Genomic DNA, 55,040 nt, shown 5'->3' with positions numbered 1-55,040 from the left:
CGTCGTTGAACACGGTGATGGTGCGGGTCACCGTGGCGTTGCGGGCGTAGCTGGGTACCGCCTGCGGTAGTGGGAAGGTGCCGTTGGAGTCCGAGTTGCCGGAGGCGGACCAGTACGGGAGGTCGACCGCGGCCACCGGGTTGAACGCCGCCTGCACACGCTGGATCTGCGCGTTGCTCCACGGATCGGGCAGGTTGTCCGCACCGTAGACCGGGCGACTGTTCTCCTCCGTGGTGAAGTCGGTGGTTCGCACGCCGGGCACGACGCTGGCCCAGGCGGACAGCAGCGTGTACGGACGCAGGTCGCTGGCGTCCTTGCCGCGCTTGGCAGCGGTCGCGGTGGCGAACCACGTGAAGCCCTGCTTGGTGCTGCAGGCAGGCCAGATGTACTCGCCTTCGCCGTCCGGGCGCCCGGAATTGCGATTCAGGGCCTCGCCGTAGCGGCCGACGCCGTCCAGGTAGTGCGCGAAGATGGCGAAGTTGGGGTAGTTCATGGCCGGGTATCGGCTGGGCGAGTCCGCGCCAATGCCGGCGTCGATGCTGATCGGCCGGGTGCCGTCGTTGCCGTTCATCGCCGCGTACAGGTCCTGTTGGAACTGCTGCGAGTCGTTGTTGTTGGAGCTGGGCTCGTTGATCTGGCTCCAGCGGATGATCGCCGGATGGTTGCGGTCGCGCAGGGTCAGCGCACGAGCGTGGGCCACCATGTTGGTGCGTCCGGACACGAAGTCCTGGGAACCACTGCGGATGGCGGTCTCGTCGATGACCATCAGGCCCATCTCGTCGGCCACGTCGAGCATGTACGGGCTGACCGGTTCCATGTGCATGCGTACCACGTTGTAGTTGAGACGCTGGTAGTTGTCCACCGCCTGCGGCCAGCCGCCGTTGCCGGACGACGGCGGCAGGAAACCGGGCAGGGTGTCGTACGCGTCGCCCTTACCGCCGTAGTTGACCCGGTCGTAGTCGGCGCCCTGCAGGCTGTCGCCACGGAAGTTCACCCGCACGCCGTTGAGGTAGTAGTACTCGCCGTTCTGCGTGCTCTCCCGGAAGCCGAAGCGGTACGTGGCGTCACTGCTGCGGCCGTCGTCAACGGTGGCGTGGATCGCCAGGCGGTGCAGTTGGGCGCGGTACCCGGACCGGTACGGCACATTGGGCCACCAGTACGAGGTGGCGCCGAGGTCCCACGCCACGGGGCCCACCGTGACCTTCACGGTCGAACGGGCCGCCACCGTCACGGTTTGCTGTGGCAGCTGCGGGTAGCTGAAGGAGCCCGCGCCGTCGGACGTGATCGACCCGCTCAGGGTGACGGTTCTGGTCGCGGCCGAGGAGTTGGTCACCGACACGTCGTAGCTGAGGGTGCGGTTCGCCACCGAGGTACGGACGAACGCGTCGCTGACATACACCGCCGGGTACACCCGCAGGGACGCGGACCGGTAGATGCCCTGCGGTACCGCCTCGGACCAGTCGGCCGCTATGGGGACCAGGTACTTGCCGTCGGACGACCTCAACGCGCCGCGGCCCTTCACCTGCACACTGATCGTGTGGGTGGTGCCCGGTGCGGCGTAGGCGCTGATGTCGAAGTTCGACGGGGTGAACGCCGTCGTCTGGGTGGCGACCACGCGGCCGTCGACCGACAGTGTCGCCTGGTGGTTGACGGCGCCGAACTCGATCCAGGTCGACTGCGGCTGCCCCGAGTCCGGCACCGTGATGCTGCGCGAGTACACCGCCTCGTTCACGTCGGTGAAGCCCTGCTTGTACCAGCCACCACCAGGCACCGCGATCGAGGTCGTTCCCCGACCCGCGGGCGTGAAGGCCCACGTCCCGGCCAGATCGACCGAGGCGATCGCGCCGTTACCGGCCGCCACACCGTCAAGTCCGGCGGCCGCGACACTCTGCGTCACGACCGGCGCGGCCAGGGCCGGCCCCGGGGTCGCCAGGGTCAGGCCACCCAGCGTCAGAGGCAGGCTGAGCGCCACGGTCGCGGCCAGCCCTCTGACCGACGCCGACAATCGGCCACCCCAGCGGACGTTCGTACGATGCACGGTTACCTCCTGCGACTCACCCGACAGCCATGAAGGCTGCGGACCAAGGCCTCGTCGCTGACGGTGGTCGAATCGATTCGACGGACCGCCGGCGTCGTCAGCCACCCGGGAGGGTGGACACGGCCGACACGTAGATGTGATTAACCGGCAACGCGGGCGCTGAGTCAATGATTTGGATTCATCTATCTTGTGCCGAAGCCTGGAACTCCATCAATCCGCACAAAAGCCGCAGCAAAGGTAGGACGAAAGGCCCGTCGACGCAGCGAACTCCGACTGAAGCGCCGACGAGATCGACGCCTTCGACCACAAGGTCGCGACCGCCTACCGGTGGCCACGCGACGCGTTCTCCGAGCGACTCACCCATGCCGGCTTCCGGAGGGAACGCCTACCCCGACCCGGCGACGACCAGCGCTGGCCGTACGCCGTCATGGCCGCGGTCGGGGTGTGATCACGCCGAGGGCCGGCCTCCCATCGCGGGAGGCCGGCCCTCGCTCAGCTGAGCACCCCCGTCGAGGAGGCGTCCGGTACGGCGGCAGCGCGCTCAGGCGGCGAGCTTCCCGGCGATCTTGACGACCCGCTCGGCCATGTGGTCGAGGGCCGAGAACTGGGCGTCGCCCAGCGGGGCGTCGTTGCTGCCACCGGTGACGTGCGAGACGCCGTACGGGTTGCCGTCGGCGAACTTCAGCGGGTCGGTGTAGCCCGGGGCGACAACCAGGCCGCCGAAGTGGTGAACGGTGTTGTAGAGCGCGAGAAGGGTCGACTCCTGGCCGCCGTGCGCGGTCATGGACGCGGTGAAGCCGGCGTACACCTTGTCGGCGAGCAGCCCCTGCGCCCACTGCGGGCCGAGGGTGTCGATGAACTGCTTGAGCTGGCTGGCGACGTTGCCGTAACGGGTGGGCGTGCCGAACAGCACGGCGTCCGCCCAGACGACGTCGTCGGCGGTGGCCTTCGGCTCGTTCCTGGTGGCGTCGAAGTGCTGGCTCCAGGCGGCGTTGGAGGCGATGGCCTCCGCCGGGGCGAGCTCCGGAACCTGACGCAGCCGCACCTCGGCGCCAGCCTTCTCACCAGCCTCGGCGAGGCGCTTGGCCATGGCGTGGAGGGTACCGGTGGACGAGTAGTAGATGACGGAGAGCTTGGTCATCGGAGGCATCCTTCCCAAAGTAGTTGCCGCTGATAAATTTGCTGCAGCAACAATCTTGACTGTAGCAGCCACCGCGCGGCACCCTCAACGGCCCGGCCATGCCCAGCTCCGTGACGGAGCGCACCAGGCGACGGGCTCGGGCTGTGGCCCTCCAGCCGACGAAGCGGAGGTTCTGGCCCCGCGATGAGGCGATGGACCCCCGCGGCGCCACACCTGCGGGCCTCGCCGCTGGCTGTCCGCTTCACCGCGATCTGCCCGGCCTGGACGGCGAACAACGCGCACCATCAGTTGCGGGGGCAGACGAGCGCGCCGCTGCTGGTGCTCAACGGGCGGTACGACCCGGCCACCCGTACGACGGGGCCCAGCGGGTGGTGCGGCAGCTCGGCAGCCAGGGTCTGACGCGTCGACGTCGTGACGGTGACACCCCAGCTCACGGTAGGTAGTGCGACCGACTGGTCAGTCTCCTACCCGCCGGTCGGGGCGTCGCCGGTCATTCGCTGCGCATCGGTGGATCAGGAGTCGTCGGACGGGTCGGCCGGCTGCTGTCCCGGCCAGAACGGCCACTCCTCGAATGACCGGCACCGGCCGTCGTCGGCGAAGCGCATGACCCACAGGTCGCGGTACTCCTGGTCGACCGGGTCACCGTAGCGAACCTCTTGGCGCGACACGGCGGTGTCGCCCTCGACCGCGACGATCTCCGTGGTCATCCGGAACACCTCGTCGGGACCCTTGCGCTGCTTCTCCCACATCCGGGCGATGGCCGGCAGACCGACGACCGGCGTCCAGTATGGCCCCTGCCGGTAGCTCGCATCCTCAGTGAAAAGCGTGACCAGCGCGTCCGTGCCCGGCGTCCGCCAGAGCCGCTCGTAGGCGGCGAGCCAGTCCTCGACGTGCTTCCTCTCCATGGACATCACCTTGCCACCGGAGCGGCGGCCAGCCGGGCGAACCGCGAGCTGGGGTCGCGCTCCCACCGATCCGGTGAGTGGGTGAGCAGCGGCAGATGGCGATCCGCTTCGCCGTCTTCGCTAACGTCCTCGATCTGGACGAGCACGGGGATCCGCTCAACGAGAAGTACGCCGAGCGCCGTGCCGGCGACCTGGTTCAACGGTGCTGCCCTGCAGTTGCTGCACGGATATCGCTGGCCCGGCCGACATTCGTCCGGCGCGATCGCTCCGGATCGGCCGCTGATGGAGTGGCTGACCGTGGGTTGCTCAGAGGCCACTGGTCCAGGTGCCACAGGCTGCACGGACCCGCGAATCGGCGGTGACCGTCCGGGCGAGGGTCACCGCCGATAGCGTGGTCGAACCGGTCAGGCGGCCGAGCAGGCGGTGTCCAGCTCCTTGATGGCGGCTTCCAGGGCCTTCTTGCTGGGCTTGGCGTCGGCGGACTTGTTGTACGCGTCGCTCAGGCTCATCATCTCGTTCTGAATCTTTTCGGAGGCGGCGGTGACTGCCTCGTTGGCGCTCATCGAGTGCGCCAGGATCGCTACCGAGCCGGCGGCCCACTGGGCGCTGACCGCGAAGTGCCCGGCCGGCGGGCCGATCTTCTCGGCCTTGGTGACCTTAGCCGCGTTGTCCTTGATGTCCTTCTTGATGTCGGCGCAGGCCTTCACCGTGGCCGCGTCGTTGGCTGCGGTGCTGGCCGCGGTGGTGGCCGCACCGCCGGTCGGAGCGGCGCTCGAGGCCGCCGGCGACGGCGAGGTTGCGGTGCCCTCGGATTCGGGCTGCGGATCGCAGCCGGACGTCGCGATCGCCGCCGTAACAGCCAAGCCGGCCAGGACGAATCGAGTTCGGTTCATCGATGTTCCCCCGTGATCTTCATGTTCGGCGCACGCTACCAGCCCCGGTCGAACGGGTGGGGGCAGTTTCGTGGCCGACGCTCCACACGAGTCACCAGCTCGCCAGAATCGTCAAGAGGGCTTGTCGGGAGCGGTAGCCGGTGGCCCTTGTGCCGGTCAGCGGTGGCTGACGACGTTCACCACCTTGCCGTCGGGGTCGCGGACGAAGAAGCGCCGCACGCCCCACGGCTCGTCGGTGATCGGGTGCACGATCTCTGCGCCCGCCGCACGTACCGCCTCGTAGGCGGCGTCGACGTCATCGACTTCGACGCTGAGGTCCGGGTTGACGGCTGCCGCCGTGTCTCTGGTGACGAGGGTGACCTGGGCGGTGGGGTTGGACGGTGAGGCCAGGGTGACCACCCAGCCCAGGTTCATGTCCTCCCGGAAACCCAGAAGCTGGTAGAAGCCGCTGCTCGCGGCCGGGTCGGCGGTGGTGATGTCGGGCACGGCGCGGCGGATCGTCATGCCGGATTCTGGCATGCGATGTGCCACGGCATCCTGACCTGCGGCTGCCATCAGGCGGATTGCCGGTGACCGCCGAGTGACAGGAGCAGGCCGGCGGCGGCCAGGGCGATTCCGGCGGCGGCGGTGTATTCAGGGAGTTGGGCGGGGATGCCGAGGTAGACGGTGATGCCGAGGATGCGGGACAGGCCCCAGGGCAGCAGCGCGAGCTGGTCGTTCCACACCGTCAGCGCGCGTTCCAGGCCCACCACGGCGACCAGGGCGGAGAGCACGCCGAGGGGCACACCCGCGGCGGTGAGGGTCAACCCGACGGCGCTTCGGCGGCGCCTGCCGTACCGGTCCCGCAGGACGACGGCGACGACCACGAACAACCAGCAGAACGCCGCGAACGCGACGGTGACGTACGCCGCGCGCACGCTCGGCGCGGTCCAGAAGGCGAACCAGTAACCGCCCGGTCCGCGCCCGGCGAGCGCCGCCAGCAGGAGCACGCTGCGCAGCAGCGCGACGCCGCCGAGCGCGGCCCACAGGTGGTACGGGTCCCGGCGGCCGACGACGAGGCGTACGACGAGTGTGAACAGCGCCCACCCACCGAGGGTGACCAGCAGGTGCGCCGGCGCGGCGAACCAGGTCAACACGAGCCGGCTCGCCACCAGCACCAGGGCCGGGACCAGCCACACCAACACCCGATCCGCCCGCGTCGTGGGCGTCGGCAGCGCGGCGACCCGCCACGGCCGGAGCGCGCCGAGCAGCAACCCGCGCGCGGCGGCGGCGCCGAACCCACGCCCGTAGAGGCCGAGCAGCACCACCAGCAGGATCGACCCGAGCATCGCCCGGGCCGCCCAGGCCATCGCCGGGTCCCGGTCGGCACGCCGGGCCCCGAGGTCGGCGGCGGTGAAGTTGTACGCCGGCAGGTCCACATCGGCGCCGTAGCGCTGCCGGTGCGCGTCGCGCGCGTGGTGGTATGCCGCTGTGGCCAGCCGCCAGTCGTGGCGGGCCGCCGGGGCACCCGTGTCCAGCCACTGCGCGTGTCGCAACACCATGGCCCGGTACGCGCTCAGCGTCTCGAACAGGTCGACCTGGTAGTCGAGAGTCGCGGTGAAACGCCCGCGCAGTTCGGCGTCCCGCCAGGTCGCCGGTTCGGTTCCGGCGACCAGGTCCCGCATGCGCCGGGCCAGTACGACTGCCTGCCGGCCCTCCTCGATCGCCTCGTCGACGTGGCCGCCGGTCACCGCGTAGATGCTGTCCAGTGCGGCGGAGTCGCCGGTCGGGATGTCCCACTCGAAGATCCACATCATGGGCGGCGGTTCCAGCCCGAGCGCCCGCACCGACCGGTCGGCGTACGGGCCGATGTAGAGGCCCTTGGTGACCGCCTGCCGGGACAGCGCCATGGCCTGACCGATCGCGGCGACGGTGCCGGGATCGCCGGAGAACGTGCGGTACGCCCAGTCCGCCGTGATCTGCGCCGGGTCGACGTTCGGGTCCCAGGCCAGGCGGCCGACGGCGTACGTGTTGAGGTCGTAGAGCTGCCAGAACCCCGCGCGCAGGTACAACGACATGGGCCCGGCGCGCAGGGGACCGCCGTCCTGGGTCCAGTTCCAGACACCCTCGACATTTCCGTTGGCGGCGAGGAATGCGCGCAGCGCCTCGCCGTGCAGCGGGCCGAGATCGTTGGGCAGCGAGCCGAACCCCTCGAACTCGCGGCGGGCCTGGAACTCCACGATGCGGCGATGCCCGCCGCCCAGCAGGGTGGTGTTGAGCGGCAGGTGGCTGTAGAAGTCGCCCAGGGTGTACTTGGTGGACACGATCAGGTGCGGGTCGTCGAGCCCGCCGAGGACCTGCGCGTACGACTCCGGGTTGGTGTGCAGGTCGCCGACGGCGCCGACGCCCACCGTCCACGTGCGAAAGATGATCTCCTTTCCGGCCGTGCCAGCCGTGTCCAGCAGTGCCCGTAGCATCGCGCGCACGGACGCCGCCGTGTTGACCGCGAGCTTCGACGAGTAGTCCCAGCCGGCCCCGGCGTACACCTCGCCGCCCTCACCGACACGGACCATCAGGCCGTCAACGAACGGCATGCTCTCGAACAGCTCGGCCAGACCGGCCTGGTAGACAGTCCACAGCCGAGGGTCGGCCGTGTCGAGGCCGCCGACGGTCCGCGTCAGGTACGCCTCCAGCGGCGGCGACACCGCGAGCATGTCGGTCAGCAGGAAGACCCGCACGCCCATGTCCTCGGCGTACTTGAAGACGGGGCCGAACGCGGCGACCATCGCCCGTGCGCGGTCGACGTGCGGGTCGCCGGGCGGGTAGACCGCGTGCCCGTCGCCGACCTTCGCGAACGTGACGTACTCCAGGAAGCCGGGCACGACGACTCCGTTGAATCCCTGCGCCACCGAGTGGTCGACGAACTGCCGGAACTGCGCGTCGATGCGGGCCACCGCGGCGGCGTCCACCCACGGCGCGCGAGGCAGGACCGCCGTCCCGACCACGTCGGTGTTCAGGCCATAGTCGTCGCCGGCGGCGAAGACGGCCGGGTCGGGCTCGCGCCCCACCGAACCCGCGTCGGTCAGCCGCAGGCCGAGCCGGGGGATGACCACCCGACCCGCGTCCGCCGCTGCAAGCGCCTCGGCGCCGGAGCGGATCCGGTCGGCCAGCCGGTACATCCCGGCTGCCACGCCCGCGACGTCGCCGCCCTCGACGGTCAGCTCGGCGCCGCGCACGTCGAGCCGGTACGACTCGGGCGTCCCGCCGAGGGTGGACAGCACGCCCGCCCGCAGCGCGGTGACCGCCGACAGGTCCGGGGTGGCGACCGGTGCCGTGCCGGGTGCGGCCGTCGCGGGCTTGGCCGGGTGCGGCGCGGCCGGGACGAGCACCGGCCGGGGCAGGCCGCGAAAGACGACCGCGTCGGCGACGGCGGTTGCGGCCTTTTTCAGCCGCAGATCATCGGGTACGACGAGGGACGCCAACGGCGGCACCGGTGCGGGCGTCCGCGCCGGCGCGGCGACAGCGTCCTCGCGCGGCACGGCGGCGGGGGCGTGGCTCAGCCCCAGCGTTTCGCCGACCCCCCAGGCGGCGGCCGCGCCGAGCGCCAGCAGGACCGCCGCGGCGACGAGCAGCGGGTACGGCCTGCGGGCCTGGGCAACGTGAGCCACGCTCGCATCGTAATCGCTGCACCGGCCCGCGCCCGGCGCCCCCGCGGTGAGGATGCCGGGCAGCGGCGGTGCTCAGAGAGCGATCCGGTCGAACTTCTCCCAGGCGCCGATCGCCGTCCGGTTGGCGATGAGGGGTTTGGTGCCGCCGCTCTCCGCCACCACGTACCTGCCGTTGGTCGCGGCGCGCAGGCTGATCGTGTCGTCCGAGTTGTTGATGATGGTGAACTTCTCCCAGGTGCCGACCTTGGTGCGGTTGGCGATCAGTGGTTTGGCGCCGGCGCTCTCCGCCGTCACGTACCGACCGTTGGCACGCGAGCGGAGCGCGACATAACCGCCGCCGGCACTGATCACGTCGAACTGCTCCCACAGTGCGACCGTGGTGCGGTTGGCGATCAGCGGCTTGCCGCCGGCGCTCTCCGCCACCACGTAGCGATTGTTGGTCCGTGAGCGGAGGGCGACCGGAGGCGCGGCCACCGGTGCGCCGGTCAGCCCGGTGAGGGCCGCGTGGGTGCCGTTGAAGACGTTCTGGCTGTAGTTCCCGGGCTGGCTCGGGTTGCCGGCGGCGTACTGCCAGATGGTCTCCGCGGTCCAACCCGCCGGCAGGGGTGGACGAGTGGTGGTGTAGCCGGCGATGTCCAACGGGTTGGCGCCGAACGACGCGTTCTTGCCGGTGCACGGGTTCCAGTAGTTGGTGTTCGTGTAGATCATCACGGGCCGGCCGATGCGTGCCTTGACCTGGTCGGTGAAGGACCGGATCCAGTTCGACATCTCGGTCGGGGTCAGCCCGTAGCAGGTGGGCGCGTCGCTCCAGTAGGGCCACTCGATGTCGACCATCGGCACGAGGGTCTGGCCGTCCTTGGTGAACATCGCGCTGTCGACAAAGAAGTTGGCCTCGTTGATCGGATCGCGCTTGTCCGGACGGGCGAAATGGTAGGCCCCGACGAGCAGACCGGCGTCCTTGGCCGCGGCATAGTCTTCGGCGAAGTACGGATTGAGGTACGTCCTGCCTTCCGTCGCCTTGACGTAGGCGAACTTGACGCCGCTTGCCGCGACCGCGGGCCAGCTGATCGGGCCCAGGTTGTGGTCGTGGCTGGAGACGTCGATGCCCCTGACCGTGTAGCCCGCCGGGATGGCGGCACTCGTGGACGTCGCGGCGCTGCGCGCGCCCGGGGTGATGCCAGCGTTCGCTCGGCCGCCACCATCGGCGGTCGGGTCCGCGGCATGCGCGGGCTGCGTGACGCCGAGCGCCGTACCGACCGCGAGGCCGGCGGACATCAGCACGCAGAGCAGTCTTCTAGGCATGGTGAGGTGAGTTTCTCCTTGCTCGCGGGCCGAGTTGACCACCGGCGCGGCGGGCAGAACCCGCCACGCCTGTGTCGCGCGCCGAGAGGCGCGGCTGGCTGCCTCCATCGGCGTGGGTCCGCAGGAGTATTTCTTGTCGACGGGAGATCGCACCGTCCCGGAGGAGCGAAATCAGATCATCAGCAGGACGCGTCGAGCCGAACGGTGGAATTCGAGAGTCGGGGACACCGCCACGGCGGCCGCGAGCGGTGTGCCGGCCAGCAGCACGCCCACGGATGTGTCAGGTCCGGTCCCCGGTCCAGGCCGCTTCGAGGATCGCGGTCAGGCTGGCGGTGTCGGTCGGGCCCGGATGGTTCTGGATCAGGCGGGTGACGCCACTGGCCATCTCCGCGAAACGCGGGAGGTCGGCGCGTGCCACGCCGATGTCCGCCAGGGTGGCAGGAATGCCGATGTCGGCAAGGAGTCCGTCGAGCCAGGTGAGGAACGTTTGCGCGGCCTCGGCATCCGAGGCGTCGGTCACGTCGAGCCCGCACACCCCGGCGAGGATGGCCAACCGGTCGGCGATCGCATCCCTGGCCGCGTCCAGCGCGTAGGGCAGGAGCAGCCCGACACCCAGGCCGTGTGGCGTGTGCGTGGCGGCGCCGATGGGGTACTGGAGGGCGTGCGGGGCCGCGTTGCCCGCGTGGGAGAAGGCGAGCCCGGCGAGCATGGACCCGTAGGACATGTCCGCGCGCGCGTCCGTGTCGCCGCCGTCGGTGACCGCGCGACGCAGGCTACGGGCGATCCGCTCCGCGGCCCGGAGCGCGTAGTGGTCGGTGATCGGGTTGCGGCCGAGGAAGACCTGCTCCACCGGGTCGCGCGGTCCGTGGGGCCGGGGTCGCGCGGTGTAGCTCTCCACCGCGTGACAGAACGCGTCGATTCCGGAGTGGGCGGTGACGGTCGCCGGGCAGGTGTAGGTGAGTTCGGGGTCGACGATGGCGAAGTCGGGCACGATGTGGACGCTGGAGACCCCCACCTTCAGCGCGCGGTCCGGGTCGGTCAACACCGAGACGGGTGTGAGCTCGGAACCGGTGCCTGACGTCGTCGGGACAGCGACGAGAGGAATCGTCGGCCCCGGCACCTTCGACTCGCCGTAGAAGTCGCGCGGTGTCCCACCGTGGCGCCGGATGACGCCGACGATCTTGGCGAGGTCGATCACCGTGCCACCACCGATGGCGAGGATGACGTTGGCGTCCACCTCGGCGGCGGCCGAGACGGCCAGGGCGACATCGGTGAGCGGCACGTCCGGAGTCGCGTCGGAGAACACCGCGACGACCTCGACCGTGTCCCGCACGGCGGCCACGATCTCGGCCACGCCCGGCTGCCCCAGCAGAACCTGGTCGGTCACGATGAGGACCCGCGAGCCACTCTCGGACACCACCCGTGGGATGTTCTGCGCGACCCCTTCGCCGACGATCAGCTGGCGTGGTCCGCGGACGGTCTCAAGCATGTCAGTGCCTCTCTCGAACGTCGGCGGCGATGTGCTGGGCGAGCGACCGGGTCACCCGCGCGACCCCGACGGCGTCGGTAGGGTTGGCCGCAAGGATGGCGCGGACGCGCGCGCCGGGCGGCCGGAGCAGCAGGGCGGTCACGGCAGGTCGATCGCCGCGTAGGTGAGATCGAGGTATTCGAGGATGCCCTCGTGCGACCCCTCCTTGCCGATCCCGGACTGCTTGACGCCTCCGAACGGGGCCGACGGGTCCGATATGAGGCCGCGGTTGATGCCGATCATCCCCGTGTCCAGCCCCTCGGTGAACCGGAGCGCCCGCTGGAGGTCCCGGGTGAAGACGTATCCGACCAGGCCGTGTTCGGTGTCGTTGGCCTTCGCCAGCACCTCGTCGTCGGACGTGAACGAGATGATCGGCGCCACCGGACCGAAGATCTCCGCCCGCAGCATCCGCGCGTCGTCGGGCACGTCGACGAGGACCGTCGGCGGGTAGAAGTGGCCCGGCCCGTCCGGACGCTCGCCGCCCACCAATACCCGCGCGCCACGTTCGACAGCGTCGGCGACCAGCTCGTCGATCGTGGCGACCGAGGCCTCGTCGATCAACGCTCCGACGTCCACGCCGTCGTCGAGACCATGGCCCACCGACAGCGCGCCCATCCGCTCGGCGAAGCGCGCCGTGAACTCCTCGCGCACCGGCTCCTCGACGTAGATCCGGTTGGCCGCGATGCAGGACTCCCCGATGTTGCGCATCTTGGCCACCATGGCGCCGTCGAGCGCGACGTCCAGGTCAGCGTCCGCACACACGATCAAGGCCGCGTTGCCGCCCAGTTCCATTGACGTACGCAGCACGTTGTCCGCGGCCTGCCGGAGCAGCACGCGCCCGACCTCGGTCGACCCGGTGAACGAGAGCTTGCGGGTCCGACTGTCGGCCAGCAGCGCCGAGACCACCTCGCCGGAACGCTTGGTGGTCAGAACGTTGACGACGCCCGGGGGGACGCCAACCTCCTCCATGATGCGGGCCAGGAACAGCATGGTCAGTGGCGTCTGGGCGGCTGGCTTGGTGATCGTCGTGCAGCCCGCTGCCAGCGCAGGAGCGATCTTGCGGGCACCCATGGCCAACGGAAAGTTCCAGGGCGTCACGAAGACGCACGGTCCGACCGGCTTCGGCACGGTGAGGATGCGGTACCCACCTGCGGGAGCGACGCTGTAGCGCCCCTCGACGCGCACCGCCTCCTCGGCGAACCAACGGAAGAACTCGGCGCCGTAGGCCACCTCCGCCCGAGCCTCGGCGAGCGGCTTGCCCATCTCGAGCGTGATCAGCCGGGCGACCTCCTCGGTTCGCTCGGTCAGCGCCCGGTACGTCGCGGTCAACAGCTCTGACCGTTTCCGTGGCGGGGTCGCCGCCCACCGCGCCATTGCCGTGCTCGCCGCGTCCAGAGCGGCGAGCCCGTCACCGACGTCGGCGTCCGCCACCTCGGCGATGGTCTTGCCGGTGGCCGGGTCCTCGACGACGAAGGTGGCTCCGCTTGCGGCGTCGCGCCAGGCGTCGCCGATCCGGAGCCGCCGGTGTTCGGGGGCCAGGACGTTCATCGGGTCACTCATCGCGTCGCCTCCTGTGATCTTCTTGGTGATGTCCGGCGTGCCGCAGCGATCGCGCTGTGCGCGCAGACGGACGGGTCACCCGCCCTCGTCGGGGGCGAGGTTCGTCGAGCGCGTCGAATGGGGCAGTGGCCCGGTCGGCGGGGCGACGCCCGGCACCACCGATCGCCACTGCCGTCTCGGCGTCCCGGTTACCGCCCAGCCTCGGACAGCGACAGCCCGGTGTCCGCGTCGAACAGGTGCGCCCGATCCAGGTCGACCGTGACCTGCAGCCGTTCGCCCGGCGTACCGGTGACGGTGGGCCGGGCCTTGACCTTGACGATCTTCGTCCCCACTCGGACGTCGACAAGCGTCCGGTCACCGAGCGGCTCGAGCCCGTAGAGTTCCCCGGACAACGACGCGTTCCCACGCTGCTCGACGGACAGGTCCTCCGCTCGCAGGCCCAGCAGCAGCGCACGACCGTCCTCGGCGGTGGTCCAGCGGGGTCGTGGCAGCGTCCAGCCCTCCGCGCCGACCAGACGATCTCCCTCGGCGCGGCAGGCGAGCAGGCTGATCGGCGGGCTCCCGACGAATCCCGCGACCCACTGGTTGGCGGGACGTTCGTACACCTCGGTCGGCGTTCCGACCTGTTGCACCTTGCCCTCCTTGAGGACCGCGACCTGGTCGGCCATGGACAGCGCCTCGACCTGGTCGTTGGTCACGTAGACGAACGTCGCTCCGAGGCTCCGGTGGATGCGGGTGAGCTCGGTGCGCATCTCGACGCGGAGCTTGAGGTCGAGGTTCGTGAGCGGCTCGTCCATGAGAAACGCGCGCGGGCGACGGACCAGCGCCCGGGCCAGGGCGACACGCTGCATCTCACCGCCCGACAACTGCGCGGGACGACGCTGCAGCAGACGTTCGATGTGCAGCAGGCTCGACATCTGCTCGACCGCGGCGGCGATCTCACTGGAAGAACAGCGGCGTGCCCGCAGGGGCGACGCGATGTTCTCGTACACCGTGTGTCGCGGGTAGAGGGCGTAGCTCTGGAAGACCATCGCCAGGTCGCGTGCGGCCGGGGTGTCACCCGTCGCGTCCCTCCCGTCCAGGTGCACCGACCCGGCGTCGAGCTTCTCCAGGCCGGCGATCGCTCGCAGGGTCGTGGTCTTGCCTGCCCCGGAGGGCCCGAGCACGACGAAGAACGAGCCGTCCGGCACGTCCAGCGTCACCCCGTCCAGGGCCTGGACCTTCCCGAAGGACTTGCTCAGCCCGCGCGCTGCCACGGTTCCCATCAGGCCACCAGCTCTTCCGTACGCACGTCGTAGACCGCCGGGGTCCCGCCGGTGTGCCGCAGCCCGACCTTCGCGTCAGCGGCGAAACGGACGGTCGGTGGCATCCGAACCCGTACGTCGCGCTCGCCGCCGTGGTCGACCACGTAGATGATTTCGTCGCCCAGCCACTCCGCCGAGACCACGCGGGCCGGGACAGTGCCGTCCGCCCCTGGCTCGGTGACTTCCAGAGCCTCCGGCCGTACGCCCGCCACCAGGCGAGCGTCGCGCGGCAGACCGGGCGGTGGCGTGAGGACCAGACCGCCCTGACCGCGCAGCTTTCCGTCGGCCACCTCCACCTCGATCAGGTTCATCGGCGGGGAGCCGATGAACGCGGCGCAGAAGAGACTCGCCGGCCGGTCGTACACCTCCAGCGGCGTGCCGATCTGCTCGACGCGGCCCTTGTTGAGGATGGCGATCCGGTGACCGAGCGACATTGCCTCGACCTGGTCGTGGGTGACGTAGACCATCGTCGCCCCCAGTTCCCCCTGCAGGTGCTTGATCTCCGTGCGCATGTCGGCTCTCAGCTCGGCGTCCAGATTGGTGAGAGGTTCGTCCATGAGGAATGCGCGCGGCCGTCGCACCAGGGCGCGAGCGAGCGCGACGCGCTGCTGCTCCCCACCGGACAGCTGGCGCGGTCGCCGGTCCAGGAGCGGTCCGAGCCGCATCAGCCGGGCGGCCTCCTCGACCCGCCCGCGCACCTCCGCCTTGGGCAGCCCCTCGGCCCGCAGGGGGAACGCCAGGTTGTCGCGGGTCCGCAGGTGCGGATAGAGCGCGTAGAACTGGAACACCATGGCGATGTCGCGCTCGGCGGGCGGCAGGTCGTTGACGAGCGTGTCGCCGATGCGGATGTCGCCAGTCGTCTGCCTTTCCAGGCCGGCGATGGCCCGCAGCGTGGTCGTCTTGCCGCAACCCGAAGGGCCGAGCATCACGAACAGCTCGCCATCACCGATGGACAGGTCCACGTGATCAACCGCTACCGTCCCGTCCGGGTAGCGCTTGTGCAGTGCGTTCACCTCGATGCCCGCCATCAGCGTCGCACCGCCCCGAGCGTCACACCGGCGATGAGATGCTTGCGCACCAGGTACGCGAAGACGAGCACCGGTAGGGCGAACACCACGGAGGCGGCGGCCACGAGACCCCAGTCCGTCGTGGTGCCACCGATGAGGCCGGCGATGGCGGGCGGAGCCGTCCGCACGTCGTCGCTGGAGGTGAGGAAGATGGCGAACACGAACTCGTTCCACGAGAAGATGAGCGCGAAGACCGCCGTCGCGGCGATGCCGGGCACGAGCAGGGGGAGGGTGAATTTCCAGAACGCCTGCAGACGGGTGTAGCCGTCGAGCATCGCGGCATCCTCGTACTCCGCGGGCACCTCGTCGACGAACCCCTTCATCATCCAGATCGTGAACGGGACGTTGAACGCGGCGTAGATGAGGATCAGCCCGAGCTTGCTGTCGATGAGCCCGACCTGGCGGTACATGAGGAAGATCGGGATCACCACCACCACGGGCGGCATGAAGCGGGTGGACAGGATGAAGAACAGTTGGTCCTTCTTGGCCTTCACCGCGAAGCGTGAGTAGGCCCAGGCCGCCGGCACCCCCAACACGGTGGCCAGCACCGTGGAGACCCCCGCGACCACCGCGGAGTTGAGGAACGAGACGGACAGGGCCGAGCGACCGCCATCGGGAGCGACGAACACGTCCCTGTAGTGCTCCAGTGTGACTCTGAAGTCGAAGAACTTCGCCGGGATGGCGTAGACGTCGCGGTTCTCCTTGATGGACGTCTCAATCATCCACAGCACCGGAAAGAGCATCACGACGGCCAGCATGATCAGCAGCGCGACCTCCAGCCCGGAGCGGCCCCGGCCGCCGAGGCGGCGCGCGGGGGGCGAGTGATCCCGGGCAGGACCTGTGGACACGGCCTCGTCGACGGAGACGGCCATCAGTCCTCCTTGAGCTTGTTCAGGTAGCGCAGGTACAACTGCGTGAGGACGATGACGACGAGGACCATGAGAATCCCGTACGCCGACGCGGTTCCGGTGTTGAAGCCCAGGAACGCCACCTTGTAGACGTGGAACGACAACGTCTCGGTGGAGACGCCCGGGCCTCCGTTGGTGAGGATGTAGACGAGGTCGAACAGCCGGAAGGCCTCGATGGCCCGGAACATCACGGCAATGAGGAGCAGCGGCCACACCAGGGGAAGAGTGATGGTGCGGAACCGGAACCACTCGGACGCCCGGTCGATCGAGGCGGCCTCGTACAGGTACTTGGGAACCGCCGTCAGGCCCGCGAGCGCGATGAGCATGATGAACGGCGTCCACTGCCAGGTGTCGACCACGACCAGGGAGATCAGTGCCGTCCGCTGCCGGGTGAGCCACTCCACCTGCCCCAGGCCGAGCGAGCCGAGCATGCTGTTGATCACGCCGAACTGCGCGTCGAGCATGAATCGCCAGAACAGCCCGACCACTACCGGCGACAGCATCATCGGCACCAGGAACAGAGTGGTCAGCACTCCTCGCCCGTGCGTACGCCGCGAGATCAGGTAGGCGATGCCGAAACCGAGCACGGTCTGCAGGCCGACCGCGCCGATCACGTAGATCAACGTCGTCAGGGCCCTCTGGTGGACCTGCGCCGACGTCAGGATGGCGGTGTAGTTCCCGAACCCGATGAAATTGGCGGGCCCACCGCGGGTGGCCGAGTAGTCGGTGAAGGACAGGTACAACGCCCACAGCAACGGGAACACCGACATGGCGAGCAACAGCAACAGCGCGGGGGAGATGAAGCCCACGGCGAGCCCGCGGTCGGTCAGCCGGCGGGACCGACCCGGCGCAGGTGGCGGCACGGACGCCACCTGCCCGGGGTTGTCGGTCGTCAGAGGGACGGGGTCACTCACAGCCCGCCGCCGCCCTTGCGGCCGCTGGAGTCGAGCACACCCTGCTGCTCCTTGGCGATGTCGTCGAGCGCATCCTTCGGCTTCTTCGCGCCGTTGAGGGCCGCGTTCACGTTGGTGTTCTCGATGTCGACGAGGCGCGCGTACTCGGGCACGTTCCACATGTCCCGCATCCGCGGCACCGAGTCCGTGTACACCTGGTTGAAGGGCCCGGCGTTGAGGAACTCGGGCGACTGCAGGGCGTCCGTACGCGAGGGCACGCCACCAGCCGCGGCCCACTTCTTCTGAACATCAGCCTGCTCGAACCACTTCATGAAGTTCAGGGCCTCGGCCTGGTTGGCCGCGGAGGAGTAGGCCGACACGTGCATCCCCATGCCGCCGAGGGGGACCAGGTTCGTCTTCTGGCTCGGCAGGGTGGCGAAGCCCAGCTTGTCGAGAATCTGCTCCCGCGTGGTGCCGAGCGTCGACTGCTTCGGGTCCAGCAGCCCGCCGCTCGCGGCGATCCAGTTGAACGCGATGCAGGCCTTGCCCTGGGCGACCGCCGCGTTCACCTCGTCGATGAACCAGTTGCCGGAGCCCTTGGCGGTCAGCGGCTTCATCTTGTTGACCAGGACGTCCATCGCCTCCTGGCCGGCGGCGTCGTTGAGGACGCCGTTGATCTTGCGGGCCTTGGCGTCCCAGAGGTTGCCGCCGTAGACGCCGTTGACCGTGTTGTAGGTGACGGCCGCCGCGTCGGAGCCGTTGGCCTGGTGGAACGCCAGCCCGCTGACGCCGGGATTCTCCGCCTGGCACTTCTCGGCGACTGAGATCATCTGGTCCCAGGTCTGCGGAGGCTTGTCACCGATCAGGTCCTTGCGGTAGATCATCGTCCAGGTGTCGCCGAGCAGCGGCAGCCCGTACAGGCTGGCGTTCTCGTCGCGTTTGCCCGTCTCCGCCTGGGGGAACTGGCCGTAGGCCGCCAGGAGGTACGGGTTGTAGGCCGCGACGTCGATGTTCTGCTTGACGAAGTCGGTGAGGTCGAGGATGTTGCCGTTCGTCACGGCCTCGCCGATGTGCTGCGAGTCCAGGATCGCGATGTCGAAGTCGGTCTTGTGCGCGGCGAACTGGGTGAACATCGCGTCGTGCCAGTTGGCGTTCGGCACGGTGTTGACCTTGATGGTCGTGTTCGGCCGCTCTTTCTTGTACTCGGCGTTCGCGAAGGCCTCCAGTGCCTTGGCGGGGGGCCAGTCGAACCAGATGAAGCTGAGAGTCAGCGGGTCCTTGGTGAGTTCCGGGATGGTCGCCGGCGCCTTGGGGGCGCTCGCCTTCTCGCCGTCGTCCTTGCCGTCGCCGCATGCCGTCACGGTCGTGGCGACCAGCAGCAGGGCCGCCGCCGCCAGCCGCGCCTTCCGGCCGGGAACGGACATGATTCCTATTCGCTTCGGATTCCGCATGTTCTCGCCTGCTTTCTGGGTGGGAACTTCCAGAGCCTCGCTATGCGCTTCGCCGAGCAGTTGCTGGGTTGTTCAGGCGTGTCGCTGGACTGTCGCGGGGGTCGACCCGGGGGTCGGCGTCACGAGTACGCCGCCATCTGCTGGGTCTGCAGACCGTCGGGCAGTCCTCCAGGTGATCGAAGTCGCCGTGGCGGGTGGTTCCGCGATGGTGGAGGATGAAGATCATCCGTCGCGTTTCCTATACGATCCGGGTGGGGGCGTCAGCATGCCGCAGCGTCGTGACTGGTGTCAACAGGTTCCCGAAGGCGCAAGAAAGGACCTCAGGTCACGATGGACGACGAAGCGATGAGCGGGCGGGGCCGGCGGGCCGTGCCGGGTGCGATGCCGCCGGGAAGATCTCGCGGCCGGCTCGCCGACGAGGTGTACGACACGCTGCTCGGACAGCTGATGTCGCTCCGGATCGAGCCTGGTTCCCGCGTCACGATCGACGTCCTGGCGCGGGAGCTGGGGGTCTCGCAGACGCCGATCCGCGACGCCCTGAACCGTATGGAGGCCGAGGGCCTGGTCGTGCGTGTGCCCCATGCCGGCTACCGCATCCCACCCCAGATCACCCGTCACCGATTCGAGGACATGCTCGAGGTTCGCCTGCTCCTGGAGCCGGCGGCGGCACGCAGATCCGCCGAACGGGCGTCCTTGGAGCAGGTGGCCGGTCTGCGGCGGATGCTGGAGGAGATGGCCGAGCTTCAGGGGGGCAGCGGGCTGCTGGCCTACGGTGCCTTCGGGCTACGCGACGCCGCTTTCCACGATCTCGTCGCCCAGAGCGCGGAGAACCAGGTCATCCGGGAAGCGCTCGCTCGCCTGCACAGCCACGTGCACCTCTTCCGGCTGCACCACGACACCCAGGTCACGCACCTGGCCATGGCCGAGCACGAGGACGTTGTGGCAGCGATCGCCGCGCGTGACCCCGACGCCGCTGCTTACGCGATGCGTCGGCACATCCTTCGGTCCGGCGAGCGTTTCCGTCGATTGTTCGACGAGGTCAAGGACGCGGACCCGATGACGGTGGAGGGTTGACGGGCGGGCTGGGCCGAGGAATGCTAACTCGATCAGATCGGATTGGATCTGATCCACCCCGCCCGTCCCCACATGCGAGGAGAAGCAGGTGCCCAGAGCGCTGCTCCTGACCGGCGACGCCGCCGAGGAACTCGACACCATGTATCCCTACTACCGCGTGCAGGAGGGCGGCTGGGACGTCGACGTCTCGTCCCGGACGATGCGTGACGTGCAACTGGTCATCCACGAGTTCGACCCCAACTCCGACGCCTACGTGGAGAAGAACGGCCGGAAGCTGCCGGTCGACGTGCCCTGGGCCGAGGTCGACGTCGAGCGCTACGACGCCCTCATCATCCCCGGTGGACGTGCCCCCGAGTGGATCCGGGTCGACGCCGACGTCCGGCGCATCACCGAGCACTTCTTCGCACGCAACCTCCCCATCGCGCTGGTGTGCCACGGTGCGCAGGTGCCGGCGGTGTACGGGCTGCTGAAGGGCCGGAAGACGGCGTGCTTCCCCCCGATCACCGGTGACATGGAGAACGCGGGCGCGACGGTCATCGACGCTCCCGACGTCGTGGACGGCAACCTCGTCTCCTGCCGGGGTTGGCCCGACATGCCGCAGTTCGGCCGGGCGATGATGGAGCTCTTCTCGAAGTCCGTCAACTCCGCCTCGGCATGAGCGCACCTGGTCTGCCCCGGTGACGGCACTTCGGACCGTCACCGTCGACGGTTCCCCCGTTCACGTCCTGGAGAGCGGCACCGGTCCCGCGGTGCTGATGCTGCACGGCTCCGGACCCGGCACGACCGGGTCCGGCGCCTGGGCAACGACGGCGCAGGCGCTCGGCACGTCCTGGCACCTGGTGGCTCCGGATCAGGCGGGGTTCGGCCGTACGCCCGTCCCGGCGGGCTCCAGGGGCGGGCTCCGGCTGTGGACGGAACAGGCCGCGGGCCTGATGAATGCTCTCGGCATCGACCACTACGCCGTGGTGGGTCACTCCATGGGCGGCGCCGTGGCGCTGGCGTTGGCGGCCGCCCGCCCCCAGCAGGTCACCCGTGTCGTGGCGGTCTCGACGATGGGCGCCCCCGGGGCGCCGCTGTCCGCCGATCTCGACGCCGTCTGGGCCGCCCCGGCCGGCCCGACCGGGGCACGGGACATGCTGAGTCGCCTCGTCCTCGACCAGGCGCTCGTGACCGATTCGGCAGTCGATGCCCGTGCCGCTGCGATGCGAGCGGGGGCGGACGCCTTCGCGTCGTTGTTCCCTCCACCCAGGGCACGATGGGTCGACGACCTCACCCTCTCGGCGCAGACGCTTGCCGCGATCCGCGCGCCCGTGCTGCTCGTTCACGGCGCCGAGGACCGGGTCACCCCGCTCGAAACAGCAGCCCAGCCCCTGCTCGAACACCTGGCGGACGTCCGTCTGCACGTGTTCGGGCGATGCGGGCACGTGCCGGCGATCGAGCACCCGCACGAGTTCAGGCGACTGCTGTCGTGCTTCCTCGGCCGAGAGCGGGCCCACTGATCGCGCCGGCCGGCTCGCCGGCGCCCGAGCGGATCAGCCGGGTGCGCTGGCGCGACCGTACGACCAGGTCAGAGTCGCTCAGCCGGGGCGCCCGACGGGCTCCTTGGGCGGGCAGTTGTGGACGGCCTCGGAGAGGAGCTTCAAATGCGGTTGGTGGGCGGGCATGACGAGCCCCAGCTCAGCGATGGCGTTGACCCAGTGAGCCTTCTGGTCCGTGCTGATCCGGCCCTGGTTGGTCGCGATGAACCTCTGCGCGTCCTCGAACCGCCCGGACGTGATGTCGCTGATCAGTTCGAGCAGTTGGACGGTCACCGACACGGCGTCCGGCAAACCGCCGACAGCGGTGACCATCGCGGTCAGCCGGGCGGTGCTCAGGCCACCGTCGACAGTCGTCGCGAACTGCTTGGCGGTCTCCAGCTGCCCAACCGAACCGAGCAGCGTGGCGGGGCGATCCGCCTCGGTGGCGGTGGCGGTGGCGGTGGCGTAGTCGAAGGCGATATCGGCGTGGCCGGATACGCCGAGATCCAGGACGGGAGCGAACACGCTCAGCGCCGGCTGATCGGGCACCCGTTGGATCATCCGCTCGACCTGGGTGAGATGGGCGGCCATCTGCTCCGCCGACCAGCGTTCCCGCAGCCGGCGGAAGATCACCGGTGCGCTGAGCCGGATCAGCGCCGGGACCTACGGGGCCTGCCTCAGGACGTCGGCGCGAAGATCCCCAGCCGGTCAGAACGGCGAGAGCGGGTAGGTGACCTCCAGCACCGGGCCCCGCCGACGCGGACCGAAACTCGCCGTGAGCCACCGGTCGGCACTCGTCCGCACCGCGATCTCCGCCGCCACGTGGAACCGACCCAGCAGCGCCGTTCCCGGTGGCAGTTGGGCCACCAGTGTCAAGTCCCGCACATCGCCTTCGAGTGGATGGTTCGTCGTCGCCTGGAGCCGCCAGCCCACCTCCGAGAAGTTGATGCCGTAGCCGTACAAGCGACGGACGACGCGTACCCCGTTGCGCTCCAGGGAATTCTCCGCGGCCATCTTTGCGATCAGCTTGCCGATGCCGGCATCGGCCTCACCGCCCACCTCGTAGCTGTGGCCGGTGTACAGGCTGTACGGGAGTTCCTCGACCACCTCTGTCGGCTGGACGTCGTAGGCGGTCGGGCGGCTCATGGCCGTTTGGGTGAGCGGCGCGGCCCACAGCTCCAAGCTCAGTTCGGCGGCCACGAACACGCAGTCGCGGTCGGGCAGGAGAGTGATGGTGGGCCGTACGAGTTGGAAGCCGTAGCCCTCGGCGCGGCGTCGCTCCAGCTCCTTCGGGAGGGCGGACGACTCGGCCAGCACCTCGGCGAGATAGTCGTCGTACCGCGGCGCACCCAACCGGATCACGTTGCGCCTGCCGAGGAACGTGCGCATCTCGGCCTGGTCCTCACCCGGCCCCTTCGCTCCGTCCGGTTCGATCGGCACAAGCTCGACGTCGAGGTCGACATCGTTCACGCTCAGCTCCCCGTGGGTGTCGGTCATCGCCAGTCGCCAATCAGCACGAACGGCGCCCAGTAGAACGACGACCGCTCGCCGACCTGCGCCATCACCTGCAACTGGGCCTGGCGTAGTGCCTCCGCCTTGTCGATCCGGCCGCTCTCGACCCAAGCCTGCCGGAGATTCCGGTAGAAGGCCACCATCAGGGTTCGGGTTGTCTCCGCGTCGACCGACCAGAGGCTCGCGGTGACCGAAGGCGCACCGGCGTACAGGAAGGCGCGAATCAGCCCCAGCAGTTCATCGCCCTCACTGACCTGACTGATCGCGGTCTCGCACGCACTGAGACAGACCAGTTCGGTGTTCAGGCGCATCCGCATGATCTGGCGCGCGGTGAGCAGACCGTCGACGTCGGAAATCGTCCGACGTCGACCAGGAGTGGGACGCAGCTCTAAGCCGGATGACAAGGGGTAGTGTTCGTTGAATCGGGCGTGGCAGGAGAAATGGCAGACATCCTTGTCGGCACACAACTCCGCTATCGTTTCCGGGGAGATCTCGGTCAGCTCGACGGCCTCGGTGCCGAACAGTTCGGCGACCTCCTGTGCCTCCTCGGTGAAGACCGCGCCGATCGATACGCACGACTCCAACCGTCCGCTGCCCTTGGCGGCGTTCTGGCTCAGCGGCAGTAGCCCGGACACCGGGGCGTAGGCAACGGGATGCCGAGCCACCAGCGGTGCGCCGCCCACCAGAAGGGCGTGCAGGGGCAGTCCGTGGAGCAGCCGGTGTGGCACCAGGTAAACCAGGTCACCCGGACGCAGATGCTCAGCCAACGGTTCGGTCAGCACCTGGGACAGCGCGGTCCACCCGTTGCCGCCGGCGTTGCGGTAGCGCACAACCTGGCGCTGGAAGTCCGCGTACCCGACGCGCAACTCCTCCAGGGTCAATGGTCGCCGGTACGCGACCACGCTGGTCCACCCCGCTCGCATGAGGAACACCGTCAGCCGGTCACCCGACAGGAAGTACTCGACGAGCAGTACCGGCCGTCCCTGGGCGGCGAGCCAGGCCCGCAGCTCGGCGAGGCCAACCGGCGTTCCGCGCCGCATCGACACGTACTCCGGGTCGTACGCCTTCATCTCGTCGTAGACGACGTTGAGATCGGCGATATCCGCGGGCGGCGCAACGAGGTCCTCGTTCACCGCGTCCGCGACGGCGTGCTGGGCCGCGCGTAACCGGGCCAGGTGCTCCCGCTCTTGGGCCAGGAGTTCGGCGAAGCGCCCAACTGCCGGCTGTGACGGCTGCACGTCGGCCGTGGCGGCGATCTCCAGCAGTGCTCGAGACTTGGACATCTGCGCCACGGCGAACGCGTCGTCGTACGCGCCGCGCTCGGCCAGCAGGTCGGTCAGGGCCGCGTAGGCCCCGCCCTTGTTGTGTGCGAATCCGACCCGGTACCGGTCCGCGAGCGGAACCTGGACACGGGCCGCCTCGATCATGCCCACGGCTTCCGCAAGGTCCGCCTCTGCCGCGGCCGCGTCTCCGCCGTCCAGGCGCAGTTGAGCGCGCGAGACAAGGGACTGGGCGGCAAGTTCGATCAGGCCCGAGTCGCGCGAGATGTCGAGGCTCCGCCCCAGCGCGTCGCTCGCCGCAGCACGGTCGCCGAGCTTTCCGTACGCCATGGCCAGGTTTGCCAGTGCGACTGCTGCGCCAGGCAGGTCACTGGTCGCCTCCTTGCGGGCCAGCACCTCGGTGAGAATGTCCACCCTGCGCAGGGCCTCGGAATCCGGCACGAGGTTGGACAGGTTGAGCCGCACGCTGGACCACCCGGCCTCGTCCTGGATCTCCTGGTATATGCCGCCGGCGCGCTCCAGCAGCGCCTGGGCCGCCGCCTCCAGGGTGAGCCCGCGTGGCCAACTGGTCAGCGTCGGGTCGGCTTGGTACATGGCGTCGAGGATGGTCACGCGGTCGGCTACCGACAGCGGAACGCGTAGTGACCCTGTCGCCAGCTTGCCGAGCAGGACGCCAAGTGCGGACAGCTCGGTCGCCTCGCCGCGCTTGTGCCCAATGGACCGCGCCAGCCGGAGGGCATCGCGGGTCGCCTCGACCGCACCGCGGACGTCGCCGACCGTCTCGTACACCCGGGCGAGTGCGGAGAGGGCGGAACCCTCCCTCGTCCGCGCCAGCTTGCCGTCGATCGCGCGGGCGGAGCTGACGGCTTCGTGCAGGTCTGTCAGTGCCTCGGCGGTCCGACCCAGGCTGGACAGGTAGATCGAGCGGGTGATGAGCGCGGCTACCCGGTGCTGATCCTCGTCGGGCCGGGCAAGCATCTTGTCGCACCACCCGATTGCCGCCTCGAACCGGCCACGTTCCCCCTCTGCCTCGATGAGGATAGCCAGCAGCGAATAGTACTGCGAGGGATCATCCTGCTCGGTGTAGAACCGCAGCGCACGCTCCGCCCGCTCGACCGCGCGTTCCAACTCTCCGCTGGCACTGTGCACGACGGCTTCGAGGTGCCTGAGCATCGCCTCAGCACGCTCATCGGGGACGAGCCTGATCGCCCGTTCGGCCGCCGCGAGCCAGCGCCGCGCGTCGGCGAGATGCTCCGCGTCGACATAGGCCTGGTATTCGGCAGGATCGTCGCCGTCCAGACTGCGCAGGTACACGGCCTCACCCTGGCTGCCGATCACCACCGACGCCGCGCAGCCGAGAATCAGCTCGACCATGTCCGTACCGTCCGCGACGGGGTGCGCGGCCCACATCTCGACCAGCCGTTCGACCGGTTCGAGCGCCCTTGCCGTCTCGTTCCGGTGAATCAGCAGGCGACTGAGCGCCTGCAGGAGAGCCGGCACCCGTTGGGTCTGGCCGGCGTTGGTCCGGTGCTTCACGGCGAGTTCGAGGTGCGCCAGCGCGCCGTCGTCGTCACCCCGATCCAACAGGAGGTGCGCGATGCTCTGGTGCGTCGGCCCGAGCAGCGCCTCCCCGTCGCCTGACTCGGTCAGCAGTCCAACGGCCCGGCGGTACGACGCTAGGGCCTCGTCGTCTCGGTTCAGTTGACGCAGGACTTCGCCAGACATGCTGGCGACACGACCAGCCTCGAAATGATGCCGATGCGAAGTCCAGTACTCCATGACAACGGTGAAGTCCCGCAGTGCACCCGTGAAGTCATTGCTGACGTAGGCCAGCGCGGCGCGTTCCGAGAGGCACCGGTTACGTAGTTCGTCCGAGTCGATGACGTCGGCGATACGCATGAGCGTGGGCAGCAGCGCGCCCGCGAACCGGAGTGCCAGCGCGGACGGGTACGGAGAGGAGCTGTTGATGAGCGATCGCACCTCGGCCAGGCCCTGCTCGACCGCCTGCGGCGTGGCCAACTCCGGATGCTGGCGCAGCACCGCCGCGAACTCGGCTGGGTCGTCGGCGCTCAGCAGCGCCTGCATGCCGGTCTGCTTGACGATCAACCGGTCAACCTCGTCATACCAACGGCGTAGCCTTTCGGCGTCCACAACTCGCCCCTCTGCGGCGAGCCTCCCCACCGACGCAAGCACCGCCTCGGCCACTGAACGTTGCCGCATCAGCGGCCCGTACTTCTGTACGGCTTCGCGCCAGGAGTCGGGATGTTGCCCGCTCAACACGGCGCTAACGATGGTCTCGACGAGGGAGTCGCTCCCGGTCACCATGCCCTGCCTTGGCGTGGCGAAGGTGCGGTGCCCCGCTCCGGTGTGGAATTCACCCCACCCTCCAGGCCTTCGGGGTGCAGCCGGATCCGTCAACTCGACCAGCGAACGCGGCTGCCACCCCACGCTCGCGACACTCCCGCAGTACGGCCAGGTGGTCGGTCAGCGTCGCGACCGCGTCATCCAGGCCGTTGTCGTGGGTGCGGTCGATACCGCGCCTGAGCACGATCTCGGCCTCACGGGACAGCAGCAGGTCGCGGTGCGCTTCCACGGCCGCGCGGGCCTGCTCCCAGCTGCTGCAGTGCAGGAACAGGTCCATCGCGTGGCGCAGCGACGGGTCCCGGCCGCCGGCCAGCAGGTCGGGGTTCACGTCCACCACCTCAGGTAGCCGGTCCCGCTCCACCACGTACACATCGTTAGCGAGTCGGTCGTCCCAATCCGGGCCGAGTTGCCGGCTCAACGCCGCGAGCAGCATCTCGGCGTGCATGTCACGCTGTTGTGGGTTAGCGATAGGCACCGGTGAATACAGTACGGGTACCGGCTCGCCGGGTCGGTACACCAGAAGGGGCATGCCGAAGCTCATGATCACCCCGCAGTGCGGGCAGATCGCGCAATGCAATATGTCGTCCTTGATCCGCTGGACCAGGTCGGGGCGCTCCGTCGCATCGACGACGACGTGCAGCTCCGGGGCGTACGGGGCGCCGCAGCCGACGCATCGGGTCGGCGGGTACTGCGGGAGGCTCACATTTCTCGCCACCAGTACTCCTCACCGTGGACACCGTATGCGAGAACATTCTGCTATTTGCTACCAGACCCCCACGTTGGTCGACGTGAATCGGACAGACCGTCGGACGATCGACGCTGAGTGCCCGCCTTGCCGCCCGGTGTTGTGCTGTCCTAGACCACACGATGCCGGACCCGCCACACCACCACACCGATCAGGACCGCCGCGGCGGCGACGAACAGGGCCGCCTCTACGAACTGGAACGTTCAGAACCGGTCGGCCGGGTGGTAGACCCCGAACTGCTGGACGCCCCGCTCGTGCAGGAACTGGTTGAGGTTCGTGCCGGCCCGGTTGGTGGCGTCCTCCAGTTCGAAGTACTCGACGCTGCTCAGCCTGCGTCCGGCGGCGTCCGCGTAGCCGCGTTCGATCACCCAGTCGGCTACGCCGGGCACGAGCCGGTGCCGCGCCTGCTCCGTCGGCCCGCCGGCGGGGACCGGCCCCATGGTGGTGAGCGGCGTCGCGTACGCGGGACGGGCCAGCAGCGCCACCGACATCCGGGCGGCGAGGAACGCTCCGAACGCGACGCCGAACGCGGGCAGGCTGCGCCGCAGGATCGCCCCGGCGGCGGTGGCGACGCCGAACGCGAACAGCGCGTACGCCACCGGGACGAGTCCCTCCAGGTCGAAGGCGTCGTACTGGAACCGCCCCTCCCACGCGTCGAACGGCTGACGGAACCAGGTGAGCACGGCGGTGAACATCCCGGTGAGCGCGACGGTGACGCCGGCCAGCGCCACGAGCTTGGCCGCCAGCCAGCGCAGCCGCGGCACGGCCTGCGTCCAGGCGAGCTGCCAGGTGCCGTCCTCCAGTTCGCGGTCGAGCAGCGGTCCCGGACGGTCGGGACCGTCCGGGACCTCTAGGTGCGGGTGCGCCCATCAGGGCGGTCGATCTCAGCCGCGCGCGGCCCAGTCGCCGAGGGCCCAGTCGCGGACCTCGGGCATGTCCTCCAGGTGTTCCACCACGTACGTCTCGTGGCGGTCGAGCTGGCTCTGGCACCACGCCTTGAGGTCCGCGGCGCCGCGCGGGAGGCGCTTGGCGTTGTTGATGGCGTCCATCACGAGGTGGTACCGCGATGCCTTGTTGCGCACGGTCATGTCGAACGGGGTGGTGGTCGTGCCCTGCTCGATGAAGCCGCGGACGCGGAACCGGTCGGCGTCGGGGCGGCCGTGCACGAGCTGGTGGATCGCGCCGGGGTAGCCGTGGAAGGAGAACACCACGTCGACGTTGTCGGTGAACAGCTCGGTGAACAGGGTCTCGCTCATGCCGTGCGGGTGGTCCTTGGGCCGGACGAGGGTCATCAGGTCGACCACGTTGACCACGCGGACCTTGAGGCCGGGCAGCTTGTCGCGCAGGATCTGCGCCGCCGCGACGGTCTCCATGGTGACGACGTCGCCGGCGCAGGCGAGGACGATGTCGGGGTCGCTGGTGCCGTCGTCGGTGCCGGCCCAGTCCCAGACGCCCGCGCCGCGAGCACAGTGTTCGACAGCCTCGTCCATGGAGAGGTACTGCAGCTGCGGCTGCTTGTCGATCACGATCAGGTTGATGTACGACCGCGACCGGAAGCAGTGGTCGGCCACCGACAGCAGGGTGTTGGCGTCCGGTGGCAGGTAGACCCGGGCGACATCGCCGCGCTGGGTGAGCACCACCTGGATCAGGCCCGGCCCCTGGTGGGAGAAGCCGTTGTGGTCGTTGCGCCACGCCGTCGAGGTGAGCAGCACGTTGAGGCTGGGCACCTTCTCGCGCCACGGCAGGTTCTTGGCCTCCTGCAACCACTTGCCGTGCTGCACGGTCTGCGAGGCGCTGACCATGGCGAACGCCTCGTAGGTGGCGAACATCCCGTGCCGGCCGGTCAGGTTGTAACCCTCCAGCCAACCGTGGCAGTTGTGCTCGCTGAGCACCTCCATGACCCGGCCGTCGCGGCTGATCGCCACGTCCTCCGGTGTCACGCGCTCCATGAAGGCACGGTCGGAGACCTCGAAGACGCTGCCGAGCCGGTTGCTGTTGGTCTCGTCCGGGCAGAACAACCGGAACCGGTCGGCGTTGCGGGTGTAGATGTCGCGCATCATCTCGCCCAGCTTGCGCGTCGACTCGGCCCGCTGCTGCGCGGGCCGGGGCACGTCGATCGCGTAGGCCCGGAAGTTCGGCAGGTCCAGATCCCGGGTCAGCACCCCGCCGTTGGCATGCGGGCTGGCACTCATCCGCAGGTCGCCGTCGGGCGCCTGGTCCCGGATGGCCGCCACGGGCGTGCCGGCGGAATCGAACAGCTCCTCCGGACGGTACGACTTGAGCCAGCTCTCAAGCAGCGCGAGATGCTCGGGGTTGTCCTTGACGCCGGACAGCGGCACCTGGTGGGACCGCCACGTTCCGGTGACGGTGATCCCGTCGACGGAGTCCGGCCCGGTCCAGCCCTTCGGCGACCGTAGGACGATCAGCGGCCAGACCGGGCGGGTGCCGTCCCAGGAACCGTCACGGGCGGCGGTCTGAATGTCGCGGATCCTCGTCCAGGCGGTGGCGAGGGCGGCGGCGAAGCGGTGGTGCATGCCGGGCAGGTCGGAGCCCTCGACCTCGATGACGTCGTAACCGTGGCCGCGCAGCAGGGCGCGTACCTCCTCGGGGTCCTTGCGACCCAGCACCGTGGGACCGGAGATCTTGGCGTCGTTGAGGTGCAGGATCGGCAGGACCGCGCCGTCGCGTTCGGGGTTGAGGAAGGACACGCCCTTCCAGGAGCCCTCGAGGGGCCCGGTCTCGGCCTCGCCGTCGCCGACGACCGCGATGGCCAGCAGGTCGGGGTTGTCCATGACCGCGCCGAACGCGTGGACCAGGACGTAGCCCAGCTCGCCACCCTCGTGGATGGAGCCGGGGGTGGTCACCGACACGTGCGACGGGATACCGCCCGGGCTGGAGAACTGCCGGAACAGGCGCAGCATCCCGGCCTCGTCCTGGCTGACGTCCGGGTAGATCTCGCTGTAGGTGCCTTCCAGATAGCCCGCGGCCACCAGCGCCGGCCCGCCGTGACCCGGACCGGCCAGGTAGATCGCCTGCTGACCGGTGTGCCGGATCAGCCGGGAGACGTGCGCGTAGATCAGCGACAGGCCGGGGCTGGTGCCCCAGTGACCGAGCAGGCGCGGCTTGATGTGCTCAGCCGACAGGGGTTCGCGCAGCAGCGGATTGCCCTGCAGGTAGATCTGCCCGATGGTCAGGTAGTTGTTCGCCCGCCACCACGCGTCCAGACGAGCGAGTTCGGTGTCGTCGAGTTCGGCGAGCGTACGGAGTTCGGATACGGCCGCGGTCACTGTGGTCCTTTCGCTGATCTCGTCTCTGCCAGGACCCACGTTAGGCGCAGCCGTGGTCGGCCACCCGGGGCCGCAAGCCGGAAACCGAGGGACCTTCGGCCCCCAATACCCTGAGGTTCCCCCCGGATGTGGACAGCCCGGCGACCGTGGCCACGGGGAAGCCACGGTCGCGGAAGTTGTTCGGCTCACCGGTTGGACCTCCGGGGCCGCAGGTGCGGGAGCGGCAGGCTTCGCCACGCCCGGCGGCGACCGGGCAGCACCAGAAGGGCGAACAACCCACCGATCAGGGTGCCGATCGCGGCCACGATGAAGCCGATGTGCAGGCTGTCGGTGAACACCGGCGCCACCGCGTCGAGCAGCGGGCCGCGCAACTCCTGCGGCAGGCAGTTACGCGCCCTCGTGGCTCGGCCTACCAGTTGCGTCCGGTGGGCAGATCCGCCAGCCCGGGTGCCGACAGGTGGAGGACCTCGTAGCGTTCGGTGGCCGCCTCGTCGTGAGCGACGGCGCCGTTCCAGAGCACGAACCGCATCAGCTCCCAGTGCTGGGGGTCGATCGCAAGGGCTGCGGTGTGTACGTCCTCGTGTCGGGCCAGCGCGCGAAGGTCCTGGATCTCCTGGTCGATCGCGGCGGCCAGCCCCAGGCCGGTCCGGCCCGGATCCGAGTCGGCAGGGATCGGGGTGAGACGCCGCGAGGCTGCCTGAGGGAACGCCGTGCGTGCGGGGCCGGGGTGGCAGGCGACGCCGGTCCAGTGGCGGACCACCGGACGTCCGAAGTCGCGGATGATGTTCTGGAATCCGCCGCCGAGCAGGAAGTGGGCCATGGCGCCGATGTCGTTCCAGAGGTAGAAGGGGGCGTACTGGTTGACGGGGGAGTCGTTGATGCCGCGTTCACGGATGACGTACGCCTTCAGCCCCAGTCCGGCGCGGTCGTCGAGGAGATGGCCGCCGTCGGCTACGCGTTTGCGGATGATGCGCATGTCGTAGTCGGCGGGCAGGGTGATGTCGTACTGCTTGGCGTACACGGTGTCGCCTTCCCAGGTCGGTATGCAGCTGGCCAGGTGGGTCATGAAGGTGGCCGGCCTGGCTCCTGTGCCAGTGCCACTCGCCGGGATGGCGGCGCTACGAGCCGGCGGGCGCGACGTACGCGGCCAGCAGGTTCAGCACACCGGTGATCGCCTGGTCGAACGGTGCCGTGGAGTCGGCGGCGCGGGCCAGCACGTAGCCGCCCTGCAGAACGGCCACCACTGTCGCGGCGGTGGCTGTCGGATCCATGGTGGCGGCCAGCTCTCCGCGGTTCCGGCCCTCGGCCAGCACCTCGCTGAGGCGTTCGCGTAGCCAGGAAAGTGTCGCGTCGACCGGGGCGCGCAAGGTCGGATCGCCCATGACTTCGGGATCCTGAGTGAGGCGGCCGATGGGGCAGCCTTTGAGGACGTCCCGTTCGCGCCGCAGGTAGGCGGTGATCCGCTCCATTGCCGTGCCTGAGGTGGCGAACTGCGCCTCGGCCTTGGCCCGCATCTCCTCGGCCGTGCGGCTGATTGCCGCGAGCGCCAGGTCGGGCTTGCCGGAGAAATGGTGGTACATGCTGCCCTGGCCGGCCCCGGCTCGCTGTTGGATGGCCTTGGGACTGGTTCCGGTGTAGCCGCGTTCCCACAGCAGCTCCCGGGTGCTCTCGACGAGTCGTTCGACAGTGCTCATTCGAGCACTGTACCTACTAGTAGGTTCAGTGCTCGACGGTGGGACCGAGCGCCGAGCACGGCCGGTCAGCCCCGAGAACACGCCCGACGCCGGTGCCTCAGTCCGCGCCCTCGGTCTCGGCCAACCGGTCGGCAGGCGTCTGTGTCACCGGGTGACCGGTGTCGTCGACCAGCCCCGGCGCCATGCTGCCGCCATGGGCGTCCTGAACCTCCCGGGTGTCACGGGCCGCCTCGTCCTGCGGCACCCCGGGCTGCTCCCCGTCACGCCGTTCTTCCCGCTCGGTCATGGGCCTCCCCTTCCTCGGTCCTGACCAGCGGCGGTACCCGTACGAGCGGCAGGGAAACCGATCAACGGCCGGTCCTTCGTCCCGCCCGCCACCGGCGGGCGAGTACGGAGGTCCGTCGGCTCGGCTTCGGTCGGTGGCGACCGCGGCGATGACAGCGCGCGGACGACGAGTGCCGTCAGTCGGCCGACGAAGGTGCTCGATGTCCGTGACTGCGGCAGGCGTTCAGGCGGCGGCCCGGCTCAGGGGTTGCTTCTGTTGGTAATGGCCCAGCTCGATCGCCGCACGCGTCAACTCGGCCTTGTTGCTGACGTTGAGCTTCGCGCGAATCCGCTTCGCGTACGTGTTGACTGTCGCCGGTGACAGCCCCATGCGCGTGGCGATCTGCGCGTGCGTGAAGCCGGCGGCGATCAGGCGCAGCGTCTCGATCTCGCGTGGCGCCAGGCCACTCGTCTCCTCGCCACCGCCGCGGGCCAGCTCCTCCTGGAAGCGGCCGACCAGCCGCGGGCAGACGTAGAACCCACCACCCGCGATGACGTGCAACGCCTCGCGGATGTCCCGCTGCTCGGTGCGGTGGCCGACGCAGCCGCGTGCTCCGGCGCGTACCGCTGTCAACAGGCCGGTGCGCCGCCAGCCGGCGCTGACCAGCGGTGAGCCCAGCGACGCGGCCAGGGAGATCTCTGCGGCGTCGGCGTACTCCGGCAGGTCCAGGACCACAACGTCGTAGTGCCCCGCCATCTCCAGGAGCTCCTCGACCGTCGCGGCGGCGGCGGTGACGCGCATGTCGGCGGCGTCGGACGCGAGCTTCTCCAGGCCGGCCAGGGAAACGGGCTGCTCCGACACGACGGCGACTTCGAACACCCCGGGCTCCTTCGACTCGGCTACGCCCGCGCTGTCGCGCGGCCGCCCTAAGACGGACGATGTCGGGTCGCGGTTCACGCCGGCCGCAGAAAAGTGCTGCCGAGCGGGTCAGTCCGTGGGCGGTGCGGAGTTGATGTCGGCCGCGGCGTAGATCTGGGCGGTGTTGTTGAGCTTGGCGACGTACTGGCCGACCAGCTCGAGCACGCCACCGACGCCCTGTAGCAGCTGGTACTGGTTGTACTGGATCTGCTCGGTCTGCTCGGGGTGCGGGTCCTTGACGCTCGGGTAGTACTCGTCCGGGCCGGGAGACCACGCGGCGTAGTGGTTGCCCCCGATGGGGTCACCTGCGTGTTTGGAGACCTGGGTGGCCGCGTAGCTCGGGGCGTAGAAGATCCAACTGGCCCGCTGCATGACGCTGTCGCGGAACTTCTCGAACTCGTCGATCTCGGTCTGCGTCAGCTTGAGGATCCTGTTCTCGGCGTCGTGGATATCGCCGGTGCTGACCTGCCAGTCGCTGAGGTCCGGCTCGGGCACCGAGCCGTCGGCGGCCGGCAGCGGAGCGCCCTCCTCGGTGACGGGCTCGCCGTCGCTGTTGACCCATCCACCCTTGCCGTCGGACTGCGGGATGTCGCGGCCGTACTGGTCGACCGGGTTGCCCTCGGAGTCGACGTAGCCGCCCTTTCCGTCCGACTTCGGCGGCGTGAAGACGATCGAGGAGTCCTTGCCGTCGACGCTGCGGGCCTCCCGCCAGGTCTGCGTGAGATCGACGGGCACGGCGTTGGTTTCCATACCGCACTGTTGCGCGCGGGTGCGGACAGGTTCAACGTCCCCGAAGTGGGGTCTCGAAGACTGGCCGCATGCGCGGCTAGCGTCTCGGCGACGGGGTGGACCAGGAACGCAGCAGGGGTGACGAGTTGGCCGATTACAACCTGACGTCGACCGAGATCAACGTGTCACCGCAGACGATGCATCGGTACGCCGCGCAGCACATGAAGGTCGTCATGACCAACCTCGTCGAGCACTGGGACGCCGTCGGCAAGACCTGGGAGAGCCTCAAGCTCGGCTGGATCGGCGACAGCGCCGAGGCCGCTGACGAGTTCAACGCCCGGCTCAAGGACATCCAGGAGCGGCTGTTCGGCGTGCCGAGCGCCGACGGGCAGACAGTCGAGACGCCGGGCCTGCTCGACAAGGTGCGCTCCGGGGTCGTCGTCGCAGCCGCGAACTACAACAACGCCGAGCACTCCGTCACCGACATGTGGGACGCCTTCTGCGCCCAGATGCGGCAGGAGGCTGAGAGCACCGGCGACAGCGCGCCGCCGCCGAGCGACGACACCACCCTCGACCCGATCAAGGCGGACTACTCGGCCAACCCCTACCCGTGGCACAAGCCGGAGCAGAGCTGATCCGTGGGCGATTCGAAGGACGGACGTCCGGATCCCGCGGCGCTGCGCCAGCTCGCGAACGACTGGCGGGCCGAGGGCGACCGTCTGGAACTCCTCGGCGACAACGTGCTGGCCGCCTACAACGACGTCAAGTGGACCGGATTCGCCAGCCTGTCCGCGGACATCGCGACGAACATCGTCGACCTCAAGCTGCGCAAGATGAAAGACGCGGCACACGAGTTCGCGAAGTTCCTCGACGAGTACGCGGACAAGGTTCAGGAGCAGATCGACAAGGAGAAGGCCCGTACGATCATCGAGATCGTGCTGGCCATTCTGGGCATCCTGACCATGGGTCTCGGCGCCGTCCTCGGCCCCATGCTCGCGGCCCTCGGCCGCCTGCTGGCCGGCCTGCTCACCGCGATGAGCCAGGTCATGGGCAAGATCGTCACCGCGGTCATCGACGTCGCCATCGGCATGCTCGTCTGGGGCTCGCTGCAGGTCGCCATGGAGTTCGGCACGACGGCGGTGGTCTCCAGCATCATGGGCGTGCCCGCCGAGTACACCGCCAGCATCGCGATCAGCACCGTCATCGCCGGTGTCATGGGCGGTCTGTTCTCCATCCGGGGCGTCAACAACGTGCCGGTCAAGGGCTCGGCCACTGGTGCCAAGCCCGGTCCGATCCCCAGTCCCGCACCCACACCCAAGGGCGGTTCCAGCACCGACGTGACCACGAACGGCACGCTGGTCACCGGGCCGAAGCCCTACTCGAACACCACTGTGGACAGCAGCGCGGTGAGCATCGACGGGGTTGGCGCGAGCGCTACCACCATCGCCCCTCCGGTCGTCCCCGGCGCCGGCCGTGGCGCCCCCGTCACCGGCGTGGGGGACCAGCGGGTCCACTCCGGCGCAGGGTCGGTGGGCAGCGCCGGGCGTACGGTCGAGCACGCCAACCCGCAGGCCGCCCCCCGCACCGGGGAGACCATCACCACCCCGGCGACGCCGATGCCGCAGACCACCACCGCCGCGCCCGGTGGCGCCACTCCAGGTAAGACCATCAGCGCGCCGCCCGGTCCGGGGAAGGCCGGCACCTTCGAGGTGCAGACCGCCCCGCCCGGCACCGTCGCAAGTCGGCCGCCCACGGTGTCGGGAGCCGACACCCCGCCGGTTGCCAACCTCGATCGCGGCGCCAACCTGGACCGGCAGCCGCCGCGAGTCTCCACTGGTGGCGAGGTCCCCCCGCTCGCCTCGGTGGGCGGCCGCGGCAGTGTGGACCTGGGGCAGGTCTCGCCGCTCACGCCCCAGCCGTCCCGCCCCGGCAGTGTCGACCTCACCATCTCCGGCCACGGCGACCTGACCGCGACGCCGCAGCCGAAGACGGGCTTCGCGGGCGCCGACGTCGCCGCCTCGTCAGTCGACACGCACGGGCCGGGCCGTACCGTCACGCCGGACAACCGCGCGACGGGCTTCGCGGGCGGCCGGGAGGCCGTGACCGACGTGCCCGCCACGTCGACAGGCGGGAACGTCGTCAATCCGGCCACCGGCCGTCCGGATGCCGCCGGTACGACCCTCACGCCGCCGCATCTGGGCGAGAACGTGCCCGCGGGCGCGGCACCCCGGTCCGGCGCGGTCAACGCCACGCCGCCAGCGGTGCCGGAGCATGAGGCGGCGGCGGCCGGCGCGAACGCGGCGCGCGGCGGGTCGACTGCCGAAGGTGCGGCAACCGGGCAGAACCGCGGACTGCACTACACGACGACGAGCGGCCCCGCGGCTGTGCCGCACGGCGTCAACCTGCCGCCGGCGATGCGCCCCGGTGCGCTCCCGGACCTGCCCGCCGGCACCCACGTCACCGCGCCGCCCGCGCGCGTGGTGGGTGCCGAGCACCTGCCGTCGGCCACGCCGGGCCGGTTCCCGGACGCCCCCGTACACGATCCCGGTCGAGGCCCGGCCCCGGTCCGCGACGCGGTGTCGTCGTCGACCCCCGGTAACACCGCGGGCGTGAATGCCGGGCACGGGATTACGCCTCCGCGCGAGGCCGGCACGTCCGCTCCCGGCGTCGCGCGGCCCGGCGAGGTCGTTCCAACCCGCGACATTCCCGCCGGCACCGATGCGCCGCGGCCGGCGGAGGCCTCCACCACCCCGCGCAGCAGCACGGACCTGACGTCGACCGCGGCATCGCCGCGCACGGGCAGCCCGCAGCGCTCCACCGACGTCGGTTCGTCCACGGTGCGGCCCGTCGACTCCGGTCCGGACGCCAGCGCGGCGCGTCCGGCCGATGCCAGGACGCCGGCCGGACGCGCCGGCTCCGGCCCGCACGGCAGCGCACCCCGACTTGCCGACGTCGAGACGCCGACGGGTCGTCCGGTCGGGCCGTCGTCGCGGCCCGACGCGGCCGAGGTTCCGACCGCGACACCGCCCCGTCGGTCGATGTCGGAGTCCCCGGTGTCGGAGTCGTCGGCGACTGCGCGTGTCGATGCCGGGCAGGGCAGGTCGTTGGAGGAGCGGTTCGAGGCGTTGGGTGGGCCTGGCTCGAAGGGGTCGAAGGGATCGGATTCGACGTCGATCAGTGGGTTGGAGCAGCGTCTGGAGGCGCTGGGCGCCGGCCGGAGTTCGATGTCGCACCCGGACGCGTTGAAGGCGTTGCGAAGCGAGGAGCTCCAGGTCCCGAAGACCGCGCCGAAGGAACCCGAGTTGCCGGAGTTCCCGGCTGTGCCGACCGGCACGGAAAGGCAGCGAGCGCTCGTCGAAGATTTCGGCGAAGCGGCCGGGTTGCCACGGAAGGAGATCGACGAGCTGCTGACGAACCTGAAAGCCAAGTACGGCGACAGTGTGCTGGACAAGGGCGCCGATGCGGCCGCGACCCGTGAGCTGATCAAGGACATCGGCGTACGGGCGGGGATGGACCCGAGCGTGGCCCGCGGCTTCGCCGAGCGTGCGACATCACCGAACACCGCCACCGCGCAGGTGTCCCGCGCCGAGTTCCGAGCCGAGATCAGGGCGTTCGCGGATGACAACCGGATGATCGAGCGTCTGGTCAACCTGCGTGTCGGACGGGCCGAGGACCTCGGCGTCACGATGACGCAGGGCCCCCGTAGGGAGCTGACCCAGGCACTGCGGGCCGGCGACGAAGCGGCATCAGCCAAGATCAGCGGTGACCTCGACCGCGCCATCGAGGTCCGGACGACCACGGCGAAGGCGACGCACGACAATGCCATGGAGAACCTGGAGCGCCGGGTGAAGGAACTCACTCAGTGGCGCGCGGACCGGGAGGCCATCGCCGCGTCGGACGCCGCCGCCGAGAAGGCCGCCCAACAGAAATTCACCCAGGACTTCCGCGAGGGACCGCTCGCCGAACTCACGTATCGTGTCGGCGCCGCCGATGGCGCGAGCCCGGCGAAGGCCATGAACCTCCGCTCGCCTGCAGAGCCGACGCGAGTCGAACCGTCGGCGCGGCAGCGACACGACGACATCGTGGCCTCCGAAAAGGAGTGGGCGCAGTACCAGCGGGACCCGCAGGGCGGTGAACCGGAGCTCCAGCTCGAGACGCCACCGCATCAGCGGGAGTTCGACGAGCTGCTGGCCTCGGCCGATGACCTCGGTGCCAAGGCCGGGCTGTCGCCCGCTGAGATCACCCAGATCCGCGGGGACATCCAGGCGCGCTACCGCGAAACCCTGTCGTTGGACGAGGCGAAGCGGACGCTGCTGGAGAACACCGCCGTACGGGCGGGAATGGACCCGGATCGTGCGGCGACGCTCGCCGCGCGCGACATCGACGGTGGCGTCGGTGGCGGCAACGCGCGGCAGGTGTACGGCGACGAACTGGAGAAGCTCGGGGAGGGCAACCACCTCATCGACCGCTATGTGCGGCTGCTCGACGACGACTTCCGGCGCTTCGGGCTGCCGTTCGACGACGCAGCGCGGGAGCGGCTGACGCTCGGGTTGCGGCAGGGGGACGAGGCCGCAATCAGGGAGGTCACCGACCCGCTGGACGAAGCGCGGACCGTCGCGGACCAGCGTGCGACCCGGATCCAGGACCAGGAGCAAGAGGATCTCGAAGGCCGGCTCGAGGCGCTGGGGAAGCCCAGCGAGCGGCCTGCATCGGCGGCGAAGGTCGAACCGGTGGAGCCCACGCCGACGCCTGCGGCGACGCGTACGCCGGAAGAACTCGAGGCCCTGGCAACCGTGCGGGAGGTGTTCCGCCGGGACGTGCTGCCCGAGTTGCACGCCGGAACCACGCTCAAGCCCTCGCCCGGTCCGCGGCCCGAGCCGTCCGTCTCGGACCGCATGGGTCGCACCGACGAGATCACCGACCCGGAGATCCGGGCGCGGGACGAGGAGCACCAGCGGCAGGTGCAGGAGTTGACGCCGCCGGCAGACGTGCCCGAGCTTCCGGTGCTGCCCACGGTGCCGACCAACGGTGAGAGGCTCGACTCGCTGCAAACCTTCGGCAAGGGGCTGGCCGAGGACGCGGGGCTCGACGACTCCGCCACCACGCAGCTGCTGAAGACCATCGAGGACCGGTGGGGCTCGTCGCTCCTGGACGACACCAGCGCCGCCGCGGCGCGCAGGACGCTGGTCGAGGAGATGTACGGCCGCTACGACCTCACACCGAACAAGGTGCGTACCCAGGACCTCGTCGGCGGTGACGCCGAGCTGCGTGAGCTGGCTCGGGCGGGCTTCCGCGCTGAGCTCATGTCGGCGCAGGAGACGAAGGGCCTGGGCGACCGGCTCGCCGACCTCACGATGCCGAACGGCTACAACCTCGCCGATGACTTCGTGAACAGCGCCCGGAGCAGGCTGGCGGAGGCGTACCGCTCGGGCGACCCCGACGCGGCCGGCCAGGTTCACCTGGAGATCGCGGAGAAGGTTTCCGAAATCACGGCGAAGCAGCACGCCGACGAACTGGCTGCGCGGGCGGTCCAGCAGACCGAGGTGAACCGGGGCGCCTTCGGCAAGGTGATGGACGACCTCACCGCACGGCTGAACGCGGAGGACGTCAAGCCGCTGCCCGGCAAGCAGACCCGGCCCGAGAGCATCCTGCCGGAGGGGCCGGGCGAGGGCCTTCTCATGGCGAAACCGCAGCCCCGCGACCCGAACGCCACGCCGCCGACTGCGAGTCGTGCTGACGTGTCCGACGATCTGCCACGCGGCGGGACGGATTCACCGACGCCTGTCGAGCGGGCCGAGCAGAACATTGAGGGCCGGAACGTCGCTGCCGCCGCGGCTGAGCGCGACCTGCACGCGGCCGGCCTCGACCCGGACAGCCGATTCCGGGCCGGGGTGGCGGAGTTCCGTACGGCCAATCCTGAGGCGCGCTTCGACGTGGACGCCGTCCGAGCCGAATACGACGCCCGCATCGTCGACGCCTGGCGCGACAAGCCGGAGGCCGACTCGTGGAGCCCGCACGTCGCCGCCGTGGCATCCGCTCTGCCGCAGATCATCGCGCAGGCCGTCACCGAGGGCGTGCCGACCGCGACCGTCGACGTGGACGAGCCGGTCGTGACCGTCGCCGACGCGGAGTTCACTGTCACGCTGGACGCGCTGCGGGACCCGGAGTCGCTCCCGTCCGCGGTCCGGGACCTGTTGCGGGACCGGTGGATCGGCGATCCGGCGCGATTCGCCCGGGAACTTGAGGCGGCCGAGATGGCCGACGACCTCTTGACCCGTGCGGTGGGCGTGGTGGACTACGACTACGGCTTGGACCTGCCCACAAGCGTGCTGGATGGCATGCGCCCCACAGTCATCGCGGATGTCCTGCACCACCACGACGTCATCCGGTACCAGGGCGACGACGCACGCTTCGCCGAGGACGGCGGCCGCGAAGCGGTGTGGGAGGCGTACGAGGACCGGCAGTTCACGAGCATCAAGGCTGACGTGATCCTGGCGCGTAAGGCCTGGATGGCGGCGCAGAGCGCTGCGGAACAGTTCCACCGACTGGTAGGCGCGGGCACCACGGACGCGTTGAATCTGGACCTGTCGGAGGTGTCCCTGCGCGCCCTCGGCGAGCGGTTCGCCGCCGAGCAACTCGCCCTGCGCGGGAATCACTTCTACGGCTTGGAGGACCTCCAGCGCCAGGCGTTCCAGGAGCGACTGGACGCGCTGCTGCACCCGGTGGACGAGATCGCGGCGCTCACCGACGCCGAGCGGGCGAAGCGCTGGCAGCAGGAGGCGAGTTCCCTGCAGGCGCAGTACGCCCAGCGTCTGGAGACGGCCCGGCTGGCCGAGCGGCACCGCCCGGACCTGGTCGCTGACTTCGACACCGTGCTCGCTCATGCCGTGGCGGAAACCGAGCGCACCGGCGTGGCGACGCTCGACGGGCTGCGCCCGGGAGTGCTCGACGCGTTCCGGGCGGACTTCGTCACCACCGGCCGGCGGTGGTTCGAGGAGGTGTTCGCCCCAGCGGTCACGGCGGGTGTGCGCGGGTACGACGCGCTCTTCGTCGACGCCGAGGCCCAGTGGGGCCACCAGTACGAGCACCTGCGCACCAGCATCCGCCAGGAAGCCTTCGTGCACCTGCAGTCGCACCGGCACGACGCCGCGTTGGACGCCGCAGCTGCGAACCACAGGGTGGTGTCCGCGGAATCCGGCCGGGATCCGCTGCCGGAGTCGGCCTACACGATGGCCCGGGAGGAGTTCCTCGCCGCCGCCGGGGCGAAGCTGCGTGCGACGGTGAAGGAGCAGCTCGACCCGTTCGCGAAGAGTCAGGGCGCACACTGGGACACCGTCGCCGCCGAGATCGAGCGCGATATCGCGCGCTATTTCGACGACGAGAAGCTGCGCGAGTACGGCGCCCGCGCCGCGACGGCCGACGCCGACCCGAGCGCCCCGGCACTGCCCGAGTCGGCGGGGACACCCGGGACCGCGTACGACAGTGCGGCGGCACCGATCCTCGAAGCCGTACGCGCCGGGGTGTCGGCGGCGCTGCACCGCGACGGCCGGGAGGTCCCGGCCGACGTCCGCGATCGCATAGCCGGCGAGATCGAGGCGGTGCTGCGCGAGGCGGGCACCACGGCCCGAGCCCGCGCCGAGCGGGGCGGCAACACCGAGATCGCGGTCGCGGCGGCAGTCGCCGAGTTGGCGGAGCGTACGGCAGACCTCGCCCAGTCGGTGCCCGCACGCCTCCTGCACCACGCGCAGGTCGGCGCCGAGCTGCATCACGCCGAACGTGCCTTCGAGGGCCTGCTGGCCACCCGCGACGCGTTGCCGTCGAGCGTCGTCGCGACGCTGTCGGTCGCCTTCGCGTACGAATGGCTGACCCGCTACGACAGGCTCTTTCGAGGCGCGACGAGCCAGGGCGAGGCCGCCGCGACCGAGACCGGCCTGCGGGATCTCGCAGAACGGGTGAGCATCGAGCTGCCGAACCACGACCTGCTCAGCCCGGCCGCCCTGCGTAAGGCGCTGCTCGACGCGGCCGCGACGCTGCCCGGCGGTTCCGCGGCTGTCGGTTCGGGCCTGCTGCTGCGCCAGCCGGGCGCCCCGCCGGTGAACGGGATGGCCATGGTCGCGGACTCCTTCGTCCCGATCCCGGGGGAGCAGCGTGTCATCGTGGCTCCCGGCGCCGACCTCGCCGGCTTCCTCACCGAGGTCACCGGCCGGGTCACCGACCCCGCACAGCGCGCCAAGATCGTCGTGCATGCCCCGACGGTGCCCGAGGCGGTGCTCAGGACGCTGGGCAACCGCTACGGCGTCACTGTCGCGTACACCGAGCGGCCGACCGACGCGCGGCAGGCACGCCGGGCGGTGCCGGTCACCGCGGACGGTACGCCGACCCTGCAGCGCTGGGCGGAACACTGGCTCGTCCGCCCGGCCACCCAGGAGACCCCGCCGCCGTACGGGCTCCGGCAGGGCAGCCGCTCCGGGCTGTTCGAGCTGCCCGAGGGCTGGGTGCTGGAAGACCTGCCGCAGCGGGTGTGGGCACGGCCCGCCGGGTCGCCCGATCCGGAACTCGCCACACGGGTCCGCTCGGGTTCCGACGGTGGGAACGCGTCGATAGTTGTCGGCGTACCAGGCGTGCCGGTCCCCGAGGCCGTCGCGCGGGCCGGTCTCGACCTCATCGAGCGCCTTCCGGTCGAGCCGGGGCGGCAGGGGGTGCAGTGGCTCAGCCCGCTCCCCGAGGTGCAGCGCCCGCCCGTGCCGATGCTTCAGAGCGCGCCCGAGCTGGACGCGACGTCGGGTGGGCTGACCGGCGTACCGACAGTCGACACGCACGCCGGTCCGGCTCACGACGCCCTGACCACGCTCCGGGCCGCGGGTCACGGGGACGCCGCGGCAGCGTTCCTGGCCGAGCCGGACGCGGCGGCGCGCGACCGGATACTGCTCGACCTGCTCGGTGCGGGCGACGCCGTCCGCGGGGCCCTGCCGGAGCTCCATCTCGGCCTGGCGAACCCGGATCGCTCCGATGTGGCGCTGGCGGCGGTCCTCGGTTACGCCCAGACGGCGCTGCGCGGCGAGCCGGTACCTGCCGACCGGGTCCTGGGCGCGGCGAACGGCCTGTCGGTCGGGACGAAGAGCCCGCTGATGAACGCCCTGCTGTCCCTCGCCGGCCCGGCGAGCGCGAACCGTGCGGTGCTGGCCAGCCTCGCCGAGCTGGTTTTCGACTGCCCGTGACGAGGTCGCCGGCGAGGGCGTACCGCCGGGTCCCCCGTTCGCGGGGGTTGGCCGCGCCCCCACGGCCCGCGCGACGATGCGCGGTGCCCGTTCACCGGGCCGGCACCTGAGGGGAACGAGGAACATGGACAGCATCGACGACAACGCCCACGTCCATCGGGTGCTGCGGACCGACGTCCCGGCCCCGGGCGAGGTGATGCCGCCCGTGCTGGACCTCACGGCCGCGACCGGGCCGCTCTGGGCCGCGGCCACCGACGACTACGACGACGCTGTGGTGGCGGCGGTGCTCGCCGCCCCGGGCACGTCGGCGCTCTGGCGCTCGTGGCGTTTCGCCGCCGACGCGACCGACGGTCCGGGGACCCGCGTCTACCTGCTTGAGGCGGAGGAACCGGAAGTCGCCGCCGCGGCGGTGCGTTCGGCACTGGCCGAGGCCGGTCCCGACACCACCCTGCTGATCGAGTTCGCGACCGGGGACCTGGTGCCTCCGGCGGCCCACGCGGCGCTCGGCGCCTCCGCGCTGCTCTGGGCGTTCGACGCCGACGAGCCGGTCCAGGTGGCGCGGGTTTTCGACGGCGTCGACCCGTATGCCGGGCCGTACTTCGACCAGGGGCATCCGCGGTTGGAGGGCCCCGAGCGCGACGCCGCGCTCGGTTTCCTCGAGAGCGGCCAGACGTTGTTGCTGACGCCGCAGACCCAGGACGATGTGGTGGACCCGCAGCGCGGCCCCGTCGTACCGACGAACTTCCGTACCGACGGGGCCTGGGTCTGGACCGACGCCGTCGCCTACTACCTGCGCGAACACGGCATCGCGCCGGACGAGGGGCTGCTCAGGCATGCCCGCGACGCCGGCTTCGTGGCGGCCGAGGCGGGTGCCGTCGGGCTGCACCGCGCGCTGTCGTGCCTGTTCCTGCCACGAAATGTCGAGCCGGCCGAGGAGGTTGGCGCCGGGTAGCGGTACGGGAGCGGAGAAAATTCGGGCGGGCGTGAACCCCCACGTCCCACGAGCCGTCTCAGTGCGTCACGGACGTCGAGCGAAGCGCGAAAGACCAACATGACTGGACCTGTGAGCACGGATCCCGCGGCTGAGCAGCCGGTGCGCCGGGCGACGGTGGCGGCGCCGCCGGCACCTGAGCATCGGGCGTCGGCAGAGGTCAGCCAGCGGCGCGAGTTCGTTCGCGCGTTCGTGGAGCACGCCGCGGAACGCCCGGCGAGCGAGCGGGTGACAGTACGCCTGCCCACCCTGATCACCGTGACCGCCGCGGTGGCGGTCGGCGCGCTCGTTGTCGGGGTGTTCTGGCACCTCGTCCGGCCGATGACCCCGCAGCAGAAGGCGGCGGCGAAGGGCACCACTGTCGCACCCAGCGTCCTGCCGACGGGCACGTTCGACGCGGTGGCCGGCTGGGACTGCGAGGCGGCGGCGGACCGCGGGTTCGATGCCCGTGGCCGGATCGGGGCGTGGCGCACGATCGGCAAGGGAGGCTGGTCGCAGGGCGGCTGCCACGGCACCGCGGTGACGCTGCCGCGGCCCGCCAGCAGGGACGGCCGTGCGGCCACCGGACAGTCGGCGACCTGGTGGTTCACCCCCGGGCCGAACATCAGATCCTGCGCCGTCAGCGTCTACCTGCCGAAGACCGGCTCGGCGCTTGTCAGTAAGGCGACGTACATGGTCGGAGCCGGCGCGACGGGCACGCCGTTCGCGAGTTTCACAGTCGATCAGGACGCGAACGCTGGCAAATGGTTCGACGCGGGGACCTACCCCGTGCACCAGAACCAGCTCGCTGTCAGCCTCGACGCCTCGAACACCTCTGGTGCGAGCAACGCCCGTGTGGTGTTCGGACAGGCGCGGGTGAACTGTGGGTCCTGAGTCTCTCGCCGCGGGAACCGCCGCCCGTACGCCCGCGACCGCCAAGATCGAACGGGTTTCCACACGCGCGTGGAGTCGGCACAGGACGATCGGTGCTGCCGTGCGGGCGGCCAAGCCCGGTGCGGTGGTCGCGGTCTCCCCGGGCACGTACCGGGAGTGCCTGGTCCTGGACCGCGACGTCACAATCGTCGCCGAGGACGAGTCGGCAACTGTCGAGCTGATCGCGCCGGAGGGACCCGCGGTCCAGCTCCGCGGCGGTTCGGCCACTCTGCGGGGCCTCACGATCCGCGGCAGCCGGACGGGAAACGCCGCAGTGGTGGTCTCGGCCGGGCGCCTCGAGCTGACGGACAGCCGGGTCAGCGGCGGGTTCGTCCACGTGGCCGGCAGTTCGGCGGCCAGGCTCAACGGCTGCACCGTCGAGGAAACCTCCACGTGTGCGCTCAACGTGGCCGACGGCGCTCGCCTGGAGGCCTACGACCTGCGCGTCACGAACGTTTCCGGCGTCGCGGTGGCGGCGGGCGGCTCGTCGTACCTGGCGCTGTCCGGCGCGGTGCTCAACGACGTGCGGGGTGTCGGCGTACGCGTCGGCGAGACCGCCACCGCTGTGCTGGAGCGCTGCGACATCGGCTCGGCCGGGGACGCGGGCGTGGAGGTTCGCGAAAGCGCGGGCCTGCGCCTGCTCGACAGCCACATCCACGACATCGAGGGCGACGGTGTACGCGTCCTCGGCAGCGCCGGCTTCGGCGCCGACTGGTGGCCCGAACTGCACCCCGGCCGGCCCGACGACCTGACGCCCGCCGAGCCGGGCACGACCGGGGGAGTCGTGGTGCGGCGGTGCGAGATCCGCCGTACCGGAGCCGCCGGCCTCGTGACAGGTGGCGATTCGGTGACGCTCGTCGACGACACGGTGATCGACCGGGCCGGCAGCGCGGGTGTGCTGGCCGCGCACGACAGCCGTGTCGTGGTCCGCTCGGTGCGCGTCAGCAACAGCACCCAGACCGGCGTGGCGCTGCGCGACAGCGCCCAGGTGCGATGGCGTGGCGGCTCGCTGACCGGTTCGAAGGCCAACGGCGTCTTCGCGGTCGGCGACAGCCACCTGCAGTTGCGCGACGCGGAGGTGCGCGAGAGCGGCTTCACAGCCGTCCATCTCACCGGGAGTGCGTCGGTGACGCTGCTGGGCGTCGCTGTCACCACGACCGCCGAACTCGGCATCCGTGCCTCCGGCCGTTCGGTGCTCCACGCGAAGGGCACCGGCATCGACCGCGCCGACCTCACCGGCGTGCAGGTCGACGACGTGGCCGACGCGGTCCTGCGCGACGTGACAATCGCCAACTGCCGCACAGGTGTTCGCGTGGACACACCGCACCGCCCTCTGCTCGCCGACTGCACCGTGCGCGACATCGCCCAGACCGGTGTGGAGATCGCGGCCGGTTCGGCGCCCACGCTGGTGCGTACCACTGTGGCGGGCTGTGGGGCCGCGGGCGTCTTCGTTGACGTCGACGCTGAGCCGGTGCTCGACAACTGCCGGATCGAGACGATCGGCGGCAGCGGTCTCGCGGTGTGGACGGGCGCCCGCCCGACGCTGCGACGGGTGACGATCACCGAGGTCAAGAAGAACGGCCTCTACTTCGGGACCGGTGCGCACGGCGAGGCGGAGGACGTGACGATTTCGCGTACGGGCTACCCGGCACTCTACGTCGGGGACGCGGCTGACCCCGTACTGCGCCGATGCGTCGTGCTCGACTGCGACGAGGACGTCAGCCTGGGTGCGGACGCCGAGCCCGTCTTCGAGCAGTGTCGCAGCGAGCGGGTCGGTTCGGCGGTGTGGCCGGCGACCGCGGGGCCGGCGCCCGCCGCAGCGCAGACCTCGTCAAAGGCACCCGAGGCGGGCACCCCGCCGGAGGCCGAGGCGTCGGAGGACACGCTGCAGCCACTGCTCGGTCAGCTGGACGAGCTCATCGGTCTGGTCAGCGTCAAGCGGGACGTGGGCACCATGGTCAAGCTGATGCACCTCGTGAAGCGCCGCCGCGAAGCCGGGCTGGCGCCGCCGCCCATGTCCCGCCACCTCGTCTTCGCCGGCAATCCCGGTACGGGCAAGACGACTGTCGCCCGCCTCTACGGCCAGTTGCTGGCGGCGCTGGGCATGCTCAGCAGCGGTCATCTCGTCGAGGTCGACAGGGGCACGCTGGTCGGCGAGTACGTCGGCCACACCGCACCCAAGACGCAGGCCGCGTTCCAGCGTGCGCTGGGCGGTGTCCTCTTCATCGACGAGGCTTACGCCCTGGTGTCCGAGGGGCAGAGCAGCGACTTCGGCAACGAGGCGATCTCGACGCTCGTGAAGCTGATGGAGGACCACCGCGAGGAGGTGGTGGTCATCGTGGCCGGCTATCCCGACCAGATGGGCCGCTTCATCGGCGTCAACCCCGGTCTGTCCTCGCGGTTCTCCCGCACGCTGACGTTCGCCGACTACAACGAGACAGAGCTCGTGCAGATCGTCGACAAGCACGCGGGGGACCACGACTACCGGCTGTCGGATGAGGCTCGCACGCGCCTGACCGAATACTTCCGGACCGTCGACCGCGGTGAGGGCTTCGGCAACGGCCGCTTCGCCCGCAAGGTTTTCCAGGAGATGACCGAGAACCACGCCGGCCGCATCGCCGAGCTCGACGACCCGAGCGACGAGCAGCTGAGCACCCTGGAGGCCGCCGACCTGACCGACGTCGCGTTCGACGTAAGAGGCTGAGGAGCCCGATGAGCCGCCTGGCGTTCCACCGGCCCGCCCGGATGCTGCTGCCGCAGCTTCCCTCCCAGCAGGTCACCCTCCCCAACCCGCCGGAGCCTCCCAAGGAGAACCCGGGCAACAACGCGTGGAGCCTCGTGCTGCCGCTGCTGTCCAGCGTCGGCATGGCCGCCTACATGGTGACGTTCGGCAGACCCGCCCTGATCATCATCGGCGTGCTGTTCTTCCTGACCTCCACAGGCGCGGTCGTCGGCATGCGGATGTCGCAGCGCAGCGCCAACGGCAAGCAGGCTCGCAGGGCCCGTGTCCGCTACCGGCGCCACCTCGCCCGGGCCCGTGACGAGGCGCGCGAGGTCGCGAACGCCCAGCGCGCGGTTTCGATGCTCGTCGACCCCGACCCGCACCGGCTCTGGTCGATAAGCGCCAACCGGCACCGGGTGTGGGAGCGGCGCCAGAGCGACAAGGACTTCCTGCGGGTACGCGTCGGCCACGGCACGGTCCGGTTGGTCACGCCGATGGGGCTGGACCCCGGCATGGACCCGCTCGGCGACTACGACTGGGACTCGTTGCAGGCCGCGCACCGGCTCATCGACCGGATGGGCCACGTCGAGAAGCAACCGATGATCATCGATGTGGGTCGCGCCGGCGTCATCAGCGTCGTGGGCGACCCGACGCGGGCAGACACGCTCGCCCGCTCCATGCTGACCCAGATCGGGGTGCTGCACGCGCCGGACGACGTCACCATCGCCGTCGAGACCTCAGGCGCCGAGCACTGGGAGTGGACCAAGTGGCTGCCGCACACCTTCGAGCCCGACGTGAAGGGCGAGAGCGGCACGGTGTCGCTTGTCGCCGAGGACCCCGAGGTGCTCGGCGCCTTCCTCGCCGGTGAGCTGGCCCGGCGCAACGAGCAGGTGCTGAGCCGGCGCAACATGCTCAGCAGCGAGCGCCTCGGGGACGCCAAGCAGCGCCGCCTGGTCGTGCTCTTCACCGGCTTCGCGCCCTTCTCCGACTGGGGCCGCTCAGACCTGATGAACGCCCTGTTGCAGGCTGCCGGCCCGCAACTCGGCATCACCCTGATCTTCCTCAGCGAGAAGGACCGGGACGAGCCGAGCCGCGTCGACCTCCGGATCCGCTTCGACGACGAGGGCAACATCGTGACCGAGGGGCACCCCGACACGGTGGTCACGCCCGCGCACCGGTGCAAGCCCGACCATCTCACCCCGCAGTTCGCCGAGCTCATCGCCCGCAACCTCGCCCCGCTGCGGCTCAGCGACGAACGCGAGCAGGTGCTGACGCGTACCCGCTCACTCAGCGAGATGGTGCTGGGCACCGACCCCGGCCGTGCCGACCTGACGGGCCGCTGGGTCACGGCGGGCGACCCGCGCATGCTGCGCGTCCCGATCGGCACCGACGGCGACGGCCAGACAGTCGTCCTGGACATCAAGGAGTCCGGCCAGGGCGGTTCCGGGCCGCACGGGCTCATCGTGGGTGCGACGGGCTCCGGCAAGTCGGAGCTCCTCCGTACGCTCGTCACCGGCCTGGCGCTCACCCACTCGCCGGAGCTGCTCTCGTTCGTCCTGATCGACTTCAAGGGCGGTGCGGCGTTCGCACCCCTCAAGGAGCTTCCGCACGTCTCGGGCCTGATCACCAACCTCGCCGACGACGCGGCGATGATCGATCGCGTCCTGGCCGCCCTCATGGGGGAGCAGCAGCGACGTCAGCGCATCCTGCGCGACGCGGGAAACTTCGACACGGTACGCGAGTACCAGATGCGCCGCGCCGCCGGCGCCGCCGGCCCCGACGGGGAAACCCTCGAACCGCTGCCCACGCTGCTCATCGTCGTCGACGAGTTCGGCGAGCTGCTCTCCGGCCGTCCCGAGTTCGCCGAGCTGTTCGTGCAGATCGGCCGGGTCGGCCGGTCGCTGGGCATGCACCTGCTCATGGCCACCCAGCGGCTCGAGGAGGGCAAGCTGCGCGGCCTCGATTCGCACCTGTCGTACCGGATCTGCCTGCGTACGTTCTCGGCCGCCGAGAGCCGGACGGTGATCGGGACGACCGACGCGTACAAGCTGCCGCCGGTCCCCGGGTCCGCGTACCTGAAGGTCGACGAATCGGTCTACCAGCGGTTCCGTGTCGCCCACGTCTCCGCGCCGTACGTCAGCGCCGAGGACCGCCTCGCCAGCATGACCGCGGGCGGCACCTCCATCGTGCCGTTCGACCTGCGCTCCGACGCTGTAGTCGTCGAGCGTGAGAGCGACGAACTCGCGCGGCTGGCCGCCCGGCCCGGCCCCACCGAGTTGCAGGTCCTCGCCGACCGGTTGCAGGCGATAGCCAGCCCCGCGCACCAGGTGTGGCTGCCGCCGCTGCCCGCCGCCCTGGCTCTCGACCACCTCATCGGGCGGCCGGCACCCAAGGCCGGCCGCGGCTACGCCGCCCGCGTGTGGCCGCTCGCCGGGCGCCTCGCCGTGCCGATCGGCCTCATCGACCTGCCACTCAAGCAGGACCAGGAGACGCTGGTCATGGACTTCGGCGGCGTGCACGGGCACCTGGCCGCTGTCGGCGCTCCGCGTACCGGCCGCAGCACGTTCCTGCGCACCATCATGATGTCCGGGATGCTCACCCACACCCCCGACGAGCTGCAGTTCTACTGCATCGACTTCGGCGGTGGGACGTTGCACCCGTACGCCGCCGCGCCGCACGTCGGCAGCGTGGCGGGGCGTAACGAACCCGAGCTGGTCAATCGCATGTTCGCCGAGATCCGCGGGCTGATCGTGCAGCGCGAGCGGGAGATGCGCGAGCTCGGCGTCGAGTCGATCGCCGAGCTGCGCGAGCGCCGCCAGGCAGGGCTGCTACCTGACGGGCTGCGCATGGCCGACGTCTTCCTGATGATCGACAACTGGGGGGCGCTGCGGGCCGAGTTCGAGAGCGCGGAGGTGTACGTCACCGAGATCGCCGCGCGTGGCCTCGGCGCCGGCGTGCACCTGGTGCTGACGTCCGGGCGCTGGAACGACATCCGTCCAGCCCTGCGCGACAGCATCGGCACCCGCATCGAGCTGCGGCTCAACGACCCCACCGAGTCGGACGTCAACCGCCGGCTCGCCGCGAGGATCCCGGCCAACATGGCCGGTCGCGGAGTCAGCACGCCAGGCGTCTTCTTCCACCTGGTCCTGCCCCGCCTCGACGGCATCGACTCCGTCGACGGGCTGCGCGAGGCACAGGACGAGGCGCTTGCCAAGATCTCCCAGCACTGGAACGGCCCGGTGGCGCCGCCCGTCCGGCTGCTGCCGCAACGCGTGCTCGTCGACGAGTTGCCGCCGCTGGCCGGTGACGCCGTGCCGATCGGCCTCGCCGAGCACGACCTCTCCCCGGTCGGACTCGACCTCTTGGGCGGCGATCCGCACTTCCTCATCTACGGCGACGCCGGGTCGGGCAAGAGCTCACTGCTGCGCACCTGGCTCACCGGGCTCACCGAGCGGACCTCGCCGTACGACATGCGCGTCGTGCTCTTCGACTACCGGCACGGGCTCATGGACGTCGTGCCGGAGGAGCACCTCGGGGCGTACGCCGGTGACGCGGGAACCGCCCAGGTGTACGTGCAGCAGGTGGTGGAGAAGCTCAAGGAACGCGTGCCCCCGCCGGGCATCACCCCCGCGCAGCTGAAGGCGCGCGACTGGTGGGAGGGCACCGAGATCTACGTCGTCGTCGACGACTACGACCTGATCGTCGGCCCGCAGAGCGTGCTCGCGCCGTTCCTGCCGTTCATCCCGCAGGCCCGCGAGGTGGGCCTGCACCTGGTCCTCGCCCGCCGCGTCGCAGGAATGGTCCGCACCGGCATGTCCGACACACTCACCACACGCATCCGCGACATGGGGTGCGGTGGCCTCATCCTCTCCGGCGACCCCAAAGAGGGCGTCGTCCTCGGCGACGAACGCGCGGCGCAGCGGCCTCCGGGCCGGGGCGTGCTCGTACGCCGGGGCCAGCCCAACCGCCTCGTCCAGATCGCAGTCACCGAAACCACCCAGGGGTAGACCCGTCATGGCCAACGAACAGACCCGCGTCACAGTGGTAGGCACCTACCGCAGCGCCGACGTCGCCCTCCCGTCGCTGAGCCCGCTCGGCGAGTTCACCGCGCGGCTCGCCGAGGTGTGCGGTCAGGACAGCAACGACCAGCTCCCACCCGTATGGACACTGTCGCGCCCCGACGCCGGCCCCCTCGCCCTGGACACCAGCCTGTTGCAGGCCGGCATCGTTGACGGTGATGTGCTCTACCTCTACGACCTGGCGGGTGACCCGGTCGACGCCCCGATCGTCAAGGACATCGAGGAGATCGTCGCCGAGCAGACCGAGGAACTGCGGCTGCGCTCGGCGCATCCCGGCCCTGTGGTCATCGGCATCGGCCTGCTGTTCCTGCTGGCCGCGGCGGTGCTTGTCGGCCTGCGCTACAACGCCGACACCGGGGCGGCGATCGGGCTCACCACGGGCGGGCTCCTGCTGCTCGGGATGGCGTGGGGCGTGCGCCAGAAGGAATCGGCGACGCCGCCGCTGCTCGTCCAACTCATGGCGCTGACCGCCGTACCGGCCATGGGCGCCGCCGGCGCCCTCATCGCGCAGGGCCTCACCTTCTCCGGCTGGGCCGGCGCCGCGATCGGCGCCAACACCGCGATGCTCATGGCCATCGCCATGCTCGGCGACGTCCTCCTCGTGGCGATCGAGCTGTCTCTCGCCGCCGGAGCCGGCCTCGTGGCGCTGACCACGGGCCTCGGAGCCGACGCCGTCGAATCCAGTGCCGTCGTCGCGGCCGTTGCCATCGGCATGCTGGCGGTGTCACGTCGGCTCGCCGCCACCATCACCGCCTGGGGCCAGAAGTTGCCGCGAGGCCGGCAGTCCTTCGCCGAGGCCACCACCGGGCTCGTGAACCGTTCCGCCTGGATCACCGGGGTCGTCATGGGCGGGCCGGTTGTCGCGCTCTGCGTCACGTTGCCGCTGATGGCGTTCTCCGGACGTACTGTCGCTGTCATCCTTTCGGGGATCTGTTGCCTGGCCCTGTTCGCCCGCGGACGGATCGCCGCCTTCACCGTCGAGCTGTGGATGCTCGGCGCTGCGACAGCCGCCGGTGGGTTCGGCCTGCTGGCCGCGCTCGTCATGTCGATGGGCGGTGCCGCCGCGTCGGCGGTGCTCGTGGGCGTCGGGCTCACGACAGTGCTGTTCGGCATCGGCATGAGCGTGCTGGTGCCACCCCGCAAGCGGCACACCGGTTCGGGCCCGAAACCGCCGATCCGCCGCAGCCGCTCGGAGGTCGTCGGCGCGGGGGCCGCCATGGCGATCGCACCCCTCACGCTCGGCGTCTTCGGCGTCTTCGGCCACCTGGTAATGGTGGGCCGGACGCTGTTCTGAGAAGTTCCGTCCCGGTGCTCAGCGGTCCACGGGCAGGAGGTGGCCGAGTTCGATCGCGCGGCGGGTCAGCTCCGCCTTGTTGCCGGCGTTCAGTTTCGCGCGGATGCGCTTCGCGTACGTGTTCACAGTCGCCTGTGACAACCCCATCCGCGTCGCGATCTGTGAATGGGTGTAGCCAGAGGCGATCCACCGCAGCGTCTCAGCCTCGCGCGGCGCCAACGCGCCCGGCTCCTCCGCCGACACCTGGGAAAGCTCCTCCGGCAGCCGATCCGCGAGACGTCGGCACAGATAGAACCCACCCTTGACTGTTACCCGCATCGCCCCACGCACCGCGTCCTGATCCGCCTGCCGACTCACGCAGCCCCGCGCGCCCGCGAGAATCGACTCCATCAGGCCGGTGCGCCCCGGCCATTCCGCGCAGACCAGCACCGGACCGTGCGCAATTGTCCGGGTAATCAGCTTGCTCACCGTGGGCTCCGGCCGTGCCACATCCAGCACCACCAGGTCGAAGCTGCCCACCAGCTCCTCGACGTCGGCCACCGCGACCTCCACCAGCCGGTCCGGGTCGTCCCCGGCCAGCTTCTCGAGACCAGCGCGCCAGATCGGCTGCTCTGCCACCACAGCGACTTTGTACACGGCGCTCCTCCACGCACTTCCCCGGTGTGTCACCGGAGATCTCACCTGAGACGTACGCGGGGGCCCCTCGGTTCGAGGACGCAGGCGACAAATGCCGGACGTCCCCGAACGGATGTCTTGTTCGCGATCCCGGTCGGCTCATAGCCTCTGTCGCTGTCCGGGACGGTCGACCGCAGGAGTGTGCCGGTGCCCACCCAGAACCTCGCCGACGGCACAGTTGTGGAATACGACGACGACGGCCGCGTCGTCCGCGAGGAGCTCCCCGACGGCACGGTCTTCGACCGCTTCACCGCTGATGGCAGGCCGACGCATGGCACGTTGCCCGATGCGGGTGAGGTGTCGATTTCGTACGGCGGTGGTGGCGGCAGTACGTGGAACTACGCCGACGGGACGATCGTTTCGCGTGGTGCTGATGGCGGTGTGGTCGGTCAGGTGACCGCGGATGGCGCAGTCTTTGACGCGTTCACGTCTGATGGCAGGCCGACGCATGGGACGTTGCCTGACGCCGGTGAGGTGTCGATCTCGTACGGCGGTGGTGGCGGCAGTACGTGGAGCTATGCGGACGGGACGGTTGTTCAGCGCAACGCCGCTGGTGACGTCACCTACGAGCGGACGGGCGATGGGGCGTCGTTCGATGCGTTCACCGCTGATGGCAAGCCGACGCATGGCACGTTGCCCGACGCGGGTCAGGTCTCAATCTCCTACGGCGGAGATGGCTCAAGCACCTGGAGCTACGCGGACGGGACGGTTGTTCAGCGCAACGCCGCTGGTGACGTCACCTACGAGCGGACGGGTGACGGTGCGTCGTTCGACGCGTTCACCGCTGATGGCAAGCCGACGCATGGCACGTTGCCCGACGCGGGTCAGGTGTCCATCTCGTACGGCGGTGACGGTTCGAGTACGTGGAGCTATGCGGACGGGACGGTTGTTCAGCGCAACGCCGCTGGTGACGTCACGTACGAGAAGACCGGCGATGGGGCGTCGTTTGATGCGTTCACGTCTGATGGCAAGCCGACGCATGGCACGTTGCCGGGTGGTGATGGTGCCGGCGCGCAGCAGGTCTCCATCTCGTACGGCGACGACGGTTCGAGTACGTGGAGCTACGCCGACGGGACGATTGTTCAGCGCAACGCCGCTGGTGACGTCACGTACGAGAAGACCGGCGA

General features: G+C 70.1%; 41 protein-coding genes. 13 read left to right on the top strand and 28 right to left on the bottom strand.

Annotated elements, in window-relative coordinates; translation table 11 throughout:
• Window positions 1–2,038: glycoside hydrolase family 2 TIM barrel-domain containing protein (locus ACLQ27_RS06685; RefSeq protein WP_425865921.1), on the bottom strand; the 2,038-nt coding region annotated here is incomplete at its 3' end.
• Window positions 2,039–2,579: 541 nt separating this feature from the next.
• Window positions 2,580–3,188, bottom strand: a complete 609-nt coding sequence (wrbA, locus tag ACLQ27_RS06680) for an NAD(P)H:quinone oxidoreductase (protein ID WP_374109226.1) — start codon at window positions 3,186–3,188, stop codon at window positions 2,580–2,582.
• 174 nt (window positions 3,189–3,362) lie between these two features.
• Here wrbA and ACLQ27_RS06675 point away from each other — a divergent pair, with 174 nt between their 5' ends.
• Window positions 3,363–3,578 carry a hypothetical protein gene (locus ACLQ27_RS06675; RefSeq protein WP_425865920.1) on the top strand — a complete coding sequence of 72 codons (216 nt, stop codon included), beginning with the start codon at window positions 3,363–3,365 and terminating at the stop codon, window positions 3,576–3,578.
• Window positions 3,579–3,691: 113 nt separating this feature from the next.
• Here ACLQ27_RS06675 and ACLQ27_RS06670 read toward each other — a convergent pair whose 3' ends face one another.
• Together ACLQ27_RS06670 and ACLQ27_RS06665 are read right to left on the bottom strand one after the other, a co-directional pair.
• Window positions 3,692–4,084, bottom strand: a complete 393-nt coding sequence (locus ACLQ27_RS06670; protein WP_425865919.1) for a YybH family protein — start codon at window positions 4,082–4,084, stop codon at window positions 3,692–3,694.
• A 5-nt stretch (window positions 4,085–4,089) separates the two neighbouring features.
• Window positions 4,090–4,284: a hypothetical protein gene (locus ACLQ27_RS06665; protein WP_425865948.1), complete on the bottom strand. Its 195-nt coding sequence runs from the start codon at window positions 4,282–4,284 to the stop codon at window positions 4,090–4,092.
• Here ACLQ27_RS06665 and ACLQ27_RS06660 point away from each other — a divergent pair.
• Window positions 4,219–4,446: a hypothetical protein gene (locus tag ACLQ27_RS06660; protein WP_425865946.1), complete on the top strand. Its 228-nt coding sequence runs from the start codon at window positions 4,219–4,221 to the stop codon at window positions 4,444–4,446. The genes ACLQ27_RS06665 and ACLQ27_RS06660 overlap by 66 nt on opposite strands.
• 42 nt (window positions 4,447–4,488) lie before the next feature.
• Here ACLQ27_RS06660 and ACLQ27_RS06655 read toward each other — a convergent pair whose 3' ends face one another.
• The 11 genes from ACLQ27_RS06655 to ACLQ27_RS06605 all read right to left on the bottom strand — a co-directional run bounded on the left by ACLQ27_RS06655 (window position 4,489) and on the right by ACLQ27_RS06605 (window position 18,610).
• On the bottom strand, window positions 4,489–4,977 hold the full coding sequence (locus ACLQ27_RS06655) for a hypothetical protein (RefSeq protein WP_357493068.1): 489 nt from the start codon (window positions 4,975–4,977) through the stop codon (window positions 4,489–4,491).
• Window positions 4,978–5,133: 156 nt separating this feature from the next.
• Window positions 5,134–5,481: a VOC family protein gene (locus ACLQ27_RS06650; RefSeq protein WP_425865918.1), complete on the bottom strand. Its 348-nt coding sequence runs from the start codon at window positions 5,479–5,481 to the stop codon at window positions 5,134–5,136.
• Window positions 5,482–5,531: 50 nt separating this feature from the next.
• Window positions 5,532–8,624: a hypothetical protein gene (locus tag ACLQ27_RS06645; protein WP_425865917.1), complete on the bottom strand. Its 3,093-nt coding sequence runs from the start codon at window positions 8,622–8,624 to the stop codon at window positions 5,532–5,534.
• A gap of 72 nt (window positions 8,625–8,696) precedes the next feature.
• Window positions 8,697–10,034, bottom strand: coding sequence for a GH25 family lysozyme (locus ACLQ27_RS06640; RefSeq protein ID WP_425865916.1), 1,338 nt, complete (start codon window positions 10,032–10,034; stop codon window positions 8,697–8,699).
• A gap of 172 nt (window positions 10,035–10,206) precedes the next feature.
• Window positions 10,207–11,415, bottom strand: coding sequence for an iron-containing alcohol dehydrogenase (locus tag ACLQ27_RS06635; protein WP_357493060.1), 1,209 nt, complete (start codon window positions 11,413–11,415; stop codon window positions 10,207–10,209).
• A gap of 138 nt (window positions 11,416–11,553) precedes the next feature.
• Window positions 11,554–13,014 (bottom strand): NAD-dependent succinate-semialdehyde dehydrogenase, encoded by a 1,461-nt coding sequence (locus ACLQ27_RS06630; RefSeq protein WP_425865915.1) that lies wholly within the window; start codon window positions 13,012–13,014, stop codon window positions 11,554–11,556.
• A gap of 188 nt (window positions 13,015–13,202) precedes the next feature.
• Window positions 13,203–14,279, bottom strand: coding sequence for an ABC transporter ATP-binding protein (locus tag ACLQ27_RS06625; protein WP_357493056.1), 1,077 nt, complete (start codon window positions 14,277–14,279; stop codon window positions 13,203–13,205).
• Entirely contained in the window at window positions 14,279–15,346 is a 1,068-nt protein-coding gene (locus ACLQ27_RS06620; RefSeq protein WP_357493054.1) for an ABC transporter ATP-binding protein, read from the bottom strand. The genes ACLQ27_RS06625 and ACLQ27_RS06620 overlap by 1 nt, the downstream gene beginning before the upstream one ends.
• Entirely contained in the window at window positions 15,346–16,257 is a 912-nt protein-coding gene (locus ACLQ27_RS06615) for a carbohydrate ABC transporter permease (RefSeq protein ID WP_357493052.1), read from the bottom strand. The genes ACLQ27_RS06620 and ACLQ27_RS06615 overlap by 1 nt, the downstream gene beginning before the upstream one ends.
• Window positions 16,257–17,156, bottom strand: coding sequence for a carbohydrate ABC transporter permease (locus ACLQ27_RS06610; RefSeq protein WP_234580970.1), 900 nt, complete (start codon window positions 17,154–17,156; stop codon window positions 16,257–16,259). The genes ACLQ27_RS06615 and ACLQ27_RS06610 overlap by 1 nt, the downstream gene beginning before the upstream one ends.
• A 47-nt stretch (window positions 17,157–17,203) precedes the next feature.
• Entirely contained in the window at window positions 17,204–18,610 is a 1,407-nt protein-coding gene (locus ACLQ27_RS06605; RefSeq protein ID WP_234580973.1) for an extracellular solute-binding protein, read from the bottom strand.
• A 357-nt stretch (window positions 18,611–18,967) separates the two neighbouring features.
• Between ACLQ27_RS06605 and ACLQ27_RS06600 the strand changes: the two genes are divergently transcribed.
• From ACLQ27_RS06600 to ACLQ27_RS06590, 3 genes are all read left to right on the top strand, one after another.
• Window positions 18,968–19,711: a GntR family transcriptional regulator gene (locus ACLQ27_RS06600; RefSeq protein WP_357574275.1), complete on the top strand. Its 744-nt coding sequence runs from the start codon at window positions 18,968–18,970 to the stop codon at window positions 19,709–19,711.
• Window positions 19,712–19,799: 88 nt separating this feature from the next.
• Window positions 19,800–20,369, top strand: coding sequence for a DJ-1/PfpI family protein (locus tag ACLQ27_RS06595; protein ID WP_222952845.1), 570 nt, complete (start codon window positions 19,800–19,802; stop codon window positions 20,367–20,369).
• 19 nt (window positions 20,370–20,388) lie between these two features.
• Window positions 20,389–21,210: an alpha/beta fold hydrolase gene (locus ACLQ27_RS06590; RefSeq protein WP_425865914.1), complete on the top strand. Its 822-nt coding sequence runs from the start codon at window positions 20,389–20,391 to the stop codon at window positions 21,208–21,210.
• 78 nt (window positions 21,211–21,288) lie between these two features.
• Here ACLQ27_RS06590 and ACLQ27_RS06585 read toward each other — a convergent pair whose 3' ends face one another.
• From ACLQ27_RS06585 to ACLQ27_RS06530, 12 genes are all read right to left on the bottom strand, one after another.
• A complete protein-coding gene (locus ACLQ27_RS06585; RefSeq protein ID WP_425865913.1) occupies window positions 21,289–21,861 on the bottom strand; it encodes a hypothetical protein in 573 nt (190 codons plus the stop codon).
• Between the two features lie 75 nt (window positions 21,862–21,936).
• The gene (locus ACLQ27_RS06580; RefSeq protein ID WP_425865912.1) at window positions 21,937–22,725 is read right to left on the bottom strand and encodes a hypothetical protein; all 789 of its coding nucleotides are present in this window, start codon (window positions 22,723–22,725) and stop codon (window positions 21,937–21,939) included.
• Window positions 22,722–26,342 carry a CHAT domain-containing protein gene (locus ACLQ27_RS06575; protein ID WP_425865911.1) on the bottom strand — a complete coding sequence of 1,207 codons (3,621 nt, stop codon included), beginning with the start codon at window positions 26,340–26,342 and terminating at the stop codon, window positions 22,722–22,724. Before ACLQ27_RS06575 ends, ACLQ27_RS06580 begins: the two co-directional genes overlap by 4 nt.
• A 52-nt stretch (window positions 26,343–26,394) precedes the next feature.
• Window positions 26,395–27,099, bottom strand: coding sequence for a CpXC domain-containing protein (locus ACLQ27_RS06570; protein WP_425865910.1), 705 nt, complete (start codon window positions 27,097–27,099; stop codon window positions 26,395–26,397).
• A gap of 233 nt (window positions 27,100–27,332) precedes the next feature.
• Window positions 27,333–27,893, bottom strand: a complete 561-nt coding sequence (locus ACLQ27_RS06565; protein ID WP_425865909.1) for a hypothetical protein — start codon at window positions 27,891–27,893, stop codon at window positions 27,333–27,335.
• A 120-nt stretch (window positions 27,894–28,013) separates the two neighbouring features.
• The gene (locus tag ACLQ27_RS06560; RefSeq protein WP_425865908.1) at window positions 28,014–30,416 is read right to left on the bottom strand and encodes a phosphoketolase family protein; all 2,403 of its coding nucleotides are present in this window, start codon (window positions 30,414–30,416) and stop codon (window positions 28,014–28,016) included.
• Between the two features lie 185 nt (window positions 30,417–30,601).
• Complete coding sequence (locus ACLQ27_RS06555) at window positions 30,602–30,754, bottom strand: hypothetical protein (RefSeq protein WP_425865907.1); 153 nt, start codon at window positions 30,752–30,754, stop codon at window positions 30,602–30,604.
• A gap of 71 nt (window positions 30,755–30,825) precedes the next feature.
• Window positions 30,826–31,482, bottom strand: coding sequence for a DUF4865 family protein (locus ACLQ27_RS06550; RefSeq protein ID WP_357493035.1), 657 nt, complete (start codon window positions 31,480–31,482; stop codon window positions 30,826–30,828).
• Between the two features lie 52 nt (window positions 31,483–31,534).
• Window positions 31,535–32,110: a TetR/AcrR family transcriptional regulator gene (locus ACLQ27_RS06545; RefSeq protein ID WP_357493033.1), complete on the bottom strand. Its 576-nt coding sequence runs from the start codon at window positions 32,108–32,110 to the stop codon at window positions 31,535–31,537.
• 97 nt (window positions 32,111–32,207) lie between these two features.
• The gene (locus ACLQ27_RS06540) at window positions 32,208–32,396 is read right to left on the bottom strand and encodes a hypothetical protein (protein WP_357493031.1); all 189 of its coding nucleotides are present in this window, start codon (window positions 32,394–32,396) and stop codon (window positions 32,208–32,210) included.
• Between the two features lie 222 nt (window positions 32,397–32,618).
• Entirely contained in the window at window positions 32,619–33,254 is a 636-nt protein-coding gene (locus ACLQ27_RS06535) for a response regulator transcription factor (protein WP_425865906.1), read from the bottom strand.
• 108 nt (window positions 33,255–33,362) lie between these two features.
• On the bottom strand, window positions 33,363–34,043 hold the full coding sequence (locus tag ACLQ27_RS06530) for a hypothetical protein (protein WP_425865905.1): 681 nt from the start codon (window positions 34,041–34,043) through the stop codon (window positions 33,363–33,365).
• A gap of 95 nt (window positions 34,044–34,138) precedes the next feature.
• Between ACLQ27_RS06530 and ACLQ27_RS06525 the strand changes: the two genes are divergently transcribed.
• The 7 genes from ACLQ27_RS06525 to ACLQ27_RS06495 all read left to right on the top strand — a co-directional run bounded on the left by ACLQ27_RS06525 (window position 34,139) and on the right by ACLQ27_RS06495 (window position 53,238).
• Window positions 34,139–34,657, top strand: a complete 519-nt coding sequence (locus tag ACLQ27_RS06525) for a hypothetical protein (protein ID WP_357574266.1) — start codon at window positions 34,139–34,141, stop codon at window positions 34,655–34,657.
• A 3-nt stretch (window positions 34,658–34,660) separates the two neighbouring features.
• Entirely contained in the window at window positions 34,661–43,240 is an 8,580-nt protein-coding gene (locus ACLQ27_RS06520; RefSeq protein WP_425865904.1) for a hypothetical protein, read from the top strand.
• Window positions 43,241–43,364: 124 nt separating this feature from the next.
• Entirely contained in the window at window positions 43,365–44,192 is an 828-nt protein-coding gene (locus ACLQ27_RS06515; protein ID WP_425865903.1) for a hypothetical protein, read from the top strand.
• Between the two features lie 111 nt (window positions 44,193–44,303).
• On the top strand, window positions 44,304–45,104 hold the full coding sequence (locus ACLQ27_RS06510) for a hypothetical protein (protein WP_357574263.1): 801 nt from the start codon (window positions 44,304–44,306) through the stop codon (window positions 45,102–45,104).
• Window positions 45,105–45,204: 100 nt separating this feature from the next.
• Window positions 45,205–47,847, top strand: coding sequence for a right-handed parallel beta-helix repeat-containing protein (locus ACLQ27_RS06505; RefSeq protein ID WP_357574262.1), 2,643 nt, complete (start codon window positions 45,205–45,207; stop codon window positions 47,845–47,847).
• A gap of 8 nt (window positions 47,848–47,855) precedes the next feature.
• Window positions 47,856–51,872 (top strand): type VII secretion protein EccCa, encoded by a 4,017-nt coding sequence (eccCa, locus tag ACLQ27_RS06500; RefSeq protein WP_357574261.1) that lies wholly within the window; start codon window positions 47,856–47,858, stop codon window positions 51,870–51,872.
• 7 nt (window positions 51,873–51,879) lie between these two features.
• Window positions 51,880–53,238 carry an EsaB/YukD family protein gene (locus ACLQ27_RS06495; protein ID WP_425865902.1) on the top strand — a complete coding sequence of 453 codons (1,359 nt, stop codon included), beginning with the start codon at window positions 51,880–51,882 and terminating at the stop codon, window positions 53,236–53,238.
• Between the two features lie 18 nt (window positions 53,239–53,256).
• Here the strand turns inward: ACLQ27_RS06495 and ACLQ27_RS06490 are convergent, their stop codons facing one another.
• Window positions 53,257–53,856, bottom strand: coding sequence for a helix-turn-helix transcriptional regulator (locus tag ACLQ27_RS06490; RefSeq protein ID WP_357493011.1), 600 nt, complete (start codon window positions 53,854–53,856; stop codon window positions 53,257–53,259).
• Between the two features lie 204 nt (window positions 53,857–54,060).
• Between ACLQ27_RS06490 and ACLQ27_RS06485 the strand changes: the two genes are divergently transcribed.
• The coding region (locus ACLQ27_RS06485; RefSeq protein WP_425865901.1) for a hypothetical protein at window positions 54,061–55,040 on the top strand (980 nt) is incomplete at its 3' end.

This window comes from Micromonospora sp. DT63, assembly GCF_049841615.1.
Classification (GTDB): domain Bacteria; phylum Actinomycetota; class Actinomycetes; order Mycobacteriales; family Micromonosporaceae; genus Micromonospora.
This window is presented reverse-complemented; position numbering and strand designations above follow the sequence as displayed.

Bases quoted from the DNA above. Each gene is read 5' to 3' on its own strand.
- wrbA (WP_374109226.1), bottom strand. From the start codon at position 3,188: ATGCCTCCGATGACCAAGCTCTCCGTCATCTACTACTCGTCCACCGGT.
- ACLQ27_RS06675 (WP_425865920.1), top strand. From the start codon at position 3,363: ATGAGGCGATGGACCCCCGCGGCGCCACACCTGCGGGCCTCGCCGCTG.
- ACLQ27_RS06670 (WP_425865919.1), bottom strand. From the start codon at position 4,084: ATGGAGAGGAAGCACGTCGAGGACTGGCTCGCCGCCTACGAGCGGCTC.
- ACLQ27_RS06655 (WP_357493068.1), bottom strand. From the start codon at position 4,977: ATGAACCGAACTCGATTCGTCCTGGCCGGCTTGGCTGTTACGGCGGCG.
- ACLQ27_RS06650 (WP_425865918.1), bottom strand. From the start codon at position 5,481: ATGACGATCCGCCGCGCCGTGCCCGACATCACCACCGCCGACCCGGCC.
- ACLQ27_RS06640 (WP_425865916.1), bottom strand. From the start codon at position 10,034: ATGGAGGCAGCCAGCCGCGCCTCTCGGCGCGCGACACAGGCGTGGCGG.
- ACLQ27_RS06635 (WP_357493060.1), bottom strand. From the start codon at position 11,415: ATGCTTGAGACCGTCCGCGGACCACGCCAGCTGATCGTCGGCGAAGGG.
- ACLQ27_RS06630 (WP_425865915.1), bottom strand. From the start codon at position 13,014: ATGAGTGACCCGATGAACGTCCTGGCCCCCGAACACCGGCGGCTCCGG.
- ACLQ27_RS06625 (WP_357493056.1), bottom strand. From the start codon at position 14,279: ATGGGAACCGTGGCAGCGCGCGGGCTGAGCAAGTCCTTCGGGAAGGTC.
- ACLQ27_RS06620 (WP_357493054.1), bottom strand. From the start codon at position 15,346: ATGGCGGGCATCGAGGTGAACGCACTGCACAAGCGCTACCCGGACGGG.
- ACLQ27_RS06615 (WP_357493052.1), bottom strand. From the start codon at position 16,257: ATGGCCGTCTCCGTCGACGAGGCCGTGTCCACAGGTCCTGCCCGGGAT.
- ACLQ27_RS06605 (WP_234580973.1), bottom strand. From the start codon at position 18,610: ATGTCCGTTCCCGGCCGGAAGGCGCGGCTGGCGGCGGCGGCCCTGCTG.
- ACLQ27_RS06600 (WP_357574275.1), top strand. From the start codon at position 18,968: ATGGACGACGAAGCGATGAGCGGGCGGGGCCGGCGGGCCGTGCCGGGT.
- ACLQ27_RS06580 (WP_425865912.1), bottom strand. From the start codon at position 22,725: ATGACCGACACCCACGGGGAGCTGAGCGTGAACGATGTCGACCTCGAC.
- ACLQ27_RS06550 (WP_357493035.1), bottom strand. From the start codon at position 31,482: ATGACCCACCTGGCCAGCTGCATACCGACCTGGGAAGGCGACACCGTG.
- ACLQ27_RS06545 (WP_357493033.1), bottom strand. From the start codon at position 32,110: ATGAGCACTGTCGAACGACTCGTCGAGAGCACCCGGGAGCTGCTGTGG.
- ACLQ27_RS06540 (WP_357493031.1), bottom strand. From the start codon at position 32,396: ATGACCGAGCGGGAAGAACGGCGTGACGGGGAGCAGCCCGGGGTGCCG.
- ACLQ27_RS06530 (WP_425865905.1), bottom strand. From the start codon at position 34,043: ATGGAAACCAACGCCGTGCCCGTCGATCTCACGCAGACCTGGCGGGAG.
- ACLQ27_RS06515 (WP_425865903.1), top strand. From the start codon at position 43,365: ATGGACAGCATCGACGACAACGCCCACGTCCATCGGGTGCTGCGGACC.
- eccCa (WP_357574261.1), top strand. From the start codon at position 47,856: ATGAGCCGCCTGGCGTTCCACCGGCCCGCCCGGATGCTGCTGCCGCAG.
- ACLQ27_RS06495 (WP_425865902.1), top strand. From the start codon at position 51,880: ATGGCCAACGAACAGACCCGCGTCACAGTGGTAGGCACCTACCGCAGC.